The 55,645-nt window shown below is 67.5% G+C and carries 60 protein-coding genes, 1 tRNA gene and 1 pseudogene (1 of these 62 cut by a window edge); 52 read left to right on the top strand and 10 right to left on the bottom strand.

Annotated elements, in window-relative coordinates:
- From ACZ4N5_RS39265 to ACZ4N5_RS39215, 11 genes are all read left to right on the top strand, one after another.
- Positions 1–68, top strand: a tRNA-Trp gene (locus tag ACZ4N5_RS39265) (it extends 5 nt beyond the left edge of the window).
- Between the two features lie 109 nt (positions 69–177).
- Positions 178–459: a preprotein translocase subunit SecE gene (gene secE / locus ACZ4N5_RS39260; RefSeq protein WP_103549158.1), complete on the top strand. Its 282-nt coding sequence runs from the start codon at positions 178–180 to the stop codon at positions 457–459.
- Between the two features lie 77 nt (positions 460–536).
- On the top strand, positions 537–1,403 hold the full coding sequence (nusG, locus tag ACZ4N5_RS39255; protein ID WP_467761769.1) for a transcription termination/antitermination protein NusG: 867 nt from the start codon (positions 537–539) through the stop codon (positions 1,401–1,403).
- Between the two features lie 193 nt (positions 1,404–1,596).
- Positions 1,597–2,031 carry a 50S ribosomal protein L11 gene (gene rplK / locus ACZ4N5_RS39250; protein ID WP_261705301.1) on the top strand — a complete coding sequence of 145 codons (435 nt, stop codon included), beginning with the start codon at positions 1,597–1,599 and terminating at the stop codon, positions 2,029–2,031.
- Between the two features lie 94 nt (positions 2,032–2,125).
- A complete protein-coding gene (gene rplA / locus ACZ4N5_RS39245; RefSeq protein ID WP_467761768.1) occupies positions 2,126–2,851 on the top strand; it encodes a 50S ribosomal protein L1 in 726 nt (241 codons plus the stop codon).
- A 191-nt stretch (positions 2,852–3,042) separates the two neighbouring features.
- Positions 3,043–3,984: an SCO4651 family lipoprotein gene (locus ACZ4N5_RS39240; RefSeq protein WP_467761767.1), complete on the top strand. Its 942-nt coding sequence runs from the start codon at positions 3,043–3,045 to the stop codon at positions 3,982–3,984.
- A gap of 162 nt (positions 3,985–4,146) precedes the next feature.
- A complete protein-coding gene (locus ACZ4N5_RS39235) occupies positions 4,147–4,995 on the top strand; it encodes an SCO4651 family lipoprotein (protein ID WP_467761778.1) in 849 nt (282 codons plus the stop codon).
- Positions 4,996–5,280: 285 nt separating this feature from the next.
- Positions 5,281–5,811, top strand: coding sequence for a 50S ribosomal protein L10 (gene rplJ, locus ACZ4N5_RS39230; protein WP_326786081.1), 531 nt, complete (start codon positions 5,281–5,283; stop codon positions 5,809–5,811).
- A 110-nt stretch (positions 5,812–5,921) separates the two neighbouring features.
- A complete protein-coding gene (gene rplL / locus ACZ4N5_RS39225; RefSeq protein WP_467761766.1) occupies positions 5,922–6,302 on the top strand; it encodes a 50S ribosomal protein L7/L12 in 381 nt (126 codons plus the stop codon).
- 638 nt (positions 6,303–6,940) lie between these two features.
- Positions 6,941–10,426 (top strand): DNA-directed RNA polymerase subunit beta, encoded by a 3,486-nt coding sequence (gene rpoB / locus ACZ4N5_RS39220; protein ID WP_467761765.1) that lies wholly within the window; start codon positions 6,941–6,943, stop codon positions 10,424–10,426.
- Positions 10,427–10,540: 114 nt separating this feature from the next.
- Complete coding sequence (locus ACZ4N5_RS39215; RefSeq protein WP_467761764.1) at positions 10,541–14,440, top strand: DNA-directed RNA polymerase subunit beta'; 3,900 nt, start codon at positions 10,541–10,543, stop codon at positions 14,438–14,440.
- Positions 14,441–14,535: 95 nt separating this feature from the next.
- Here the strand turns inward: ACZ4N5_RS39215 and ACZ4N5_RS39210 are convergent, their stop codons facing one another.
- The 6 genes from ACZ4N5_RS39210 to ACZ4N5_RS39185 form a co-directional block, all read right to left on the bottom strand.
- Positions 14,536–15,687 carry a M48 family metalloprotease gene (locus tag ACZ4N5_RS39210; protein WP_467761763.1) on the bottom strand — a complete coding sequence of 384 codons (1,152 nt, stop codon included), beginning with the start codon at positions 15,685–15,687 and terminating at the stop codon, positions 14,536–14,538.
- Positions 15,688–16,161: 474 nt separating this feature from the next.
- Positions 16,162–16,740: a Pycsar system effector family protein gene (locus ACZ4N5_RS39205; protein WP_467761762.1), complete on the bottom strand. Its 579-nt coding sequence runs from the start codon at positions 16,738–16,740 to the stop codon at positions 16,162–16,164.
- The gene (locus ACZ4N5_RS39200; protein WP_467761761.1) at positions 16,737–18,245 is read right to left on the bottom strand and encodes a PE-PGRS family protein; all 1,509 of its coding nucleotides are present in this window, start codon (positions 18,243–18,245) and stop codon (positions 16,737–16,739) included. The genes ACZ4N5_RS39205 and ACZ4N5_RS39200 overlap by 4 nt, the downstream gene beginning before the upstream one ends.
- Positions 18,246–18,248: 3 nt before the next feature.
- Entirely contained in the window at positions 18,249–20,420 is a 2,172-nt protein-coding gene (locus tag ACZ4N5_RS39195) for a hypothetical protein (protein WP_467761760.1), read from the bottom strand.
- Positions 20,417–21,439, bottom strand: coding sequence for a hypothetical protein (locus tag ACZ4N5_RS39190; protein WP_467761759.1), 1,023 nt, complete (start codon positions 21,437–21,439; stop codon positions 20,417–20,419). The genes ACZ4N5_RS39195 and ACZ4N5_RS39190 overlap by 4 nt, the downstream gene beginning before the upstream one ends.
- A gap of 112 nt (positions 21,440–21,551) precedes the next feature.
- Entirely contained in the window at positions 21,552–22,283 is a 732-nt protein-coding gene (locus ACZ4N5_RS39185; protein WP_467761758.1) for a Crp/Fnr family transcriptional regulator, read from the bottom strand.
- Positions 22,284–22,712: 429 nt separating this feature from the next.
- Here ACZ4N5_RS39185 and rpsL point away from each other — a divergent pair, with 429 nt between their 5' ends.
- The 4 genes from rpsL (at position 22,713) to tuf (ending at position 27,065) form a co-directional block, all read left to right on the top strand.
- The gene (gene rpsL, locus ACZ4N5_RS39180; RefSeq protein WP_003948652.1) at positions 22,713–23,084 is read left to right on the top strand and encodes a 30S ribosomal protein S12; all 372 of its coding nucleotides are present in this window, start codon (positions 22,713–22,715) and stop codon (positions 23,082–23,084) included.
- 3 nt (positions 23,085–23,087) lie between these two features.
- Positions 23,088–23,558, top strand: a complete 471-nt coding sequence (rpsG, locus tag ACZ4N5_RS39175; protein WP_181650348.1) for a 30S ribosomal protein S7 — start codon at positions 23,088–23,090, stop codon at positions 23,556–23,558.
- Between the two features lie 39 nt (positions 23,559–23,597).
- Complete coding sequence (fusA, locus tag ACZ4N5_RS39170) at positions 23,598–25,727, top strand: elongation factor G (protein ID WP_467761757.1); 2,130 nt, start codon at positions 23,598–23,600, stop codon at positions 25,725–25,727.
- Between the two features lie 144 nt (positions 25,728–25,871).
- Positions 25,872–27,065: an elongation factor Tu gene (gene tuf, locus ACZ4N5_RS39165; protein ID WP_389076425.1), complete on the top strand. Its 1,194-nt coding sequence runs from the start codon at positions 25,872–25,874 to the stop codon at positions 27,063–27,065.
- Between the two features lie 161 nt (positions 27,066–27,226).
- Here the strand turns inward: tuf and ACZ4N5_RS39160 are convergent, their stop codons facing one another.
- The 4 genes from ACZ4N5_RS39160 to ACZ4N5_RS39145 all read right to left on the bottom strand — a co-directional run bounded on the left by ACZ4N5_RS39160 (position 27,227) and on the right by ACZ4N5_RS39145 (position 30,765).
- Positions 27,227–28,246 (bottom strand): hypothetical protein, encoded by a 1,020-nt coding sequence (locus ACZ4N5_RS39160; protein ID WP_467761756.1) that lies wholly within the window; start codon positions 28,244–28,246, stop codon positions 27,227–27,229.
- Positions 28,247–28,343: 97 nt separating this feature from the next.
- On the bottom strand, positions 28,344–28,937 hold the full coding sequence (locus ACZ4N5_RS39155; RefSeq protein ID WP_467761755.1) for a Uma2 family endonuclease: 594 nt from the start codon (positions 28,935–28,937) through the stop codon (positions 28,344–28,346).
- Between the two features lie 49 nt (positions 28,938–28,986).
- Positions 28,987–29,991, bottom strand: coding sequence for a helix-turn-helix domain-containing protein (locus ACZ4N5_RS39150; RefSeq protein ID WP_467761777.1), 1,005 nt, complete (start codon positions 29,989–29,991; stop codon positions 28,987–28,989).
- Between the two features lie 318 nt (positions 29,992–30,309).
- Entirely contained in the window at positions 30,310–30,765 is a 456-nt protein-coding gene (locus ACZ4N5_RS39145) for an ATP-binding protein (protein WP_467761754.1), read from the bottom strand.
- Positions 30,766–30,904: 139 nt separating this feature from the next.
- Here ACZ4N5_RS39145 and ACZ4N5_RS39140 point away from each other — a divergent pair, with 139 nt between their 5' ends.
- From ACZ4N5_RS39140 to ACZ4N5_RS38960, 37 genes and pseudogenes are all read left to right on the top strand, one after another.
- Positions 30,905–31,753, top strand: coding sequence for a helix-turn-helix domain-containing protein (locus ACZ4N5_RS39140; protein ID WP_467761753.1), 849 nt, complete (start codon positions 30,905–30,907; stop codon positions 31,751–31,753).
- Positions 31,750–32,022 (top strand): DUF397 domain-containing protein, encoded by a 273-nt coding sequence (locus ACZ4N5_RS39135; protein WP_467761752.1) that lies wholly within the window; start codon positions 31,750–31,752, stop codon positions 32,020–32,022. Before ACZ4N5_RS39140 ends, ACZ4N5_RS39135 begins: the two co-directional genes overlap by 4 nt.
- Positions 32,019–32,696: a hypothetical protein gene (locus ACZ4N5_RS39130; protein ID WP_467761751.1), complete on the top strand. Its 678-nt coding sequence runs from the start codon at positions 32,019–32,021 to the stop codon at positions 32,694–32,696. The genes ACZ4N5_RS39135 and ACZ4N5_RS39130 overlap by 4 nt, the downstream gene beginning before the upstream one ends.
- Positions 32,697–32,842: 146 nt before the next feature.
- Positions 32,843–37,501: a DUF6531 domain-containing protein gene (locus ACZ4N5_RS39125; RefSeq protein WP_467761750.1), complete on the top strand. Its 4,659-nt coding sequence runs from the start codon at positions 32,843–32,845 to the stop codon at positions 37,499–37,501.
- A gap of 23 nt (positions 37,502–37,524) precedes the next feature.
- The gene (locus tag ACZ4N5_RS39120; protein WP_467761749.1) at positions 37,525–37,989 is read left to right on the top strand and encodes a hypothetical protein; all 465 of its coding nucleotides are present in this window, start codon (positions 37,525–37,527) and stop codon (positions 37,987–37,989) included.
- Positions 37,990–38,005: 16 nt separating this feature from the next.
- On the top strand, positions 38,006–38,476 hold the full coding sequence (locus ACZ4N5_RS39115; RefSeq protein ID WP_467761748.1) for a hypothetical protein: 471 nt from the start codon (positions 38,006–38,008) through the stop codon (positions 38,474–38,476).
- Positions 38,476–39,054 carry a HEAT repeat domain-containing protein gene (locus ACZ4N5_RS39110; protein WP_467761747.1) on the top strand — a complete coding sequence of 193 codons (579 nt, stop codon included), beginning with the start codon at positions 38,476–38,478 and terminating at the stop codon, positions 39,052–39,054. The genes ACZ4N5_RS39115 and ACZ4N5_RS39110 overlap by 1 nt, the downstream gene beginning before the upstream one ends.
- A 5-nt stretch (positions 39,055–39,059) precedes the next feature.
- On the top strand, positions 39,060–39,806 hold the full coding sequence (locus ACZ4N5_RS39105) for a hypothetical protein (protein WP_467761746.1): 747 nt from the start codon (positions 39,060–39,062) through the stop codon (positions 39,804–39,806).
- A 720-nt stretch (positions 39,807–40,526) separates the two neighbouring features.
- A complete protein-coding gene (rpsJ, locus tag ACZ4N5_RS39100; protein ID WP_003948644.1) occupies positions 40,527–40,835 on the top strand; it encodes a 30S ribosomal protein S10 in 309 nt (102 codons plus the stop codon).
- Positions 40,836–40,852: 17 nt separating this feature from the next.
- A complete protein-coding gene (gene rplC / locus ACZ4N5_RS39095; protein WP_037627001.1) occupies positions 40,853–41,497 on the top strand; it encodes a 50S ribosomal protein L3 in 645 nt (214 codons plus the stop codon).
- A gap of 4 nt (positions 41,498–41,501) precedes the next feature.
- On the top strand, positions 41,502–42,158 hold the full coding sequence (gene rplD, locus ACZ4N5_RS39090; RefSeq protein ID WP_037627000.1) for a 50S ribosomal protein L4: 657 nt from the start codon (positions 41,502–41,504) through the stop codon (positions 42,156–42,158).
- On the top strand, positions 42,158–42,574 hold the full coding sequence (gene rplW / locus ACZ4N5_RS39085) for a 50S ribosomal protein L23 (protein WP_189190335.1): 417 nt from the start codon (positions 42,158–42,160) through the stop codon (positions 42,572–42,574). The genes rplD and rplW overlap by 1 nt, the downstream gene beginning before the upstream one ends.
- A 39-nt stretch (positions 42,575–42,613) precedes the next feature.
- Entirely contained in the window at positions 42,614–43,450 is an 837-nt protein-coding gene (gene rplB, locus ACZ4N5_RS39080) for a 50S ribosomal protein L2 (protein WP_365870867.1), read from the top strand.
- 12 nt (positions 43,451–43,462) lie between these two features.
- Positions 43,463–43,744 carry a 30S ribosomal protein S19 gene (gene rpsS, locus ACZ4N5_RS39075; RefSeq protein ID WP_024755409.1) on the top strand — a complete coding sequence of 94 codons (282 nt, stop codon included), beginning with the start codon at positions 43,463–43,465 and terminating at the stop codon, positions 43,742–43,744.
- A gap of 42 nt (positions 43,745–43,786) precedes the next feature.
- On the top strand, positions 43,787–44,134 hold the full coding sequence (rplV, locus tag ACZ4N5_RS39070; RefSeq protein ID WP_003974262.1) for a 50S ribosomal protein L22: 348 nt from the start codon (positions 43,787–43,789) through the stop codon (positions 44,132–44,134).
- Complete coding sequence (rpsC, locus tag ACZ4N5_RS39065; protein ID WP_467761745.1) at positions 44,134–44,967, top strand: 30S ribosomal protein S3; 834 nt, start codon at positions 44,134–44,136, stop codon at positions 44,965–44,967. The genes rplV and rpsC overlap by 1 nt, the downstream gene beginning before the upstream one ends.
- Positions 44,968–44,972: 5 nt before the next feature.
- On the top strand, positions 44,973–45,392 hold the full coding sequence (rplP, locus tag ACZ4N5_RS39060) for a 50S ribosomal protein L16 (RefSeq protein WP_099500627.1): 420 nt from the start codon (positions 44,973–44,975) through the stop codon (positions 45,390–45,392).
- The gene (rpmC, locus tag ACZ4N5_RS39055; protein WP_003998824.1) at positions 45,392–45,616 is read left to right on the top strand and encodes a 50S ribosomal protein L29; all 225 of its coding nucleotides are present in this window, start codon (positions 45,392–45,394) and stop codon (positions 45,614–45,616) included. The genes rplP and rpmC overlap by 1 nt, the downstream gene beginning before the upstream one ends.
- Positions 45,616–45,900, top strand: a complete 285-nt coding sequence (gene rpsQ, locus ACZ4N5_RS39050; protein ID WP_037626988.1) for a 30S ribosomal protein S17 — start codon at positions 45,616–45,618, stop codon at positions 45,898–45,900. Before rpmC ends, rpsQ begins: the two co-directional genes overlap by 1 nt.
- Positions 45,901–46,000: 100 nt before the next feature.
- Positions 46,001–46,369 carry a 50S ribosomal protein L14 gene (gene rplN, locus ACZ4N5_RS39045; RefSeq protein ID WP_003998823.1) on the top strand — a complete coding sequence of 123 codons (369 nt, stop codon included), beginning with the start codon at positions 46,001–46,003 and terminating at the stop codon, positions 46,367–46,369.
- Between the two features lie 2 nt (positions 46,370–46,371).
- The gene (rplX, locus tag ACZ4N5_RS39040) at positions 46,372–46,695 is read left to right on the top strand and encodes a 50S ribosomal protein L24 (protein ID WP_007494760.1); all 324 of its coding nucleotides are present in this window, start codon (positions 46,372–46,374) and stop codon (positions 46,693–46,695) included.
- A complete protein-coding gene (gene rplE / locus ACZ4N5_RS39035; RefSeq protein ID WP_037626984.1) occupies positions 46,695–47,252 on the top strand; it encodes a 50S ribosomal protein L5 in 558 nt (185 codons plus the stop codon). The genes rplX and rplE overlap by 1 nt, the downstream gene beginning before the upstream one ends.
- 5 nt (positions 47,253–47,257) lie before the next feature.
- Positions 47,258–47,443, top strand: coding sequence for a type Z 30S ribosomal protein S14 (locus ACZ4N5_RS39030; protein ID WP_003948630.1), 186 nt, complete (start codon positions 47,258–47,260; stop codon positions 47,441–47,443).
- 210 nt (positions 47,444–47,653) lie between these two features.
- The gene (gene rpsH / locus ACZ4N5_RS39025; RefSeq protein WP_190037509.1) at positions 47,654–48,052 is read left to right on the top strand and encodes a 30S ribosomal protein S8; all 399 of its coding nucleotides are present in this window, start codon (positions 47,654–47,656) and stop codon (positions 48,050–48,052) included.
- Positions 48,053–48,076: 24 nt separating this feature from the next.
- A complete protein-coding gene (gene rplF / locus ACZ4N5_RS39020; protein WP_467761744.1) occupies positions 48,077–48,616 on the top strand; it encodes a 50S ribosomal protein L6 in 540 nt (179 codons plus the stop codon).
- 3 nt (positions 48,617–48,619) lie between these two features.
- The gene (rplR, locus tag ACZ4N5_RS39015) at positions 48,620–49,003 is read left to right on the top strand and encodes a 50S ribosomal protein L18 (RefSeq protein ID WP_060901491.1); all 384 of its coding nucleotides are present in this window, start codon (positions 48,620–48,622) and stop codon (positions 49,001–49,003) included.
- Positions 49,004–49,069: 66 nt separating this feature from the next.
- A complete protein-coding gene (gene rpsE, locus ACZ4N5_RS39010; protein WP_006376045.1) occupies positions 49,070–49,675 on the top strand; it encodes a 30S ribosomal protein S5 in 606 nt (201 codons plus the stop codon).
- A complete protein-coding gene (gene rpmD / locus ACZ4N5_RS39005; RefSeq protein ID WP_055553514.1) occupies positions 49,675–49,857 on the top strand; it encodes a 50S ribosomal protein L30 in 183 nt (60 codons plus the stop codon). The genes rpsE and rpmD overlap by 1 nt, the downstream gene beginning before the upstream one ends.
- A 2-nt stretch (positions 49,858–49,859) precedes the next feature.
- A complete protein-coding gene (gene rplO, locus ACZ4N5_RS39000) occupies positions 49,860–50,315 on the top strand; it encodes a 50S ribosomal protein L15 (RefSeq protein ID WP_189190330.1) in 456 nt (151 codons plus the stop codon).
- A gap of 244 nt (positions 50,316–50,559) precedes the next feature.
- The gene (secY, locus tag ACZ4N5_RS38995; RefSeq protein WP_467761743.1) at positions 50,560–51,873 is read left to right on the top strand and encodes a preprotein translocase subunit SecY; all 1,314 of its coding nucleotides are present in this window, start codon (positions 50,560–50,562) and stop codon (positions 51,871–51,873) included.
- Entirely contained in the window at positions 51,873–52,529 is a 657-nt protein-coding gene (locus ACZ4N5_RS38990) for an adenylate kinase (protein ID WP_467761742.1), read from the top strand. The genes secY and ACZ4N5_RS38990 overlap by 1 nt, the downstream gene beginning before the upstream one ends.
- Before the next feature lie 224 nt (positions 52,530–52,753).
- Entirely contained in the window at positions 52,754–53,593 is an 840-nt protein-coding gene (gene map / locus ACZ4N5_RS38985) for a type I methionyl aminopeptidase (protein WP_467761741.1), read from the top strand.
- A 292-nt stretch (positions 53,594–53,885) separates the two neighbouring features.
- Positions 53,886–54,107, top strand: coding sequence for a translation initiation factor IF-1 (infA, locus tag ACZ4N5_RS38980; protein WP_003948620.1), 222 nt, complete (start codon positions 53,886–53,888; stop codon positions 54,105–54,107).
- Between the two features lie 68 nt (positions 54,108–54,175).
- On the top strand, positions 54,176–54,289 hold the full coding sequence (gene rpmJ / locus ACZ4N5_RS38975) for a 50S ribosomal protein L36 (RefSeq protein WP_003998809.1): 114 nt from the start codon (positions 54,176–54,178) through the stop codon (positions 54,287–54,289).
- 218 nt (positions 54,290–54,507) lie between these two features.
- The gene (gene rpsM / locus ACZ4N5_RS38970) at positions 54,508–54,888 is read left to right on the top strand and encodes a 30S ribosomal protein S13 (protein WP_356468887.1); all 381 of its coding nucleotides are present in this window, start codon (positions 54,508–54,510) and stop codon (positions 54,886–54,888) included.
- A gap of 69 nt (positions 54,889–54,957) precedes the next feature.
- Entirely contained in the window at positions 54,958–55,362 is a 405-nt protein-coding gene (gene rpsK, locus ACZ4N5_RS38965) for a 30S ribosomal protein S11 (RefSeq protein ID WP_003956432.1), read from the top strand.
- A gap of 179 nt (positions 55,363–55,541) precedes the next feature.
- Positions 55,542–55,645: pseudogene (locus tag ACZ4N5_RS38960) on the top strand (DNA-directed RNA polymerase subunit alpha); the annotation flags it as partial.

The following is a 55,645-nucleotide window of genomic DNA, read 5'->3' as shown; positions in this document are numbered from 1 at the left end:
CGTAGCTCAATTGGTAGAGCACTGGTCTCCAAAACCAGCGGTTGGGGGTTCAAGTCCCTCCGGCCCTGCTACACACACCTTTCGCCAGGATGTGTGCGCATGTACGTACTGCAATGCACCGCCGTGCGGCTCAACCGGGCGCGGCACGGTCACGACCCGGGAATCAGGTGAGGACGAGTGACGGACGCCGTGGGCTCCATCGACATGCCTGATGCCGAGGCGCCGGAGTCCAAAAAGAAGGCCCGCAAGGGTGGTAAGCGTGCCAAGAAGGGCCCGCTGAAGCGCCTTGCCACTTTCTACCGCCAGATCATCGCGGAACTCCGTAAGGTTGTCTGGCCGACTCGCAATCAGCTGACGACTTACACCACAGTGGTGATTGTGTTCGTCGTCATCATGATCGGCCTGGTGACCGTGATTGACTATGGGCTCAACCACGCCGCCAAGTACGTCTTCGGCTGAGCCGAGAGCGAAGGGCGCCGTCACCGGCGCCCCTTTCGCGTGTTCCACCCCCATGTATCCAGGAAGAAGCAGCCACCGTGTCTGACCCGAACCTGAACGACGCCACCGAGTCGGTCGAGTCCGTTGACGACGAGCTCGAGATCGTCGAGGGAGCGGACGTCGTGGACGAGTTCGAGGCTGCCGATGCCGCCGCCGGCGAGCCCGCCGAGGACGCGGCCATGCACGTCGAGGACGAGTCCGGTGACGACGTCGAGGACGAGGACGTGCCCGCCGAGGCGCTCGCCGACGACGCCGGCGAGGCCGAGGCCGAAGTAGAGGCCGAGCCCGTCGACCCCGTGACCGCCCTGCGCGAGGAACTGCGCATGCTCCCCGGCGAGTGGTACGTCATCCACACGTACGCCGGTTACGAGAACCGCGTGAAGACCAACCTCGAACAGCGTGCCGTTTCGCTGAACGTCGAGGACTTCATCTTCCAGGCCGAGGTGCCGCAGGAAGAAGTCGCGCAGATCAAGAACGGCGAGCGCAAGACGATCAAGCAGAACAAGCTCCCGGGCTACGTCCTGGTCCGCATGGACCTGACGAACGAGTCCTGGGGTGTCGTCCGCAACACGCCCGGCGTCACCGGCTTCGTGGGCAACGCCTACGACCCGTACCCGCTGACCCTGGACGAGATCGTCAAGATGCTCGCCCCGGAGGCCGAGGAGAAGGCCGCCCGCGAGGCCGCCGAGGCCGAGGGCAAGCCCGCTCCGCAGCGCAAGGTCGAGGTCCAGGTGCTGGACTTCGAGGTCGGCGACTCGGTCACCGTCACCGACGGCCCGTTCGCCACGCTGCAGGCGACGATCAACGAGATCAACGCCGACTCGAAGAAGGTCAAGGGCCTCGTCGAGATCTTCGGCCGCGAGACCCCGGTCGAGCTTTCCTTCGACCAGATCCAGAAGAACTAGCACCTTCTGGACGTACGTCTTCCGAACAGGTCAGACGGGCTGTCACAGCCTGTCTGACCTGCTCGGTTTTTAGCCGCGCACAGATACCCGTTATCGTTGTGCGGTATGCCTCCATCCGGATCATCACCTCGGTTGAAGGCAGCCGTCCGGGGCGACTCGGACGTAGGAAGGCGAAAACGAAAGAGGACCCGGAATGCCTCCCAAGAAGAAGAAGGTCACGGGGCTTATCAAGCTCCAGATCAACGCCGGTGCGGCGAACCCGGCCCCGCCGGTCGGCCCCGCGCTCGGTCAGCACGGCGTCAACATCATGGAGTTCTGCAAGGCCTACAACGCCGCGACCGAGTCGCAGCGTGGCTGGGTCATCCCGGTGGAGATCACGGTCTACGAAGACCGCTCCTTCACCTTCGTGACCAAGACTCCGCCGGCCGCGAAGATGATCCTCAAGGCCGCGGGTGTCGAGAAGGGCTCCGGCGAGCCGCACAAGACCAAGGTCGCCAAGATCACCCAGGCGCAGGTCCGCGAGATCGCCACGACCAAGATGCCCGACCTCAACGCCAACGACCTGGACGCCGCCGCGAAGATCATCGCCGGCACCGCCCGTTCCATGGGCATCACGGTCGAGGGCTGACACCCACCTTCGTAGGAACCATGCGGCTCCGGCCGCACGTGGCAGGGCCTGCTCGGCCCGTACCACGACTCCTCAGAACACATCAGGAGCAGTAGTGAGCAAGCGCAGCAAGTCTCTCCGCGCTGCGGACGCCAAGGTCGACCGGGAGAAGCTCTACGCCCCGCTCGAGGCCGTCCGTCTCGCCAAGGAGACCTCCACGAGCAAGTTCGACGGCACCGTCGAGGTCGCCTTCCGCCTGGGTGTCGACCCGCGCAAGGCCGACCAGATGGTCCGTGGCACCGTGAACCTCCCGCACGGCACCGGCAAGACCGCCCGGGTCCTGGTCTTCGCGACCGGTGACCGTGCCGAGGCCGCGACTGCCGCGGGTGCCGACATCGTCGGCTCCGACGAGCTCATCGACGAGGTGGCGAAGGGCCGTCTGGACTTCGACGCCGTCGTCGCCACCCCGGACCTCATGGGCAAGGTCGGCCGCCTCGGCCGCGTGCTCGGTCCCCGTGGTCTCATGCCGAACCCCAAGACCGGCACCGTGACCCCGGACGTCGCCAAGGCTGTCACCGAGATCAAGGGTGGCAAGATCGAGTTCCGCGTCGACAAGCACTCGAACCTTCACTTCATCATCGGCAAGGTGTCCTTCGACGACGCCAAGCTGGTGGAGAACTACGGTGCGGCCCTCGACGAGATCCTTCGTCTGAAGCCGTCGGCCGCCAAGGGTCGCTACATCAAGAAGGCCGCGATCAGCTCCACGATCGGCCCCGGCGTTCCGGTCGACCCCAACCGCACCCGCAACCTCCTCGTCGAGGAGGACCCGGCCGCCGTCTGAGCCTCCCGCTCACCCCGGTGACCGCGTCGCGCACGCGTATCTGAACGGGCCCCGCAACCTTTCGAGGTGCGGGGCCCGTCCTCATCTCCGGAGGCCTTTCCGGGGCGATCGCCCCGGGGCGGAATTCGGATACGTGTGTCAGTGGGCTGCGCTAGCGTGCAGTTCACATAATTCGCATAGGGGTGGGACGAATGAACAGCACCATGGTGCGCCGCGTGACCCTCTCGATCACGCTGACGGCCGCGCTGGCGGGGGTGACGGCCTGCAACTCCTCGGGTTCTTCGGTGAGTTCGGGCAAGGACGACAAGGCCGGCCACAAGAGCACCACGCACGTCAGTCCCATCGCGGCCCTGCGGTCCGCCGAGAAGTCCACCGACGGCGCGAACTCCGCCCGGATCGAGTCCACGACGAGCATGGGCTCGCTGATGTCCATGAAGTCGAGCGGCGTCCTGGGCTGGGGCAACGGCCTCACCGGCGACATGACCATCACGTACACCGGCGGCACGATGGCCGAGACGATGCGCAAGATGGGCAGCGCCTCCATGGAGGCCCGCTATCTGTCCGACGCCTACTACGCGAAGATGGGCGACACGTTCGCCCAGCAGGCGGGCGGCAAGCACTGGATCAGGTACGGGTACGACGACCTGGCGAAGTTCGGGGGCGGCTCCGGCGCGCTCCTGAAGGACCAGGCGCAGAACAACTCGCCGAACCAGTCGGTGAAGCTCCTGCTCGCGTCCGGCGATGTCAAAAAGGTCGGCGACGAGACGGTCCGCGGCGAGAAGACCACGCACTACGCGGGCACGGTGAACGTCGCGGACCTCGCGGCCAAGAGCTCCCACCTCACCGCGAGTCAACTCGCCAGCATGAAGAAGCAGTTCACCCAGGTCGGCATCACGACGGAGGACGTGGACATCTGGGTCGACGGCAAGGACCTGCTCGTCAAGGCGGTATCCAAGGCCGCGATGACGAGCGGCACGATGTCCTCCACGACGTACTACAGCGACTACGGAGTGAAGGTCTCGGCCGCGGCGCCCCCGGCCGGTGACACCGAGGACTTCAAGGACCTCCTGAAGAAGCAGGGCATGACGCCGGGCAGCGGCGACACGTCGACCGGCTCCGGTACGAGCTCCTAGCTTCTGAGCCCCGCCGTCCAGGCCTGGCCCCGTCGCCCCCTCTCCAGGCCGCGGGCTCCAGACCTCGGGAAACTCGGATGATCACGTGAGCCCGCTTGAGTACGCTCGCGTCGAATCTGTGAATCGCTCATCTGTCCCGTGGGGGGAATCATGAGGCTTTCTGTGAACGACTCGGTACGACACCGGGCCGCCGGCGCGGCACTCGCGGCGCTGGTGCTCGGCGGGGGCGCGGTGGGCTGCACGAAGGACGCCGCGGAGGAGTCGCCCGCGCTCACGCCCGCCGCGGCCGTGGCGAAGGCGGCGAAGAGGACCGAGGACATCACCTCCCTGCGCTACCGGATGACCGGCCAGGTCCCTCAGGAGGGCAAGGTCGGCGGTGAGGCGGCCATGAGCATGAAGCCGCTGGCCATGAACATGAAGATGACCGCCGAGGACCAGGCCGCCGACGGCCCGGTCGAGATCCGGCTGGTGGGCAAGGCGATGTACATCGGCGGGGGCGCCAAGGCCGCCAAGGACATGGGCGGCAAGCACTGGATCAAGTTCGACATGTCCGCGCTGGGCGCGGACAAGGAGCTGAACGCGGACCAGCTGGGCGGCGGAGCGGCCGACAGGAACCCGGCCACCGAGTCGACCTTCCTCACCGGTTCGAAGGACGTCAAGAAGGTCGGGACCGAGACCGTCGACGGCGTGCGGACCACGCACTACAAGGGGAAGGTCACCCTCGACGAGTTCCGCAAGTCCCTCAAGAGCCAGGACAAGGCCACCCGTGAGGCGCGGCAGAAGAGCCTCGACCAGTACACGAAGATGGGCATCGACGCTCTCACGATGGACATGTGGGTCGACGGCAACGACCGCACCAAGCAGTTCCGTATGCGGGGGACCGCCGACAAGGGCCCGCTCGACCTGACCATCACCTTCCTCGACTTCAACAAGCCGGTGACGGTGACGGCCCCGCCCGCCAAGGACACCGTCGACCTCGCCGAGATGATGAAGGGCGCCGAGCAGGGCTGACCCCTCCGGGCGGATTTGCTTGGCGACGTCCCCTTCACGTACTCTCCTCGAGAAGCCAAAGACCGCTGGTCGTTGCCTCGTGCTCGCAAGAGGGCGTGGTGACCGAAGGATCCGCTGAAACTGCGGACGACCCGCGTAGGTGATTCGTGGATGTGTTCCCGGAGTTCGCACGCCAGCGTGCGGAGGAATCCGGTTGAGCTACGCCCCGTGCGCCTGCGCCGGGGCGTTTCGTTTTGTCAGTCCCTTCTGAGCGGTCCTCATCACCCGGAAGGAGGCCGACGCTCTATGGCAAGGCCCGACAAGGCTGCCGCGGTAGCCGAGCTCGCGGACCAGTTCCGCAGCTCGAACGCCGCCGTGCTGACCGAGTACCGGGGTCTCACCGTGGCGCAGCTCAAGACGCTGCGTCGTTCGCTCGGTGAAGACGCCCAGTACGCCGTGGTGAAGAACACGCTGACCAAGATTGCGGCCAACGAGGCCGGGATCTCTACGCTCGACGACCTGTTCAACGGTCCGACGGCGGTCGCCTTCATCACCGGTGACCCGGTGACGTCGGCGAAGGGTCTTCGTGACTTCGCCAAGGACAACCCGAACCTCGTCATCAAGGGCGGTGTCCTTGACGGCAAGGCGCTGTCCGCCGACGAGATCAAGAAGCTTGCGGACCTCGAGTCCCGCGAGGTTCTGCTCGCCAAGCTGGCGGGTGCCTTCAAGGGCAAGCAGACGCAGACTGCTCGTCTCTTCCAGGCGCTCCCCTCGAAGTTCGTCCGCACCGCGGAGGCGCTTCGTGTCAAGCAGGCCGAGCAGGGCGGTGCCGAGTAATTCGGCTCGCGCATTGACCGCCGCCTGAGGCGACGGTCGTAGCGGGCCGAACGTACGCCCGCCTCACCAGTACATCCCGGCACCTGCCGAATTAGTGGAAGGACGCCATCATGGCGAAGCTGTCCCAGGAAGAGCTGCTCGCGCAGTTCGAGAACCTCACCCTCATCGAGCTCTCCGAGTTCGTGAAGGCCTTCGAGGAGAAGTTCGACGTCACCGCCGCCGCCGCGGTCGCCGCTGCCCCGGCCGGCCCCGCCGCCGCCGCTGAGGCCGTCGAGGAGCAGGACGAGTTCGACGTCATCCTCACGGGTGCCGGCGAGAAGAAGATCCAGGTCATCAAGGTCGTGCGTGAGCTCACCTCGCTGGGCCTGAAGGAGGCCAAGGACCTCGTCGACGGCGCTCCGAAGCCCGTCCTCGAGAAGGTCGCCAAGGAGGCCGCCGAGAAGGCTGCCGAGTCCCTCAAGGGCGCCGGCGCCTCCGTCGAGGTCAAGTAACTCGACGAGTCCCCCGAGGACTCCTGTGAAGCTGTGACAGCCGCTCAAGAAGCGCTGTAACGCTGACGCACCGAAGAGCGATCACCCAACTGGGTGGTCGCTCTTCGGCGTTCCAGGGGGTCCCTGAAGCGGCAGCCTTGCGCTGCAGGCCGCGACGAGTATGGTGATCTTCGTTGTGCCTCCGGCCGCCCTGTGACAGGCAGAGGGACGGGTTGCAAGAAGGGCCGCACGTGACGATCGCGGCACTTGCTTTGGGCTTGGGGGGCCTTGACGAACCGCACGCAGCGCGCAATTCTCAGGACGCGTCGTCACAACGATCCGTATCCGAGGCATGGATCGCTGACGAAGAGGGCAGTATCGATGTGCATTGAGGGCGTGGCTTGCCGCAGGTGTTGACAACAATGAGGGTCTCCCGAAACCGGGACTGGACATCAGTGGGCCTAGTGGCTACACTGACCCTTTGCGCTGCCTGTTAGCTGCCTCCTGCCCGTCACCAGGGGCATACCCGTGTGTGAGCATCGACGGTTGGATCATCCCTGACCTGGCCTTATCCGGCTGGATCGGGAACGGCCCGACGCTTTGTCCGACATGGGACCGGTACGCGCGTAGTGAGTCCGAGCCCTCGGAAGGACCCCCTCTTGGCCGCCTCGCGCACTGCCTCGACCGCGAATATGAACAACGGCGCCAGCACCGCCCCGCTGCGCATCTCCTTTGCAAAGATCAAGGAGCCCCTCGAGGTTCCGAACCTTCTTGCGCTGCAAACCGAGAGCTTCGACTGGCTGCTCGGCAACGACGCGTGGAAGGCTCGTGTCGAGGCGGCTCTGGACAGCGGACAGGACGTCCCCACCAAGTCCGGTCTGGAGGAGATCTTCGAGGAGATCTCCCCGATCGAGGACTTCAGTGGGTCGATGTCCCTGACGTTCCGCGATCACCGCTTCGAGCCCCCGAAGAACTCCATCGACGAGTGCAAGGACCGCGACTTCACGTACGCGGCCCCGCTCTTCGTCACCGCCGAGTTCACCAACAACGAGACCGGCGAGATCAAGTCCCAGACGGTCTTCATGGGCGACTTCCCGCTCATGACCAACAAGGGCACCTTCGTCATCAACGGCACCGAGCGTGTCGTCGTGTCGCAGCTGGTCCGCTCGCCGGGTGTCTACTTCGACTCCTCCATCGACAAGACGTCCGACAAGGACATCTTCTCGGCCAAGGTCATCCCGTCCCGGGGTGCCTGGCTGGAGATGGAGATCGACAAGCGCGACATGGTCGGTGTCCGCATCGACCGCAAGCGCAAGCAGTCCGTCACCGTTCTCCTGAAGGCTCTCGGCTGGACCACCGAGCAGATCCTCGAGGAGTTCGGCGAGTACGAGTCCATGCGCGCCACCCTGGAGAAGGACCACACCCAGGGCCAGGACGACGCGCTGCTGGACATCTACCGCAAGCTGCGTCCGGGCGAGCCGCCGACCCGTGAGGCCGCGCAGACGCTTCTGGAGAACCTCTACTTCAACCCGAAGCGCTACGACCTCGCCAAGGTCGGCCGGTACAAGGTCAACAAGAAGCTGGGCGGCGAGGCCCCGCTCGACGCCGGGATCCTGACCGTCGAGGACATCATCTCGTCGATCAAGTACCTGGTGAAGCTGCACGCCGGTGAGACCGAGACCGTTGGTGACAACGGCACCTCGATCGTCGTCGAGACCGACGACATCGACCACTTCGGCAACCGTCGTCTGCGCAACGTCGGCGAGCTCATCCAGAACCAGGTCCGCACGGGTCTGGCTCGTATGGAGCGCGTCGTCCGCGAGCGCATGACGACTCAGGACGTCGAGGCGATCACGCCGCAGACCCTGATCAACATCCGGCCGGTCGTCGCCTCCATCAAGGAGTTCTTCGGCACCAGCCAGCTGTCGCAGTTCATGGACCAGAACAACCCGCTGTCGGGTCTCACCCACAAGCGCCGTCTGTCGGCGCTTGGCCCGGGTGGTCTCTCCCGTGAGCGGGCCGGCTTCGAGGTCCGTGACGTGCACCCGTCGCACTACGGCCGCATGTGCCCGATCGAGACCCCCGAAGGCCCGAACATCGGCCTGATCGGCTCGCTCGCCTCCTACGGCCGGGTCAACGCGTTCGGATTCGTCGAGACCCCGTACCGCAGGGTCACGGGCGGCGTCGTCACCGACGAGGTCGACTACCTGACGGCCGACGAAGAGGACCGATTCGTCATCGCGCAGGCCAACGCGCCGCTGACGGAGGAGTTCCGCTTCGAGGAGTCCCGCGTCCTGGTCCGCCGTCGTGGCGGAGAGGTCGACTACGTCCCCGGTGACGACGTCGACTACATGGACGTCTCCCCGCGCCAGATGGTGTCGGTCGCGACCGCGATGATCCCGTTCCTGGAGCACGACGACGCCAACCGTGCCCTCATGGGCGCGAACATGATGCGTCAGGCCGTTCCGCTCATCAAGTCCGAGGCGCCGCTGGTCGGCACCGGCATGGAGTACCGCTGCGCGGTCGACGCCGGTGACGTCCTGAAGTCGGAGAAGGACGGTGTGGTCCAGGAGGTCTCCGCGGACTACATCACCACCGCCAACGACGACGGCACGTACACCACGTACCGCCTGCACAAGTTCTCCCGGTCGAACCAGGGCACCTCCGTCAACCAGAAGGTTGTCGTGGACGAGGGCGCCCGCGTGATCGAAGGCCAGGTCCTGGCCGACGGTCCCGCGACCGAGGACGGCGAGATGGCGCTCGGCAAGAACCTGCTCGTGGCGTTCATGCCGTGGGAGGGTCACAACTACGAGGACGCGATCATCCTGTCGCAGCGCCTCGTGCAGGACGACGTCCTCTCCTCGATCCACATCGAGGAGCACGAGGTCGACGCCCGTGACACCAAGCTCGGCCCGGAGGAGATCACCCGGGACATCCCGAACGTCTCCGAAGAGGTCCTCGCCGACCTCGACGAGCGCGGCATCATCCGTATCGGTGCCGAGGTCGTCGCCGGCGACATCCTCGTCGGCAAGGTCACGCCCAAGGGCGAGACCGAGCTGACGCCGGAGGAGCGCCTGCTGCGCGCGATCTTCGGTGAGAAGGCCCGTGAGGTCCGTGACACCTCGCTGAAGGTCCCGCACGGCGAGATCGGCAAGGTCATCGGCGTCCGCGTCTTCGACCGTGAAGAGGGCGACGAGCTGCCGCCGGGCGTGAACCAGCTGGTTCGTGTCTACGTGGCGCAGAAGCGCAAGATCACGGACGGTGACAAGCTCGCCGGCCGTCACGGCAACAAGGGTGTCATCTCGAAGATCCTGCCGATCGAGGACATGCCGTTCCTGGAGGACGGCACCCCGGTCGACATCATCCTCAACCCGCTGGGTGTGCCGTCCCGAATGAACCCGGGACAGGTCCTGGAGATCCACCTCGGCTGGCTCGCCAGCCGCGGCTGGGACGTCTCCGGTCTCGGGGACGAGTGGGCCCAGCGCCTGCAGTCCATCGGCGCCGACCAGGTCGCCCCGGGCACCAACGTCGCCACCCCCGTCTTCGACGGTGCGCGTGAGGACGAGCTCGCGGGTCTCTTCGAGCACACCCTGCCCAACCGCGACGGTGACCGTCTGGTCCTCCCGTCCGGCAAGGCGAGGCTGTTCGACGGCCGCTCCGGTGAGCCGTTCCCGGACCCGATCTCGATCGGGTACATGTACATCCTCAAGCTCCACCACCTGGTCGACGACAAGCTCCACGCCCGCTCGACCGGTCCGTACTCGATGATCACCCAGCAGCCGCTGGGTGGTAAGGCTCAGTTCGGTGGCCAGCGCTTCGGTGAGATGGAGGTGTGGGCGCTGGAGGCGTACGGCGCCGCTTACGCCCTCCAGGAGCTGCTGACCATCAAGTCCGACGACGTCACCGGCCGCGTGAAGGTCTACGAGGCCATCGTCAAGGGCGAGAACATCCCCGAGCCCGGCATCCCCGAGTCCTTCAAGGTGCTCATCAAGGAGATGCAGTCTCTCTGCCTCAACGTGGAGGTGCTGTCCAGCGACGGTATGTCCATCGAAATGCGTGACACCGACGAGGACGTCTTCCGCGCGGCGGAGGAGCTCGGCATCGACCTGTCCCGGCGCGAGCCGAGCAGCGTCGAAGAGGTCTGACGGGAGTTCGGCGGGCCTTCTGCCACCTGTGGAAAAGGTGAAGAAGGCCCGTCGGCCCCAGGACCCCCGTATCAGACCCCTAAGACTTACAACCCTGAGAGGGATTGACGCATAGTGCTCGACGTCAACTTCTTCGATGAGCTCCGGATCGGTCTGGCCACCGCTGACGACATCCGTCAGTGGAGCCACGGCGAGGTCAAGAAGCCCGAGACCATCAACTACCGCACCCTCAAGCCCGAAAAGGACGGACTCTTCTGCGAGAAGATCTTCGGTCCGACCCGGGACTGGGAGTGCTACTGCGGTAAGTACAAGCGTGTCCGCTTCAAGGGCATCATCTGTGAGCGCTGCGGCGTCGAGGTCACTCGCGCCAAGGTGCGTCGTGAGCGGATGGGTCACATCGAGCTGGCCGCTCCCGTCACCCACATCTGGTACTTCAAGGGCGTTCCGTCGCGGCTGGGCTACCTGCTCGACCTCGCCCCGAAGGACCTCGAGAAGGTCATCTACTTCGCCGCGTACATGATCACGTACGTCGACGAGGAGCGCCGCACCCGCGACCTGCCCTCGCTGGAGGCCCACGTCTCCGTCGAGCGCCAGCAGGTCGAGAACCGTCGCGACGCCGACCTGGAGGCCCGCGCCAAGAAGCTCGAGACCGACCTGGCCGAGCTCGAGGCCGAGGGTGCCAAGGCCGACGTGCGCCGCAAGGTGCGCGAGGGTGCCGAGCGTGAGATGAAGCAGCTGCGCGACCGCGCGCAGCGCGAGATCGACCGTCTCGACGAGGTGTGGACCCGCTTCAAGAACCTCAAGGTCCAGGACCTGGAGGGCGACGAGCTCCTCTACCGCGAGCTGCGTGACCGCTTCGGCACGTACTTCGACGGTTCGATGGGTGCCGCGGCGCTGCAGAAGCGCCTGGAGTCCTTCGACCTGGACGAGGAGGCCGAGCGCCTCCGCGAGATCATCCGCACCGGCAAGGGCCAGAAGAAGACCCGTGCGCTCAAGCGCCTCAAGGTCGTCTCCGCGTTCCTGCAGACCAGCAACAGCCCCAAGGGCATGGTGCTCGACTGCGTGCCGGTCATCCCGCCGGACCTTCGCCCGATGGTGCAGCTGGACGGCGGCCGCTTCGCGACCTCCGACCTGAACGACCTGTACCGCCGTGTGATCAACCGCAACAACCGTCTGAAGCGACTCCTTGACCTCGGCGCCCCCGAGATCATCGTGAACAACGAGAAGCGCATGCTTCAGGAGGCCGTCGACGCGCTCTTCGACAACGGCCGTCGTGGTCGCCCGGTCACGGGCCCCGGCAACCGTCCGCTGAAGTCGCTGTCCGACATGCTCAAGGGCAAGCAGGGTCGATTCCGTCAGAACCTGCTCGGCAAGCGTGTGGACTACTCCGCGCGTTCCGTGATCGTCGTCGGTCCGCAGCTGAAGCTGCACCAGTGTGGTCTGCCGAAGGCCATGGCTCTGGAGCTCTTCAAGCCGTTCGTGATGAAGCGCCTGGTGGACCTGAACCACGCGCAGAACATCAAGAGCGCCAAGCGGATGGTCGAGCGCGGCCGCACGGTCGTGTACGACGTCCTGGAAGAGGTCATCGCCGAGCACCCGGTTCTGCTGAACCGTGCGCCGACGCTGCACCGCCTCGGCATCCAGGCCTTCGAGCCGCAGCTGGTCGAGGGCAAGGCCATCCAGATCCACCCGCTCGTCTGCACCGCGTTCAACGCGGACTTCGACGGTGACCAGATGGCCGTCCACCTGCCGCTCTCCGCGGAGGCGCAGGCCGAGGCCCGCATCCTGATGCTGTCCTCGAACAACATCCTCAAGCCGGCCGACGGCCGCCCGGTCACGATGCCGACCCAGGACATGGTCCTCGGTCTGTTCTTCCTGACCACCGACGGCGACCTGCGGAACGTGAAGGGCGAGGACCGCTCCTTCGCTTCCGTGGCCGAGGCGATCATGGCGTTCGACGCCGGCGAGCTCTCGCTGCAGTCGCGCGTGGACATCCGCTTCCCGGTGGGCACCATCCCGCCGCGCGGCTGGACCCCGCCGGCGCGGGAGGAGGGCGACCCGGAGTGGCAGCAGGGTGACACCTTCCGCCTGCGGACGACCCTGGGCCGCGCGCTCTTCAACGAGCTGCTGCCCGAGGACTACCCGTTCGTCGACTACGAGGTCGGCAAGAAGCAGCTCTCCGAGATCGTCAACGACCTCGCCGAGCGCTACCCCAAGGTCATCGTGGCGGCGACGCTCGACAACCTGAAGGCGGCCGGCTTCTTCTGGGCGACCCGTTCCGGCGTCACCGTGGCCATCTCCGACATCGTCGTTCCGGATGCGAAGCGCGCGATCGTCAAGGGCTACGAGGACCTGGACGAGAAGGTCCAGAAGCAGTACGAGCGCGGTCTGATCACCAAGGAAGAGCGCACGCAGGAGCTCATCGCGATCTGGACCAAGGCGACCAACGAGGTTGCCGAGGCGATGAACGCGAACTTCCCGAAGACCAACCCGGTTTCGATGATGGTGAACTCGGGCGCACGAGGCAACATGATGCAGATGCGTCAGATCGCCGGTATGCGTGGTCTGGTGTCGAACGCCAAGAACGAGACGATCCCGCGCCCCATCAAGGCCTCCTTCCGTGAAGGCCTGTCGGTGCTCGAGTACTTCATCTCGACCCACGGTGCCCGTAAGGGTCTGGCGGACACCGCTCTGCGTACCGCCGACTCGGGTTACCTCACCCGTCGTCTGGTCGACGTCTCCCAGGACGTCATCATCCGCGAGGAGGACTGCGGCACCGACCGTGGCCTCAAGCTGCACATCGCGGAGCGCGACGCGGACGGCGTGCTGCGCAAGGCGGAGAACGTCGAGACCAGCGTGTACGCACGTGCGCTGGCCGAGGACATCACCGTCGACGGCAAGGTGCTGGCCCCGGCCAACACCGACCTCGGCGACGTCCTCATCGACGAGCTCGTCAGGCACGGCATCGAGGAGGTCAAGACCCGTTCGGTCCTGACCTGTGAGTCCGCCGTCGGCACCTGCGCCATGTGCTACGGCCGCTCGCTGGCCACCGGCAAGCTGGTCGACATCGGTGAGGCGGTCGGCATCATCGCCGCCCAGTCCATCGGTGAGCCCGGTACCCAGCTGACGATGCGTACCTTCCACACCGGTGGTGTGGCCGGTGACGACATCACCCAGGGTCTGCCCCGTGTCGTCGAGCTCTTCGAAGCCCGTACGCCGAAGGGTGTCGCCCCGATCTCCGAGGCCTCCGGCCGCGTGCGGATCGAGGAGACCGAGAAGACCAAGAAGCTCGTTGTCACCCCGGACGACGGCAGCGAAGAGACGGCGTTCCCGATCTCGAAGCGCGCCCGTCTCCTGGTGTCCGAGGGCGAGCACGTCGAGGTGGGCCAGAAGCTCACCGTGGGTGCCACCAACCCGCACGACGTGCTGCGCATCCTGGGTCAGCGTGCCGTCCAGGTCCACCTGGTCGGCGAGGTCCAGAAGGTCTACAACTCGCAGGGTGTGTCGATCCACGACAAGCACATCGAGATCATCATCCGGCAGATGCTGCGCCGTGTGACGATCATCGAGTCGGGCGACGCGGAGCTGCTGCCCGGCGAGCTGGTCGAGCGTTCGAAGTTCGAGACCGAGAACCGTCGTGTGGTCCAGGAAGGCGGCCACCCGGCCTCCGGCCGTCCGCAGCTGATGGGTATCACCAAGGCCTCGCTGGCGACCGAGTCGTGGCTGTCGGCGGCGTCCTTCCAGGAGACGACCAGGGTTCTGACGGACGCGGCGATCAACGCCAAGTCCGACTCCCTGATCGGCCTCAAGGAGAACGTCATCATCGGTAAGCTCATCCCGGCCGGTACGGGTCTGTCCCGCTACCGCAACATCCGGGTCGAGCCCACCGAGGAAGCCAAGGCCGCGATGTACTCGGCCGTCGGCTACGACGACATCGACTACTCGCCGTTCGGCACCGGCTCCGGCCAGGCCGTCCCGCTGGAGGACTACGACTACGGTCCGTACAACCAGTAAGCGGTAGGCAGTAGGCAGTAGTACGAAGGGCGGTCATCCCCAGTGGGGGTGACCGCCCTTCGGCGTTCCCGTCCCGGCCCGCTCAGGACCCGCTCCTAGCGCGGGAGCTGGAGATACGGCTCCAGGGCGCGCAGCCGCGTGTAGTTGTCGGGGTGGGTGGAGAGCAGCTTGGCGAGGCCGCCGGGCTCCTGGAGCTTCTTGCCCTGGGTGACGGCAGCCGCCTTCGCGGCGTCTTCCTCGGCCTGGAAGTGGTGCAGGACCTGGGCCATCTCGGGCGCGAAGCCGAGGGCCGCGGCCTGCTGGTCGGCGCGCAGTTCGCTGAGGCGGCCCGCGTAGGCGAGGAGGTAGGGCGCGACGACGAGCGGGACGGTGATGTACCAGGCCACGAGGAACCCGGCGAGCACGAACATCCCCATGAAGAGGATCAGCAGCCCGGTCGCGGCCGCCGAGAAGACCCCGGCGACGGCGAGCGCGATTCTGGCCATCCCGCGGGTGAACGCCCAGGCGAGCCGGCCGGGCAGCGAGTACCAGTAGCCGAGGAGACCGGCCCAGGCGTGGCCGCCGGTGTGGTGGCCGAGCTCATGGGCGAGTACGGCGGCGAGGTTGCTGCTGGGAATCCGGTTGAGGGAGTAGGTGGTGACGCCGACGACATGGCCGGCGACCGCGACCGCGTTCAGGTCCTCGCTGTTCTCCACCATCAGCTCGTAGGTGTTCGCCTCGATACCCGCTCGGGCGGTGACCTCGCGCCAGATCGGCTCCAGCCGGGCCCGCTCCTCGGCCAGCGGCGTCCGCAGTTTGAGCGCGTGCCGGGCGAAGCGCAGCTCGGTGGGCCGGTGGAAGACGAGGGCCCCGGAGGCCAGCCAGGCCACCACGACCAGCCAGCCCACGACCGCGCCGAACAGCCCGAGCGCGAGGGCCGACACCACGGCGAGGCTCACCAGGGCTCCTGGGATCTGCGTCGCCAGCTGCCCGATGGCGGTGGCGTCGGCACCCCGCTGATGGCTCGCCAGATGAACACGTGAGCCCTGGTGGCGGTAGTCGAGATCGTCGGGCGCGGTGGCCGGCCGCGGGACGAAGGGCGCCGGCTGCGGCTGCTGCTGACCCGGGTACCGCGGGTCCGCACCCGGGTACTGCGGCGGAGGGGCCGCCGTCTGCTGGTGGGCCGTCTGCTGATGGGCGGCGGACGGGGCGGCGGATCCCGGGTACTGGGGTACGGGGCCGCCTCCGGCTCCGGGGTAGTGGGGCACGGGTCCTCCGGCGGCCGGGTACTGCGGGGGGTGGCCTCCGGCACCCGGGTACTGGGGTGCGGGGCCTCCGGCACCCGGGTACTGCGGCGGATGGCCTCCGGCGCCCGGGTACTGGGGTGCGGGGCCTCCGGCACCCGGGTACTGGGGCGGATGGCCTCCGGCGCCCGGGTACTGGGGTGCGGGGCCTCCGGCGGCCGGGTACTGCGGGGGGTGGCCTCCGGCTCCGGGGTACTGAGGTCCCGGCCCGCCGGTCCCGGGGGTTCCGGGGTACTGGGGTGGAGGAGCGGAGGCCGCGGGGTACTGGGGTGGCGGGGAGGCGGCTCCCGGGTACGAGGGGTGCGGGTGGGCGGCGTCCGGGTAGGGGGGCGGCGGCGTGGCGGCTCCTGGGTACGGGGGCTCGGGGGACGCGGGGGCCGGGCCTGGGGGCTGGGACATGAGGGCTCCTTCGGAGTGGCTGGTGGCTGTGCGGCGACGTCAGCCGATGAGCAGCGCGGTCGGCAGCAGGGCGGTGCCGGCACAGAACGCGATCAGGCCGGTACGGATCCACTGGTGCTTGCGGGCGGCGATACGGCTGGTCTCGATGAGCGCCGCCGTGAGTCCGGCGGCGGGGTCGCGATCGGTGTCGGCCAGCGCGGCGGCCAGTCGGCCCTCGCGTACGGCCTGCTGGATGTCGCCGAAGTAGCACAGCGGCCGGCCCGGGGCCCAGGTGCCGCTGTAGCGGGGGAGCACGGCGAGCAGCAGCGCGAACAGGGACAGCCCCAGCGCCGCCGCCCCGGTCCACCACAGGCCCGTCCCGGCCCGGGACAGCTCACCCGGCGTCCAGCCGCGTCCCGCCAGCAGCGCGCTGAACAAGCCCGCCGTCATTCCGAGCGCCGCCACCAGCACGGAGGCCTTGCTGTCGGCCCGGGCTATCTCGCCTCGCAGCTCCGTCAGGAGCCGTTCCGCGGTGCGGCCACCGACCCCGGAAGGGGGCGGGGAGGGGTCCGGGAGCGAGGCGTCGGGTGTCGGTGTGGTCGCGGGCGCGGGTGGCGGCGCTGTGTCGGGCGTGGTCACGCGGGCTCGCCCTCCGGAGCGTCCGTCGGCGTCGCGGCGGGTGCCGGGAACGGCGTGGCGGCCGGCACGGCGGCCCGGGCGCTCTCGCGGCTGCCCGGCCACGGAGGCACGGCGGGAGCCGGTCCAGCGGCGGCGTAGGGCGTCGTAGCGGGCTGTCCGTCGGGGGCGGCGCTGTCGGGCTGCCCCGGGGCCGCGGGGGGTACGGCGTCCGGACCACCGGCGTACGGCGGCTGAGCGCCCGCGTAAGGGGACTGTCCGACGTACAGGGTCCGGTCGTCGGCGTACGGCGCCTGCCCGCCCGCGTACGGTGCCTGTCCCGCGTACGGCGGCTGAGCGCTTGCGTACGGGGGTTGCCCGGCGGAGGGCGGCGGCCCACCCGCGTACGGCGGCTCACTCCCTCCGTACGGTGTGTGCCCGGCGTGGTACGGAGGCTGTGGTGCCGGGCCGGGGTGGCCGGGGTGGGGCGACTGGCCCGGGTAAGGCGGCTGGGGCGGCGTCTGCGGCGCTCCGGGCGTCGCCCCGGCGGGCAGTGCCCCCTGCCCGTCCCGCGGCCCCGGAGGCGTCTGCTGCTGGATCAGCTCGTCGACGGCCCGCAGGGTCGAGCGGGCCGACTCCGCCTTCTGGAAATCCTCCAGGGTGTCCCCGGCGATCACCTGCAGCTGGCCCCTGATGAGGGACAGCTGGTCCTTCTGGATGGACCCGATGACCATCTTGGTGTCCTCGGGGTGCTGGGAGAGGTGCAGGGCCCAGGCGGCGACGCCCCCGTGCTGAAGGTGGTACTGGTAGAAGTTGATCTTCTCGGTGATCAGATGGTGGTCCTGCTGCTGGCGCAGGATCTCCAGCTCGTGCTGCTGCCGCGCCAGCCGGAGCCGGAACTCGTGCTCGGGGTCGAGCATGTCCGACTCGTAGCGCAGGCTCCGCTGCCTGCGCCGGTGCGCGATCGCCTCGTCGTCCAGCCGCAGTCGTACGGCGCAGGTCACGTCGAGCCCGATGCCCGCCGCGAAACCGCCGCTCTCCACGGCCCGCTGGACCGCGCGCTCGGCGGCCGGGCTGTCCTCGATGGAGAAGGCGCGGCACACCGGGCGCGCGAGCTGGTGCAGTTCACGGGTGAGCCGCGTCGGCACATCGCGCTCGCCGCTCGCCACGTAGGCGATCGGGTCCGCGACCCGCCAGGTCAGATCGGCCGTGGCGCCGAAGCAGAACGCGTCGTCGTCGCTCGGCACCTCCAGGGCGAGCTGTACGGGGTGGCTGCCCATGTCCACCTCGTAGACGGAGGTGTAGCGGCGGGTGGCCGCCTCCGAGCGGCTCGGCCGGTGCGGCGGCGTGTAGACGTCGTACGAGCCCTTCGCGGTGACGAAGACCAGCGCGTGGTCGATGGCGGTGACCGCGCGGCGGACGGTGTAGTCGAAGCGCGCGATCGGCCGCACGGTGAGCACCGGGTCGATGAGCGCGGTGTGCCGGTTGGCGTCCTGCTGCCACTCCGGCTGACGGCGGAACTCCGCCATGGTTCAACTCCTCGATGGATCTGGGGTGGAGGGGATCAGGAGGCCGAGCAGGCGGTCGGCCACGGGTGGGCGCGCGCCGCCGTCCGGGGCGCGCAGGTTGACCAGTTCATGGCTCAGGCGTTTGCGGTCGTCCGCCGTGACGATCAGCGCGGGCAGCAGCAGCTCCAGGGCCTGTGTGACGTCCGCCCTGCGCTCGGCCAGCCGCACCCAGGTGTGCAGGGCGTCCAGGGCGCCACGGGTGTGCCCGCGGTCGCCGAGCGCGGTCCGCCACAGGGCGGCCAGGTCGCGGGCCGAGTCCACCTCGTACATGCCGGTGTCGGCGTACCACTCGACGAGCGCGCCCTCCTCGGCGTTGTCGCAGGCGCGCACGAACGCGGCCAGCGCGAGCGTGCGGACCGAGGCGGTGTCGTGGTGGAGCAGGCGCACCAGCTCGGAGAGCATCTCGCCGCGCCGGGCGCCGACCGAGAGCAGCAGGGCGGTGGAGTCGATCAGGTTGTTCGACTCGGTCCTGCTGCTGCCCCCGGCGCGGGCGCGGGCGGCGAGCGCGCTCAGCGCCGGGCCCGCGAGGTCCGGGCGCAGCGGGGTGAGCAGCCCGAAGGCGCGGATCGCGGTCCAGCGGCGGGCCCAGTGGGTGTCCGTGCACCACTGGGTGAGCAGGCGCAGTACGACGGGCGCGTCGAGGAGCTGAGCGAGCGTGAGGGTGTTCGCGGCGGTGACACGGGGGCCGAAGGCCTTCGACACCGCCCAGCCGTCGATCAGCAGCGCCACCGCGGAGGGCAGGTCGGCGCGGGCCAGCAGCGCGGCGGCCGCGGCGGCCCGGGTCCGCACGACCGGGCGGCTGTCGCGGGCCAGCTCCTTCAGCCAGGACACCAGCGCGGGCCGCGCCGACGGATGGCCCGTCCACACCTCCCCGAGCAGCAGAGGCGGGGTGTTCTCCTTCTTGAAGTACGCCGTGAACTGCGGCACCGAGCCCCACTCGGTGGCCTCGTCCCGTACCTCGCCCTCGGCCCGCGCCCGCTCCAGCCGGGTTTCGGCGGAGAGGCCGAACAGCGGGATCTCCGGCGGCTGTTCGGGGTGCTGGAGCCGCTGGAAGTGCACGTACAGCTTGTCGGCGAGTTCGGCGGCCAGCACGTACGGCGCCTGGTCGAAGACGGCGAGCGAGATGAGGAACGCCTTGTCGCGCAGGGTGGCCTCGGGGTCGCTGAGCCACTCCCGGCACTGCTGCTCGACCGCCGCGTGCCCGAAGTCGGCGAGGCGGGCCGCCGCCTCGCCGCCGTCGTAACGGGCGACCTCCACGGCGAACCGGGCGACCTCGGCGGGGCGGTGGGCGTCGCGCGAGAGGAAGTCGCGGACGGGGCCGAGGGCGAGCAGACCGGCGCTGTCTCCCGGCTCTCCCCGCAGGTCGGCGAGGTGGGCGCGCAGCACCGCGGCGGCCTCCGGCGGTTCCCAGGCGGCGGGGGCGACGCCCAGCAGGAACGGCGAGTTCTCCAGGGTCACCACCAGATACCCGTCGGTCTTCCGGAGCCGGTCGCGGGCCGCGTACAGATGGGTTTCCCGCAACGGGCGGTTGCGGCTCAGCGGCAGATCGCGCAGGACGTGCCCGCCGGGCGCGGTGAGCTGGGTGCCCAGGTTCGCCGGGCCGCTCTCGGCGGACAGCGCGTGCACGGCGGGCACGCCCAGGCGGTGCAGGAGCATCAGCGCGGCCGCGTAACGGCCGGTGGAGTGGGTGCCGGCGAGGACGAGGACGCGCTCGTCGCGCAGCCGGTCCAGGGCGGCGGCGAAGGAGGGACCCTCGACGAAGACCCTGGAGAGCGCGTCGAGCCGCTGCCGGGGGATCTCCCCGGAGACGTACGCCGCCGAGGCGGATGCCGCCGCGTGGTGGTGGATCTCCGTCTTGCCGCCCATGAACACGTCACGGGCCGAGCCGCCCGCCGACACCCCGTGCTGGGCCCCGCCGACCAGGCTGCCGCCGAAGGACGCGGCCTCGCTGAAGATGAATCCCGGAGTGTGCGCGACGAGTTCGCGCTGTGCGGCCCTGGCCTCCTGGGTCCGCTCCTCCTGCTCGCCCCCGTCGCCGCCCGTCTCGGAGGCCGGGTGCGGCCCTCCCGGCCACTGCTGCTCCGGCGGTGGTACGTCGTCGGAGGCGCCCCGCGTCGTGGGCGGAGGCACCGTCACGCGGGCTCACCCCCGCTCCTGCCCAGGTGGACGTCCCCGGTGACCTGGCCGCCGGACACGCCGTGCTGGTCCCCCGCGACCAGGCTGCCGCCGAAGCTGGGGGAGCCACCGCCGAAGTTGAAGACGACGTTCCCGGGAGCCGCGGCGGGCTGCTGGGGCTGGGACTCGGGTCCGGGCTGGCGTTCGCGCTCGGACTCGGGTTCGGGCTGGGGCCGGCGCTGGGACTCGGGCTGGGGGTCCGGCTGGGCGGGCTGCTCGGGCCGGTCCGGGCCCGGGGTCTCCGCCGCTGAGGCCTCCGTCCCTGGCCGGCCCCCCGTCTCCGTACGCCCGCCCGTCCCGGTGTCCGGCGCCGGCTCCGGGCCGGAGGCCCCGGTCCCCGGCGCCGGGCGCTCCCCCGAGCCGCCCGGCGCCGGGGCTCCCCCTCTTTCACTGTGGTCGTCCGCCCCGTACGGAACCGGGCCGTGCAGCCAGGCCCGCAGGGGTCCGTTCTTGCTGCCCACCGTCACCGGGTGGAAGCCGTCCGCCGGGATGCCCAGGTGGCTGTGCCGCACGATCCCCGCGTGCACGCTCTCCGAGACGCACAGGGCGAAGTCGTCCGGCCGCTCCCGAAGGGCCGCGCGCAGCAGCTGGGCGTCGAGGAGCCGGCAGGCGTGGTTGAGGTCGGAGCCGACCCAGCCGTCGTACGCGTCGACGGCGACGTATCCGGTGGCGACGACACCGCGCAGACGGATCTGGGCGGAGCTGGAGGCCGTCCGGTTGACCCCGCGGAGCAGCGTGGGCACCTCGGTGAGCAGGGCGCGCAGCAGGGCCGTGACCGAGGCGTTGGCGTCGATCAGCTCCATCACCGAGTCGCCGCGGTCCGCCCGCAGGCGCAGCCGCTCGTCGATGCCGGCACTCTCCAGCGCGCGGTCCGTGATGTCGTACAGCATCCGGCGCAGATAGGCCTGCTCGACGTCGTCCCGGTCGCTGTACTTCTCGATGTCCAGCAGGAGGATCGTCCGGCTCACGGGGTCGGTCATGGTCGCCTTTCGGTGGGGGCCTTCGCCTGGCAAGCAGGGTGGCGTCACCGGTGGGCCGGGTGTGAGGGCGGATGTCCCACTCGAAGTGTGACCGTGTGCACAGAAGCGGTCCTCAGTCACGGAGGTCCCAGGTGGCAGGGGGTTCACCCCCGGCGATCCGGCGCAGGACGTCCATCCGCAGGAGCACCATCGTCCGCCGGCCCGTCAGCACCACGTCCCGCTCCCGGAGCTCCTTCAGGAGGCGCTGGACCATCTCCCGGGACGCCCCCACGGAGCCCGCCAGCTCCTGCTTGCTCAGGGGGACCGAGAGTTCGGTGCCCTCCTCGGTGCGGTGGCCGTTCGTGCGGGCCAGGTCGAGGAGGAGCGCCGCGAAGCGCTCGCGGACGCTCATGGAGGCGAATTCCAGGCGGCGGCGGTCGGCGGCGCGGGTGCGGTCGGAGGTGAGGCCGAGGAGGGCGAAGGAGACCGCGGGGGAGCGGGCGAGGAAGTCGTTGAAGTGTTCGCGTACGACCGCGACCGTGCGGACCGGTTCCAGCGCCGTCACCGTCGCGGAGCGCGGCCGGCCGGTGAGCGCGGCGGCCTCGCCGACGATGTCGCCCGGCCCGCGCAGCGCGAGCAGTGCCTCGTAGCCGTTGGCGGCGGACGCGGTCACCTTCGTCCAGCCGTGCGTCACGATCAGCACGTGCGAGGAGGGTTCGCTCTGGCGCAGGAGCACCATCCGGGGCGTGAAGGACAGCTCGCGCCCGAGCGACAGCAGCGCGGAGCGGTCCTCGCTCTCCAGGCGCGCCAGGAACGGCACCCGGTCGTCCAGGCTCTCGTCCCCGGCTAAGGGTGCAGCCGCCATGAGTCCATCCCCCGTCCCCCTATCGGCCCCGCGGCCGACGCACAGTGACCTATGCGCAGCAACCGGTCAACGTACTCACCCAGTGTGTGCGGTGCGCACGGAATCGGGACTTTGACCGCTGAACCGGTGACAAGCTGCGCCAGGCGTGAAGAGCCCCGAGAATGGATCGGGAGAAGTCCGGCGTGTCGGGCACCACGGCATTTGTTTTGACCGAAGTCCGTGAGGTAGGTACGCTCTTACCTTGTGCCTGGGGTGTGCCCTGGCTCTCGTGCGTGCCTTCAGACCGCAAGGAGAGCCGTAAGCGGCCACCGCAATCTGCGCCCTTTTCGCCTTGCGGCGAGAGTCTGCAGTATTCGACACACCCGACCGCGTGGGTCGGTGGCGTTCCAGGTTAGCTTCACCATTCGGCACACAGAAACCGGAGAAGTAGTGCCTACGATCCAGCAGCTGGTCCGGAAGGGCCGGCAGGACAAGGTCGAGAAGAACAAGACGCCCGCACTCGAGGGTTCGCCCCAGCGTCGTGGCGTCTGCACGCGTGTGTTCACGACCACCCCGAAGAAGCCGAACTCGGCCCTGCGTAAGGTCGCGCGTGTGCGTCTGACCAGCGGGATCGAGGTCACGGCTTACATTCCGGGTGAGGGACACAACCTGCAGGAGCACTCCATCGTGCTCGTGCGCGGCGGCCGTGTGAAGGACCTGCCGGGTGTTCGCTACAAGATCATCCGAGGCTCGCTCGACACCCAGGGTGTCAAGAACCGCAAGCAGGCCCGCAGCCGCTACGGCGCCAAGAAGGAGAAGTAGAAAATGCCTCGTAAGGGCCCCGCCCCGAAGCGCCCGGTCATCATCGACCCGGTCTACGGTTCCCCTCTGGTGACCTCCCTCATCAACAAGGTGCTGATGAACGGCAAGCGCTCCACCGCTGAGCGCATCGTTTACGGCGCCATGGAGGGTCTGCGTGAGAAGACGGGCAACGACCCGATCATCACGCTGAAGCGCGCGCTGGAGAACATCAAGCCCACGCTCGAAGTCAAGTCCCGCCGTGTCGGTGGTGCGACGTACCAGGTTCCGATCGAGGTCAAGCCCGGTCGCGCCAACACGCTCGCGCTGCGCTGGCTCGTCGGTTACTCCCGCGCCCGTCGCGAGAAGACCATGACCGAGCGTCTGCTCAACGAGCTTCTCGACGCCTCCAACGGCCTTGGTGCCGCTGTGAAGAAGCGTGAGGACACCCACAAGATGGCCGAGTCCAACAAGGCCTTCGCGCACTACCGCTGGTAGTCGCTACCCACATCGAGACCGAGAGAAGACTGAAGCCTTATGGCTACCACTTCACTTGACCTGGCCAGGGTCCGCAACATTGGGATCATGGCCCACATCGACGCGGGCAAGACGACCACCACCGAGCGGATCCTCTTCTACACCGGCGTCAGCTACAAGATCGGTGAAGTCCACGACGGCGCCGCCACCATGGACTGGATGGAGCAGGAGCAGGAGCGTGGCATCACGATCACCTCTGCTGCCACCACCTGTCACTGGCCGCTTGAGGACAACGACTACACGATCAACATCATCGACACCCCCGGGCACGTCGACTTCACGGTCGAGGTGGAGCGTTCGCTCCGCGTCCTCGACGGTGCCGTCACGGTGTTCGACGGTGTCGCCGGTGTCGAGCCGCAGTCCGAGACGGTGTGGCGTCAGGCCGACCGTTACGGCGTGCCGCGCATCTGCTTCGTGAACAAGCTCGACCGGACCGGCGCGGAGTTCCACCGCTGCGTCGACATGATCAAGGACCGCCTCGGTGCGGTTCCGCTGATCATGCAGCTTCCGATCGGTGCCGAGATGGACTTCAAGGGCGTTGTGGACCTGGTCCGCATGAAGGCGCTCGTGTGGTCCGCCGAGGCGGCGAAGGGCGAGATGTACGACGTCGTCGACATCCCGGCCACGCACGCAGAGGCTGCCGAGGAGTACCGCGGCAAGCTGGTCGAGGGCGTCGCGGAGCACGACGACGAGATCATGGAGCTGTTCCTGGAGGGCCAGGAGCCCACCGAGGAGCAGCTGTACGCCGCGATCCGTCGCATCACCATCGCGTCCGGCAAGTCCAAGGACGTCACGGTCACCCCGGTGTTCTGTGGCACCGCGTTCAAGAACAAGGGCGTCCAGCCCCTGCTCGACGCGGTCGTGCGCTACCTGCCGACCCCGCTCGACGTCGAGGCCATCGAAGGCCACGACGTGAAGGACCCCGAGCTGGTCGTCAAGCGCAAGCCGTCCGTGGACGAGCCGCTGTCCGCGCTCGCGTTCAAGATCATGAGCGACCCGCACCTGGGCAAGCTCACCTTCGTCCGGGTCTACTCGGGCCGCCTGGAGACTGGCACCGCGGTGCTGAACTCCGTCAAGGGCAAGAAGGAGCGCATCGGCAAGATCTACCGTATGCACGCGAACAAGCGTGAGGAGATCGACGCGGTGGGCGCCGGTGACATCGTCGCCGTCATGGGCCTGAAGCAGACCACCACCGGTGAGACGCTGTCCGACGACAAGAACCCGGTCATCCTGGAGTCCATGGACTTCCCGGCGCCGGTCATTCAGGTCGCCATCGAGCCCAAGTCCAAGGGTGACCAGGAGAAGCTGGGTGTCGCCATCCAGCGTCTCGCGGAGGAGGACCCCTCCTTCCACGTCCACTCGGACGAGGAGACGGGCCAGACCATCCTCGGCGGTATGGGCGAGCTGCACCTCGAGGTGCTGGTCGACCGTATGAAGCGCGAGTTCAAGGTCGAGGCCAACGTCGGCAAGCCGCAGGTCGCGTACCGCGAGACGATCCGCAAGGGCGTCGAGCGTCACGACTACACGCACAAGAAGCAGACCGGTGGTACCGGTCAGTTCGCCAAGGTGCAGATCGCGATCGAGCCCATCACCGAGACCGATGGTCCGGCGTACGAGTTCGTGAACAAGGTCACCGGTGGCCGTATCCCGCGGGAGTACATCCCGTCGGTGGACGCGGGTGCGCAGGAGGCCATGCAGTTCGGCATCCTGGCCGGCTACGAGATGACGGGCGTCCGCGTCATTCTTCTCGACGGTGGCTACCACGAGGTCGACTCCTCCGAGCTCGCCTTCAAGATCGCCGGTTCGCAGGCCTTCAAGGAGGCCGCGCGCAAGGCGTCCCCCGTGCTTCTTGAGCCGATGATGGCCGTCGAGGTCACCACGCCCGAGGACTACATGGGTGAGGTCATCGGCGACATCAACTCCCGCCGTGGTCAGATTCAGGCCATGGAGGAGCGGATGGGTGCCCGGATCGTCAAGGGTCTGGTGCCGCTCTCGGAGATGTTCGGCTACGTCGGAGACCTCCGCAGCAAGACCTCGGGTCGCGCAAGCTACTCGATGCAGTTCGACTCCTACGCCGAGGTTCCCAGGAACGTCGCCGAGGAGATCATCGCGAAGGCCAAGGGCGAGTAACACACCCCGTTTGCACGCTTTAGGCTTGACACCGACCGCCGGGGTTCTACCGGTAAGGGAAAATCCCGGCGGGCGGCATCCCAGCAAAGATCACCTGGCGCCGATGAGTAAGGCGTACCAGAACCACTCCGCAGGAGGACCCCAGTGGCGAAGGCAAAGTTCGAGCGGACTAAGCCGCACGTCAACATCGGCACCATCGGTCACATCGACCACGGTAAGACGACCCTCACGGCCGCCATTACCAAGGTGCTGCACGACGCGTACCCGGACCTGAACGAGGCTTCGGCCTTCGACCAGATCGACAAGGCTCCCGAGGAGCGCCAGCGCGGTATCACGATCTCGATCGCGCACGTCGAGTACCAGACGGAGGGCCGTCACTACGCCCACGTCGACTGCCCCGGTCACGCGGACTACATCAAGAACATGATCACGGGTGCGGCGCAGATGGACGGCGCCATCCTCGTCGTCGCCGCGACCGACGGCCCGATGCCGCAGACCAAGGAGCACGTGCTCCTGGCCCGCCAGGTCGGCGTTCCGTACATCGTCGTCGCCCTGAACAAGGCCGACATGGTGGACGACGAGGAGATCCTGGAGCTCGTCGAGCTCGAGGTCCGTGAGCTCCTCTCCGAGTACGAGTTCCCGGGCGACGACCTTCCGGTCGTCAAGGTCTCGGCGCTCAAGGCGCTCGAGGGCGACAAGGAGTGGGGCCAGACCGTTCTGGACCTCATGGCCGCCGTCGACGAGGCGATCCCGACCCCGCCGCGTGACACCGAGAAGCCGTTCCTCATGCCCGTCGAGGACGTCTTCACGATCACCGGTCGCGGTACGGTCGTCACCGGCCGTATCGAGCGTGGTGTCCTGAAGGTCAACGAGACCGTTGACATCATCGGCATCAAGCAGGACAAGACCACCACCACGGTCACCGGCATCGAGATGTTCCGCAAGCTGCTCGACGAGGGCCAGGCCGGTGAGAACGTCGGTCTGCTCCTCCGTGGCATCAAGCGCGAGGACGTCGAGCGCGGCCAGGTCATCATCAAGCCCGGTTCGGTCACGCCGCACACCGAGTTCGAGGCCCAGGCCTACATCCTGTCCAAGGACGAGGGTGGCCGCCACACGCCGTTCTTCAACAACTACCGTCCGCAGTTCTACTTCCGTACGACTGACGTGACCGGTGTTGTGACCCTCCCCGAGGGCACGGAGATGGTCATGCCGGGCGACAACACTGAGATGACCGTTTCGCTCATCCAGCCCGTCGCCATGGAAGAGGGCCTGAAGTTCGCCATCCGTGAGGGTGGCCGGACCGTGGGCGCCGGCCAGGTCACCAAGATCAACAAGTAATTGTTGACCGTATGACCTGGTAGCTCCTTCCAGAGCTCCAGAGAGGGCCCGTACGACTTCGGTCGTACGGGCCCTCTCGCTGTGTCCGTGACCCGTGACCCGTGACCCGTGCCTCGTCATTTGTCAGCCGTCGGCGCCGATGGCTGCGGGACCGGGAACCGTCACTGCATGTTCTGCACATGCGGATGGTCGTACGAGGCCGTGCACACGTAGATCTGCAGGTTGTAGCCGCGTCCGATGTTCAGCCGGGTGGCGCAGGCCGGCCCGAGGAAGTGCAGACCTGCGTAGCCGGCGTCCTCGACAGGGCACCAGCTGCCGTTGCCGCCGTCCCATTCGACGCCGTCGATCGTGAGCAGCGGGCGCACGTCCGCGCCGCACTCGGAGCAGGCCATGGGGAACGGGTCGCTGAAACTCCAGGGCGGGTGGCCTCCGAGTTTGCATCCGGGGGCGACGCTGAGGTCGTACTGGTAGTACACGACGCCGATGTCGTCCAGCTCCTCCGGGTTCTGTTCCACCTCCCACTCCTCGATCCGCTCCGCCAGATCCTCCGGCAGCTCGTGCGGGGCCGGGTACTCGGTGACCGTCTCCGGGTGCAGGACGCAGGGCTCGGGGAGATAGTCGCTGTTGCCGATGACCGACGGCTGAGGGGCGGCCGCGAGGAGTCCGGTGACGTCGCTGGAAGCCCGCCAGTGCAGTCGGACCTTGGGGAGGTAGTCCTCGGCATGGTCGAAAGGGCACCACAACAACTGGAGCAGGTCGGTACCGGCGGGGCGGGGCAGCGCGGGTATGTCACCGGCGTACAGCTGGACCACGGGGATCAGCGGGACCGGCCCGTCCTGGGCGATGCGCGCACGGGCGGAGCCACGGTCGACGATCAGCCGCTCCTCGGGAGTGAGCAGGTCGGCGCCCTCGGCCCGCGGCCGCGCCCAGGCCTCGGCGAGAACGCGCCGCCTCAGCAGTACGTCGTCGGGGACGACACCGCGGTGTGAGGGGCCGGTGTGATCCGGGCAGGTGGGCCAGGGCTCATCGACGGGCCACAGCAGAGGGCCGCCGATCGAACTGTCGGCGGCGGTGGGCGCGCCGGGACGGGGGTGCAGTCGGACCGCGGTACGAGCCAGTGGCGCCAACTCGGGGAAGAGAGCGGTGACTTCGAGGGGTCGGGGTGGAGTGGTGCGGGGCATGGGGTGAGGTTACGGGGGAGAGGTCGCCCGCCTGCCGAAGGGGGCTTCCCGGGGGTGCAGCCGCCAGGCCGGGGGAGCGTGCCGTTCGTCGGCCTGGCTAGCTCCTGTAGCGCGGCAGGTTCCGGGTCGAGATGGTCCACTCGGCGATGGTGACGTCCTCGCCGTAGACGAAGTCCTTGCGGGTCGCGTAACGCGGGCCCTCGGGAGTGGCGTGGATGTCGCCGAGGACGGCGCCCGTGCCGGTGCGGGGGTCGAAGACGGCGTAGACGGGGATGCCGAGCAGCGGGTAGTCGCGCATTTTGCCGATCCAGTCGTTGTCCGGGTTGGAACGGGAGACGACCTCGACGGCGGCGATAACGGCGCGTGGATCGATCGAGGCCTCGGTGTCCAGATCGGTCCAGGCGATCACCATGACGTCGGGGTGGCGCATGATGCCTTCGGGTTCGTTCTCCACGTCCGGGGTGCCGTTGTGGGCCAGTAGCTCGTCCGGCATGACCTTCTCCAGCCGACGGCTGATATGCGCTGCCGTGACCTCGTGCGGCCCTCCCGGCGACATCATGTCGTGGACGATCCCTTCCCTGGTGATCTCGAATTTGCCGGGGAGAGTGTCATCCATGGACTGAACGAAGCCCCTCATGGTCCGGTACAGGTGGGAGGCGCCCTGCTGCGCGTCGTCCGGGGCGATGGTCATGGCGCTCGCTCCTCGTCTGTGCCCGGGGGCAAGGATCGTCACCTTCATGCTAGGCGGCCTCCAGGGGAACGGATCGGCAGTCGCGGCAGCGGCCGGGGTCCGGGGAACGGAAGGCGCGGTCGCAGCCGTCGCAATTCTGGAGAGGGTGCGGTTGCGAGCGCTGTGGGTGTGATCGCGTGATAGGCGGGGAGGAGGCGGGCAGCCGCGGTGGCAGCAGTTCGGTGAGGCGGTGGGCCAGGAGGGACGCCGGGTAGTGCAGACGCTCGCGGGGGAGGCCGCCTGCCAGGGTGAGGCGTACGGCTTCGGAGGCGGCGCCGCGTTCCAGCCAAGCCGCGACGGCCGGGGCGAGACGATGTACGTCGCGCTCCGCGAGCAGCAGGCGCGGGTCCTCGCGGTGCAGGCTCGCGAGGAGTGCGGTGGCTGCGCGGTCCCGGTCCGGGTTGTCGGTGTCGGGGGTGGGGAGAGGACGCTTCGGCGCTGGTGCCGGCCTGAATGCGGGTGTCGGTGTAGGCGTGGCCACGGATGAGGGCGCCTGCGACACGGGGATTACGGGGGCGGAGTTCGGCCCGGGTGCTGGTCCTGGTTCCGGGTCGGGAGAGGGAGCCTGGATGGGGGCCGGCTCATGAACCGGCACGGGTGCGGGCGGGAGTTCGGGCACTTGCACGGGGTCGGGCGCGGGCGGCTGGACTGCCGGCTCGACGAGCCCGTGCGGCTGGTTGTACGACAGCGTGTGCGTGACGATCTGGCCGCTCGGCAGCCGCTCCCGCCTCCGGGACAGATAGCCGTGCGCCTCCAACTCCCGCAGGGCCGCCGCGATCCGCATCTCGCCCTCGGGCAGGCGCGCGGCGAGCGACTTGATGTCCACGCGGGCGCCCTCGGGCAGCGACTGGATGTGCAAGGCGAGCCCTCTCGCGCTGAGGGTCAGCTCGCGGTGCTGAGCGAGGTGGTTGCCGACCACCGTGAAACGGGTGGAGTGGCGGACGTTGATGTGAGTGACACCCCGCGGAATGCGGGGCTGGGCGCACGAGGGCGCGCTAAGGTTCTGGGAACCCATCGGGAAGCTCGTTTCTTCCTCGTTGGTCAGGCCCTCGATCGGGATGCCAGTCCCGGCCGGGGGCCGTCGCATGTCTGCGATTGCTGTGGTGACAGCGCGTTGGAGCGACGCCGTGATGCCCTGATGCCCTGATGTCCTGGGGGCACTCGTACGCTGTCGCGGCGAGCATATGCCTGCCAACGGGCGGAAAATCCAGCTCAGTCAGCAATCATCACCCTTGCGAGTGATGTGCTACCTGTGGGTGGACAGGTGGGGTTGGGAGGTTTTTCTTCCTCCGGCTTTAAAGGCTTTTGATGTCGTGCGGCGCCGAGACGTCGATCACCGGGACGTTGAAAACCGCGATCCGGTGGCGGGGATGGCCAGTTCGGCCCAGACGGTCTTGCGCGGGGCGGGTCCGGGCGTCACGCCCCAGCGGTCGGCGAGGGTCGCCACGAGAAGCAGACCGCGACCGCGCTCGACATCGGAGTCGGCCGCCAGGGCTCGGGGGAGCCGGTCGCCCCGCGTGTCGGTCACCTCGACGCGGAGGGTGTCGCCGACGACGTACAGGGTCAGCCGGAAGTCCCGTCCGGGCACGTGTCCGTGGGTCGCCGCGTTGGCCGCGAGCTCGGCGACGATCTGATCGGCCGGGCTCAACGGGATCTCCCAGGAACGGAGTTGCTCGACGGCCAGCAACCGGGCCAGGCGGGCACCGCGTGGCGTGGGGGACAGCAGCACGCTGAAGTTGCTGACGGGTTCGACGAGTTGGTCGCCGGGGCGGTCGGTTTCGCGGTTCATGTCACTCAGCGTGGCGAACTCTGACTACCGTCAGCTGCGATGGCGCCTGTGCGTACAGGGATTGTCCGGTCGCTGTCCTGATCTGTCCCGGCTGTCCCGAGTGCCGTACGGGAACGGTGGGCGTTGGAGGTGGGTGGGCATGAACAGCGAGAGCGCGGACGAGTCAGGGTGGGACGTCAGCCCCGAGGACGAGATCGCTCCGGTGGTGGAGTCGACCGGCCGCCAGGTCAGGCTCTGGCGCGAGGCCGCAGGGATGCGGGTGGTCGAGTTCGGGCGGGCGATCGGGTACGGGGAGGACCTGGTCCGCAAGGTGGAGCGCGGGGCGCGGATTCCGCGGGCGGACTTCCTGGACCGGGCGGACGAGGTCCTGAACGCCGGCGGCCGTCTCAAGGCGTTCAAGGAGGACATGGAGAAGGCCCGCTACCCGAAGAAGGTGCGCGAGCTGAAGATGCTGGAGGAGCGGGCGGTCGAGCTGCTGCTGTACAGCAACCACAACATCCATGGGTTGTTGCAGACGGCGGAGTACGCACGGGCGTTGTTCGATACGTGGAGGCCCACGCTGTCGCCGGATGAGTTGGAGCGGGCGGTAGCCGCGCGATTGGCCAGGCAGACTATTTTCGACCGGTCGCCGGCAACGGAACTCAGCTTCGTCCAGGAAGAGGTAACGCTGAGGCGTCCGGTCGGAGGCACAATGGTGCTACGCCGCCAACTCGAACACATGCTGGAGATGGCACAGTTGGCACACGTCGAACTCCAGGTGATGCCTACTGCTCGCGCTGACCATCCTGGTGCGGCCGGGCGGATCCAGGTGTTGAAGTTCGGGGACGGCACGGCCGTGGGACGTACCGACGACGAGTTCAGCGGGCGCCCGGTCTCCGACCCGAGGCAGCTCCGGATTCTTGAACTGCGGTACGGCATCATCCGGGCCCAAGCTCTCTCACCGGGGGAGTCGCTGGCCTTCATCGAGCAGGCGCTGGGAGAGACATGATCAGAGAGACCTTCTCCGGGGACGCTTCCGACCTGTACTGGTTCAAGAGCAGCTACAGCGACAGCAGCAATCCCAGTGACTGCGTCGAGGTTGCCCTGGAGTGGTTCAAAAGCAGCCACAGCAGCAGCGCTGAAGCCGGTGACTGCGTCGAGATAGCCCCCACCCCCACCAAGATCCACCTCCGCGACTCCAAGAACCCCCAGGGCCCCCGCCTCACCTTCGCCCCCACCACATGGGCAGCCTTCCTCCCGTACGCCGCTCAGGTATGAGTCAGGAGAACAGCTCGCAGTGGTCTGCGCAGACGGACCACGTCCATGCGCCGATCTCGGAAACGGGACTCGGCTATGACGTGTTCGCCCCGCTGTGGGGGATTCTGGAGCTGGGCGCGGTGAGGGAATCGGGGGCACTGGCTCTGCGGGATGTGTCCCTCGCCGGTTTCGTGGCGGCTCACCGGAATGAGATCGATCGACTCCTCGCACTGATTCGAGACGTCGGCGACTTCTCTCCCGAGACGATGGCCATCTTCGAGGGTCAGGGAGGATGGAACGACGGCCGCGAGGTGACAGTCGAGTACCTGACGATGTACTCGGGATGCATCGAAAGCTACCCTCCCGAGATCGATGCCCCAGCCGTACTACGGCGCATGGTTCGCATGGGCGGGGACCTCCAACTGGTCACCTTCATGGACGCTTTGGTGGGAACTGCCACGGTGAGAGGCCCTGGTCCTGACGCGGCTGTGCCTCTGGTCGTCGATGCCGTGCGGACGGCGGGATCGTTGCTCGGTGTCCAGAGCGACCGGGCCGCGGCGGACGCCTTCCGGATGTGGCGCGTCACGTTCTTGCCGGACATCATGCGCCCCGACTCACCTTCGAGCGCTGAGGACAAGGCCCAGCTGAGGGCGTACGCCCATGGCCTGGAGGACGCGATCGATCCGTATGCGTGAGTCGCGTCCGACGTCGAAGCGGTCCATGGAACAGCCGAGTTGGGCGCCGGGCCCAGCGGCGACCTGATCCCCGCATGTCGTCGCCCTCGGGTAAATTCGCTGATGCGTACGAGAGTTACTGAGGCGAACGTGACGGGGGTTGCGGCGTGGCGGGGAATCGGCCGACGGATTGGCATGTCCTGGATCTGGACAAGGACCCCACGCCGGGGGACCCGGACCGGGTGCGGAGCCTGTCCAAGAATCTGCACGACTTCGCCGACGACGTGTCAGACGCGCTCCGTCTGATCAAGGGGATGGCGGACGAGGACGCGGTTCTGCAGTGGGCTGGGAAGTCGGCGAAGGCGTTCCAGGACGAGTTCTCGAGTGTGCCGAAGCAGCTGAAGAAGCTGAAGAAGTCGTACGAGATGGCGGGGGACGCGCTCGCCGACTACTGGCCGAAGCTGGAGCGCGCGCAGGCCCTGGCGGACAAGGCGCTCGCCAAGGGCCGCGAGGCCCAGTCCGACCTGACCTCCGCCAAGTCCCGTCTGTCGTCGGCTGATTCGTGGGTGACGAAGGCCGGCAAGGAAGCGGACAAGTACAAGGACGATCCGACCGGCAGCAAGGACGCGGAGAAGCCGGACGAGGCGAAGGTGCGGGCCGCGACCCGGGACGCTCAGCACGCGAAGTCGGCGCAGACCTCGGCTCAGTCGGATGTGACGAACGCGAACAGTGCGCTGGACGCGGCGAAGAAGATGGCGGCGGATGCCCGCAAGATGCGGGAGGAGGCCGCGCGGGACGCGAAGTCGAAGATCGACGAGGCGTCGGACGCCGGTATCCACAACCGGAAGTGGTGGGAGGAGGTCGGGGACTGGTTCTCCGACAACTGGGACACCATCGTCGCGGTCTGCAAGGTCGTTGTCGCGGTCGTGGGGATCATCGCGATGATCATCGGGGGGCCGATCCTCGGCGCGATCGTGCTGATCGCCGCGCTGGTCGTCCTCGCCGACACGCTCAATAAATACGCGAAGGGCCAGGCCTCCCTATGGGACGTGGGCTTCGCGGCGCTGGACTGCATACCCATGATGAAGGGGATCACTACCCTCGGCGGGCTGGCCAAGGGCCTCAAGGGCGGCCTGGCGGCGATGAAGGAGCTCAAGTTCGGCCTCAAAGGCATGGGACTTGCAGCGCGTGGCCTGGGCAAGAACGGCGCGCAGCGCATGAAGGACCTCTTCAAGGGGCTGCGTTCGGGGGCTGAGGACGAGGCCAAGGCGGGCAAGGCCATGGAGGGCCGCTGCAAAGGCGGCGACCCCGTCGACATGATTACCGGCGAGATGCTGATGTCCCACACGGACGTCCGTCTGCCGGGCCTGCTCCCCCTGGTGGTCGAGCGCCACCACGTTTCGAGCTTCCGCTCCGGGCACTGGTTCGGTCCCGCGTGGATGTCGACCTTCGACGAGCGCCTCGAACTCGATGGCGAGGGTGCCGTCTGTGCGAGTGCGGACGGCATGCTCCAGGTCTACCCGGTGCCGGAGCCCGGCAGCCCGGTACTGCCGAGCCATGGTCCGAGGCGCCCACTGACCTGGGACGGAACCCCCGGCGGCACGGTTACGATCAGCGACCCCTTCACGGGCCTGACCCGGCACTACGGTCCCGCGCTCGTCACGGATTCCCCCGATGCCAGCAGCGGAGCGGCGGTCGTGCTCCCGCTCAATGCCGTCACCGACCCCAACGGGCAGCGGCTCGACTTCCGACGAACTGTCGAGGGCACGCCCGTCACGATCCGTCATTCCGGCGGTTACGAGCTCGCCGTCGACACCGAAGACGGCCGGATCACGACTCTGCGTCTCCTGGACTCCACCGACAGCGCGACGGGCCCCCGCCCCGGCACGGTCCTGCGTAGGTACCTCTATGAGGATCCCGAGCGTCATCTCACCGCGATCGCCGACTCCGCCGGCCGCCCCTACCGGCTGACGTACGACGAACTCGGCCGCATAACGTCCTGGACCGACCGGAACGACCGCTGGTACCGCTACGCATACGACGGCGCCACCGACCGCGTGGCGCACGGCACCGGGCAGGACGGCGCCATGTCCGCCCAGTTCGCGTATGACGACGTGTGGCGCGTCACCACGATGACCGACAGTCTCAGCCACCGCACCGAGTACCACTACGACGAGCGACTCCACCTCACTCGCGTCGTCGACCCGTTGGGCTTCGTAGTGCAGACCGAGCACGACGACTACGGACGGCTGCTGTCCCGTACCGACGAGCTGGGCAACACGACACGCTTCACGCTGGACGCGCACGGCCAGCCGGTGCGCTTGGACCGGCCGGACGGCACCAGCGTCCACGTGGCGTACGACGACTTCCTGCCGGTCTTCGTCACGGAAGCCGACGGCGCTCGCTGGGAGCGGGCGTACGACGACCGGGGCAACCTGCTCACCCGTACCGACCCGCTGGGCGCGGTGAGTTCGTACACATACGACGAACGCGGGCACAGGATCGCGGAGACCGACGCGCTGGGCAACACGTTCCGGTTCGACACCGATGGGACTGGGCTTCCGGTGCGGGTCGTCGATCCGCGTGGCAGCGTCGTCACCGTACAGAGGGACGCCTGTGGCCGCGTCGTGCGCATAGATGACCCTGTTGGCGGGACCGTCCGCCAGGGCTGGGACTCGGAGGGCCTGCTGCTGTGGCGGGAGCGCTCCGACGGCGGCCGGGACACCTGGTCGTACGACGCGGAGGGCAACCTCACCGAGCACTGTGCCGCAGGCGGATTCTCCACCGCCTTCGAGTACGGGGCGTTCGACCGGCCTACTGCCAGGACCGACCCGGACGGCACCCGCTACCGCTTCACTCACGACACCGAGATGCGGCTCACCACCGTGACCAATCCGCTTGGCGACGAGTGGAGTTACCGCTACGACGCGGCGGGCTGCCTGATCGGTGAGACGGACTTCAACGGCCGCACGCTCACCTATGTCTGCGACCCGACCGGCCGCCAGGTCGAGCGGACGAACGGCAGCGGCCAGACGGTGCGGATGATCCGTAGCGTTGAGGGCCGAGTGGTGACGTCGCGCACCGGCGACGGCGCGGTGACCTCGTTGCGCTACGACGCGGCAGGACGCCTGGTCGAGGCCGCGAGCCCCGGCAGCACGGTCACCTACGGGTACGACGCGGTGGGCCGGATTCTCGCCGAGACCGTCGACGGCCGGACCGTCACGAGCGCATACGACCAGCTGGGCCGACGGCTGCGGCGGACGACGCCGTCCGGCGCGACTTCGCACTGGTCGTACGACTCCGCGGGTCTGCCCACCGGGCTCGTCACCGCGGGAGGCGAGTTGACCTTCACGCACGACGCGGCCGGCCGGGAAACCGCCCGCGGCTTGGGCCGCGGCGCCACACTGACGCAGTCCTGGGACTCCGGCCACCGTCTCGTCGAACAGATCATCCGGTCGGGGACCGCCGGCGACGGCGAATCCGGCGTCGCGACCGTGCGGCAGTCCCGCTCCTACCGCTACCGCGCGGACGGTCACCTGACCGAGATCGCCGACAGGCTCGGCGGCACCCGCAGGTTCGACCTCGATCGCGCGGGCCGCGTCACGCGGGTTTCGGCCGAGACCTGGACCGAGTCCTACGCCTACGACGCCCTGGGCAACCTCACCGCCTCCGGCCACCCGGCCCCTGGCGGAGAGGACGCTCAGGGCCCGGCACGGCACTCCGGGACGATGGTCGATGCGGCGGGCCGCACAGCGTACGAGCACGACGCCCAAGGGCGCGTCGCCCGCGTGATCCGGCGGACGTTGTCCGGGCTGCGCCGGATCTGGACGTTCACCTGGGACGCCGAGGACCGGCTCACCGAGGCGGCGACGCCCAACAGCGGTGTATGGCGGTACCGCTACGACGCGCTCGGCCGGCGCACCGCCAAGGTCCGTGTGGAAGCGGACGGTTCGGTCGCCGACGAGATCCTCTTCACCTGGGACGGCACCAACCTCGCGGAGCAGCAGTCGCTCCGCGCCGACGTGGTGGAGACCGACACCTGGGACTGGGAGCCGGGCACCCACCGCGCGGCCGCCCAGGTCCGCAGCCGGTGGTGCACCGACGACCCGGACGACGTCGACCGGCAGTTCTACGCGATCATCACCGACCTGGTCGGCACGCCCAGCGAGCTAGTCGGCGAGGACGGGACGATCGCCTGGCGGGCCGCCACCAGTCTGTGGGGAAGGCCCCTGGCCGGCGCCGACGACGGCCTGTGCCCTCTGGCCTTCCCGGGCCAGTACCGCGACCCGGAAACCGGGCTGCACTACAACCTGTCCCGCTACTACGACCCGGACACCGCGAGCTACCTCTCACCCGACCCACTCGGCCTGGTCCCCGCCCCGAACCACCACGCCTACGTCGACAATCCCTTGCGCTGGAGCGACCCGCTCGGCCTGGAGGGCGACGAGCCGGTTCGTATCTATGACGACTCTTCATACACCAAGCATGGTTCGGGCAGCAGTTCGTCGGCTAAGGGCGAGATCGGGCGGGCGCCCGCGAACGGTCAGGCTGCGTTGGACCGATCCATACCGTTGGGAGACCCGAACAATCCGGCCAAATTCCGGCGGCTTGGCGTGGATCATGCCAACAACGAGATCGTGGTTCTCGATCGGCACCACTACGAGACCAACAAGGACGGCAACATCGTCAAGGAGATCTACCATGGCCATGTCCAGGGCAAGTACCCATCGGACAGCATCACGGAAGGTGATCTGAACAAGTTGAAAAAGAAGGGAATGATCAACAACACCAAGAAGCAGAAAGTCCTCCCGCCACCGTGCGACTGATTACGGACAGAAGGAAGTCGGACATGGTGTCGAAGTGGGACTGGGAAAGCGGCGAGGGCGTGGCACATATAGACGACCCCGCCGAGGTTGACGCCGCGTTCGAGCGGGGTGAGTGGCCTCTGGGATCAGCGGTGATCGGGTTGGCCTTCAACTGCACTCTGGAGGAGGCGTCGCCGCGGATCGTCAGGGCGATGCAGCTGCCGGATCTCGCTCAACGCGGGTTCGCGTTCACCGCGGCCGCTGTCGCGGCGCGGATCAACGGCCGACTGACCCCCGAGCTGTACGCCGCACTGCGCGCGGAGGGCCCCAGGAGCATCGCCGAGTACGCCATCAAGGACACCTTGACCTTCGTGCCGTTCCGGGAGCTGCCTCCGCGATTCAAATGGTGGAAGGTCCGGTCGCGGGTGCGGAACAAGCTGGAGAGTTGGTGGCTGCGATCGGCGGAGACAGTCGAAGACGCCTGGCGGGCGCTGCGCCGGCGGCGCTGACAGGGGGGAGTCGGACATGGCACCGGAGTGGGACTGGGAAAGCGGCGAAGGCCTGCTGCGGATCGACGACCCCGCCGATTGGGACGCGGCGTACGAGCGCGGCGAAAGCCGTCTTGGTACGGCGGTGATCGGGTTGGCCTTCAATTGCACCCTGGCCGAGGCCTCGCCGCGGATCATCAGGGCGATGCGGTTCCCGGACCGTGCTGAGCAGGGGTTCGCGTTCACCGCGGCCGGTGTTGCTGCCCGACTCAACGGCGCGTTGACACCGGAGCTGTACGCGGCCCTGCGGGCGGAAGGCCCGGGTCGCATGAGCATCGCCGTGAACGCCGTCGACGACACCCTCGACTACGTGCCGTTCCGGGATCTGCCGCTGTGGCTCAAGTGGTGGAAGGTCGTGTCCAAGGTGCTGGACAAGCTGGCGACCTGGCGGCTGGAGTCGTCGTACGCGGTCAGTGACGCCTGGAAGGCCCTGCGTCGACGGCGCTGATGGAAGGGGAGAAGCAGATGGTGGTCATCTGTTCCGGTAGTCAGCGATACATCGACGGACTCCTCTTCGCCAGCCAGGGGTATGTCGGTCGGGAGAGGGCGGAGCAATGGGCGGCAGCGGTCCCCGAGCCACGCACCCGCATCCTCGATCGGCTGCGGTTCGCCTCCGAAAACGGAGACTGGCGGAGGTTCGAGCGGCTCGCAGGTGCGGCTGTTCATCTGCGTCCCGAGGGGCTCGCCCCGATCCTGGTGGCGGTGCTTGCTTCGGGCGTGCAACGGGTGAACGCGGAGGATCTGGTCGACATGCTCGGCGAACTGCGCGCCCCCGAGGCGGTGGACGCGATCAGCGCTCTCCTTCGGGAGCGGAAGGGTTCCGACGGGCCGTTCTTCCCTCTGTGCGTGAAAGGGGTCCAGTCGCTCGGAGAGATCGGCACTCCTGACGCGCTGGCACTCCTCAGAGGCATTGCCACGAGCGCCCCGGAGGAATGGCCCGACCCACTGAGGTGGCACGCCGCGGAGCAACTGGGAATCGAGGACGAACTAGGCTTCGACGAGGACGAGATGCTGGGGGGTGGGTAGCCGTCGTGGGGATGTCAGGTTCCGGCGCTGCCGGGGGGCGGCGCGACGCCGGCCCGGCCGAACACGTCGCCCCGCGCCCCGAGCAGGCGTACGCGCGGGAGGTTTTCGCAGCCCTCGGCGGGATCGTGGAGATCGGCGCTGTGGTCGCCACCGGGACCTGGGCTGTCGCGGACGCCTCGGTTGGGCGTCTGGTGAGCGCGCGACGGGCCGAGGTGGACCGGCTGCTCGCCGTCGTCCGCGCGCTCGGCGGCTTCAGCGATGCGTCCATGGCCATCGTCGACGAACTGGGCTATCTGCGCGAGTACCCGGTGACCGCGCCGTCCCTGCTCCTGTGGTCCGGCTGCATCGAGGAGATCTCGCCCCGCCTCACGGAACTCGAACGTCCGTCGGCCGTGCGTCGGATGTGTCACATGGGGGCGGATCTCCAACTCGCCCGATTCCTACAGGCGTTGGTCACGGCCGCCATCGCCGGGGGGACCGAAGTGGCGCAGGGCGCGGAATGGGTGGCTGAGGCTCTCACCACCGCGGTCGCCCTGGCGGACGATGCGGGACGAGCCAGTACCGCCGCCACGTTCCGGGCCTGGCGGGTCGCCTTCCTTCCGGGCATCCTCCGCCCGGACTCCAGCGCTCCGGAGTACGGCAGGGCAGGCTTCCGCGCCTACGCCCACGCCTTGGAGGAACTGCTGGAGCAGGTCGACGGTGACGGTGGAGGCGCTGGGCGGCGGTGCGGCGACTGGCCGGGGGATGGCTGAGGCGAGCCGTTCGCACAGGGCCGCGAGACCGGCGAGGGGCTGCTGAGCCTCTACGACCCCGGCCCGGAGATTCCGGGAGGGGCAGCGGGCTCGGCTCGGGCAGTGGCTGCAGGCCCTCGGGGAGCGATGTGGCCGACCCTGGGGGAGTCACGCGGCAGGCCAGGGGCGGCGGGCCCGCCCGGTGAAGGGGCTGTGGCTCCCCGGTGGGCCAGTGATGCGGGGGCTCCGGAGCGGATGCGGGGCCTCGGCGGGCCCGGGGGAGAGGGTCGGTGGACCGGTGTCGGGATCCAGGTCGTGCCGGAGTTTGACCTCCGTCACCTTAGGGGTACGATCTCCGGCTCGATTGGCCAGCCCCCCGTCCGGTATGGCAGACTAGCGGGGTTGCTCGGTCGAGTGCCGATGCTGCGCGCCTCCCGTCGGGAGGACTGGAAGCGAGTCCCACAGTACTCGTCGCCCAATCTGTCGTGAGGCAGCGCTGGGGCGGACGTACGGGAATCTTCCGGGAAGTGTCAGCGGGGTGCAGACCAGGCACCCGGTGGGTGTTTTCGCCCCCGGTCCTGCGGTTGCTTTCGGGCGGAGCCGCGTCCCTCGTAGGGAAATCCGTGACGGATATCCCTGTCGGCAGGAGCGCGACACACCCGACCGCGTGGGTCGGAGGTCAGGACGCGAACCCCCGGGTACCAGAGCGTTTTAATCGAGACAAAGGACTACTGAGTAGCCATGGCGGGACAGAAGATCCGCATCCGGCTCAAGGCCTACGACCACGAGGTCATCGATTCGTCGGCGAAGAAGATCGTCGAGACGGTGACGCGCACTGGTGCGTCGGTCGCGGGCCCGGTGCCGCTGCCCACTGAGAAGAACGTGTACTGCGTCATCAAGTCGCCGCACAAGTACAAGGACTCTCGCGAGCACTTCGAGATGCGCACGCACAAGCGCCTCATCGACATCCTCGACCCCACGCCCAAGACCGTTGACTCCCTGATGCGACTCGACCTCCCGGCCGGTGTCGACATCGAGATCAAGCTCTAGGGATCGGTGATCTGAGAATGGCTAAGCAGATCAAGGGCATCCTCGGCGAGAAGCTCGGCATGACGCAGGTGTGGGACGAGAACAACCGTGTTGTTCCCGTCACCGTCGTCAAGGCCGGCCCGAACGTCGTGACCCAGGTCCGTACGAACGACGTCGACGGCTACGAGTCCGTCCAGATCGCGTTCGGCGAGATCGACCCGCGCAAGGTGAACAAGCCCCTCAAGGGCCACTTCGCGAAGGCCGACGTCACTCCCCGCCGCCACCTCGTCGAGATCCGTACCGCTGACGCCAGCGAGTACACCCTCGGCCAGGAGATCACCGCTGAGGTGTTCGAGGCCGGCATCAAGGTGGACGTGACCGGCAAGAGCAAGGGCAAGGGCTTCGCCGGTGTCATGAAGCGTCACAACTTCAAGGGCCTCGGCGCCGGACACGGTGTCCAGCGCAAGCACCGCTCCCCCGGCTCCATCGGTGGCTGTGCCACCCCGGGCCGTGTGTTCAAGGGCGTCCGCATGGCGGGCCGCATGGGCAACGAGCGGGTCACCACCCAGAACCTGACCGTTCACGCCGTTGACGCGGAGAAGGGCCTGCTCCTCATCAAGGGAGCGATCCCTGGTCCGAACGGCGGCCTCGTCCTGGTCCGTACCGCGGCCAAGGGGGCCTGAGGACATGAGCACCATTGACATTCTGTCGCCCTCCGGCGACACCGCCGGGACTGTTGAGCTCCCGGCCGAGATCTTCGACGTCGAGAAGATCAGCATCCCGCTGCTCCACCAGGTTGTCGTCGCGCAGCTGGCCGCGGCCCGTCAGGGCACGCACAAGGTCAAGCGTCGTGGCGAGGTCCGCGGTGGTGGCCGCAAGCCTTACCGCCAGAAGGGCACCGGCCGCGCCCGTCAGGGTTCGACCCGCGCGCCGCAGTTCGCCGGCGGTGGCGTCGTTCACGGCCCCACCCCGCGTGACTACTCGCAGCGGACCCCGAAGAAGATGAAGGCCGCGGCCCTGCGCCACGCCCTCACCGACCGGGCCCGCAACGCTCGCATCCACGTCATCACCGGCGTGATCGAGGGCGAGACCCCCTCCACCAAGGCCGCGAAGAGCTTCCTCGGCAAGGTCAGCGAGCGCAAGAACGTGCTCCTGGTCATCGAGCGCTCCGACGAGGCCGCGCTGCTCTCCGCGCGCAACCTGCCCCAGGTCCACATCCTGGAGCCGGGCCAGCTGAACACGTACGACGTTCTCGTCTCGGACGACGTGGTCTTCACCCAGGCCGCTTTCGAGTCCTTCGTGTCTGGCCCCCAGGCCGCTGACACCGAAGGGAGCGAAGCCTGATGGCTACGCGTCACCCGAGCATTGCCTCGAAGGCCGCCAAGGCCAAGAAGGTCGCGCGCGTCGCCAAGGCGAAGCGCCACGAGGCCGAAGGCAAGAACACCGTCGAGACCCCGCTGAGCAAGAGCTTCACGGATCCCCGTGACGTCCTCCTCAAGCCGGTCGTCTCGGAGAAGAGCTACGCGCTGCTCGACGAGGGCAAGTACACCTTCGTCGTGGACCCGCGGGCCAACAAGACCCAGATCAAGCAGGCCGTCCAGGCGGTCTTCTCGGTCAAGGTCACCGGGGTCAACACGATCAACCGTCAGGGCAAGCGCAAGCGCACCAAGACGGGCTTCGGCAAGCGTGCCGACAGCAAGCGCGCGATCGTGACCCTCGCTGAGGGCGACCGTATCGACATCTTCGGCCAGGCCTCCTAACGGAGTGCCCTGGTCCGAATATCGGACGAGGACTGAGAAATGGGAATCCGCAAGTACAAGCCGACTACGCCGGGCCGTCGTGGCTCCAGCGTCGCCGACTTCGTCGAGGTCACGCGGTCCACGCCGGAGAAGTCGCTGGTTCGCCCCCTGCACAGCAAGGGCGGCCGTAACAATTCCGGTCGTGTGACCGTTCGCCACCAGGGTGGCGGACACAAGCGCGCCTTCCGAGTGATCGACTTCCGTCGTCACGACAAGGACGGCGTGCCGGCGAAGGTCGCGCACATCGAGTACGACCCCAACCGCACCGCGCGCATCGCGCTGCTGCACTACGCGGACGGCGAGAAGCGCTACATCCTCGCCCCGCGCAACCTGTCGCAGGGTGACCGCGTCGAGAACGGTCCTGGGGCCGACATCAAGCCGGGCAACAACCTGGCCATCCGCAACATCCCGGTCGGTACCACGATCCACGCGATCGAGATCCGTCCCGGTGGCGGCGCCAAGTTCGCCCGCTCCGCCGGTGCCTCGGTGCAGCTGCTCGCGAAGGAGGGCACCATGGCCCACCTCCGCATGCCGTCGGGTGAGATCCGCCTGGTCGACCAGCGCTGCCGCGCCACGGTCGGCGAGGTCGGCAACGCCGAGCAGAGCAACATCAACTGGGGTAAGGCCGGCCGTAAGCGCTGGCTGGGCGTTCGCCCGTCCGTCCGCGGTGTGGCGATGAACCCGGTTGACCACCCGCACGGTGGTGGTGAGGGCAAGACCTCCGGTGGTCGCCACCCGGTCTCCCCGTGGGGTCAGAAGGAGGGTCGTACTCGTTCGCCGAAGAAGGCTTCGAACAAGTACATCGTCCGCCGCCGCAAGACGAACAAGAAGCGCTAGGAGCGGGTTTAGATGCCGCGCAGTCTCAAGAAGGGACCCTTCGTCGACGGACACCTTGTAAAGAAGGTGGACGTACAGAACGAAGCCGGTACCAAGAACGTCATCAAGACCTGGTCCCGTCGCTCGATGATCATCCCGGCCATGCTCGGCCACACGATCGCGGTGCACAACGGCAAGACCCACATCCCGGTGTTTGTCACCGAGTCGATGGTCGGCCACAAGCTCGGCGAGTTCTCGCCGACGCGCACCTTCCGGGGTCACGTCAAGGACGACCGGAAGTCGAAGCGCCGCTAACGCGGGGTGGAATCGACCATGACAGACACTGGAAGGACAACCATGGAAGCCAGGGCCCAGGCGCGGTACATCCGCGTTACGCCCATGAAGGCCCGCCGAGTGGTGGACCTTATCCGTGGCATGGATGCCACGGAGGCTCAGGCGGTCCTGCGTTTCGCCCCGCAGGCCGCGAGCGTGCCGGTCGGCAAGGTGCTTGACAGCGCCATTGCCAACGCCGCGCACAACTACGACCACACCGACGCCGACAGCCTCTTCATCTCCGAGGCGTACGTCGACGAGGGTCCGACCCTGAAGCGGTTCAGGCCGCGCGCCCAGGGCCGTGCCTACCGGATCCGCAAGCGGACCAGCCACATCACCGTGGTCGTCAGCAGCAAGGAAGGAACCCGGTAATGGGCCAGAAGGTTAACCCGCATGGGTTCCGGCTCGGCATCACCACGGACTTCAAGTCCCGCTGGTACGCCGACAAGCTGTACAAGGACTACGTCAAGGAAGACGTCGCCATCCGTCGGATGATGACGTCCGGCATGGAGCGCGCCGGCATCTCGAAGGTTGAGATCGAGCGCACCCGTGACCGCGTGCGGGTGGACATCCACACCGCGCGTCCGGGCATCGTCATCGGCCGCCGTGGCGCCGAGGCCGACCGCATCCGCGGTGACCTCGAGAAGCTCACGGGCAAGCAGGTCCAGCTGAACATCCTCGAGGTCAAGAGCCCCGAGACCGACGCTCAGCTGGTTGCCCAGGCCGTTGCCGAGCAGCTGTCCTCCCGCGTCTCCTTCCGTCGCGCCATGCGTAAGAGCATGCAGGGCACGATGAAGGCCGGCGCCAAGGGCATCAAGATCCAGTGTGGTGGCCGTCTCGGCGGCGCCGAGATGTCCCGCTCGGAGTTCTACCGCGAGGGCCGTGTGCCCCTGCACACGCTCCGCGCGAACGTCGACTACGGCTTCTTCGAGGCCAAGACGACCTTCGGCCGTATCGGTGTGAAGGTCTGGATCTACAAGGGCGACGTCAAGAACATCGCCGAGGTCCGCGCCGAGAACGCCGCTGCCCGTGCCGGCAACCGCCCGGCCCGTGGCGGCGGCAACGACCGCCCGGCCGGCCGTGGTGGTCGTGGTGGCGAGCGTGGCGGCCGCGGCCGCAAGCCGCAGCAGGCTCCCGCTGCCGAGGCCCCCAAGGCCGAGGCTCCGGCTGCCGCTCCGGCTGAGAGCACCGGAACGGAGGCCTGACCGACATGCTGATCCCCCGTAGGGTCAAGCACCGCAAGCAGCACCACCCGAAGCGCCGTGGTCAGGCCAAGGGCGGTACGCAGGTTTCGTTCGGCGAGTACGGCATTCAGGCCCTCACGCCGGCGTACGTGACGAACCGTCAGATCGAGGCCGCACGTATCGCGATGACCCGCCACATCAAGCGTGGCGGCAAGGTCTGGATCAACATCTACCCGGACCGCCCGCTCACGAAGAAGCCCGCCGAGACCCGCATGGGTTCCGGTAAGGGTTCCCCCGAGTGGTGGGTCGCGAACGTGCACCCGGGCCGGGTCATGTTCGAACTGTCCTACCCCAACGAGAAGATCGCCCGTGAGGCCCTCACTCGCGCAGCCCACAAGCTGCCGATGAAGTGCCGGATCGTCAAGCGCGAGGCAGGTGAAGCGTGATGTCGGCCGGTACCAAGGCGTCCGAGCTGCGCGAACTGGGTGACGAGGAGCTTCTCGCGAAGCTCCGCGAAGCCAAGGAAGAGCTGTTCAACCTCCGCTTCCAGGCGGCGACCGGTCAGCTCGAGAACCACGGGCGGCTCAAGGCCGTCCGCAAGGACATCGCGCGGATCTACACCCTGATGCGTGAGCGCGAGCTGGGCATCGAGACGGTGGAGAGCGCCTGATGAGCGAGAGCAACGTGACTGAGCAGAAGACCGACCGCGGATTCCGCAAGACCCGTGAGGGTCTGGTCGTCAGCGACAAGATGGACAAGACCGTCGTCGTCGCTGTCGAGGACCGCGTGAAGCACGCGCTGTACGGCAAGGTCATCCGCCGTACGAGCAAGCTCAAGGCCCACGACGAGCAGAACGCCGCCGGCGTCGGCGACCGCGTCCTCCTGATGGAGACCCGGCCGCTGTCCTCGACGAAGCGCTGGCGCATCGTCGAGATCCTCGAGAAGGCCAAGTAATTACCTGAGGGGTATCCCTCAGGTTCGTTCCGCCAGGCTCGGGGCGGGACCGTCCTAGACGGTCCCGCCCCGGGAACCGGCAGACAATCAGGAGATAGACGTGATCCAGCAGGAGTCGCGACTGCGTGTCGCCGACAACACTGGTGCGAAGGAAATCCTTTGCATCCGTGTGCTCGGTGGCTCCGGTCGCCGCTACGCGGGCATCGGTGACGTGATCGTCGCCACCGTCAAGGACGCGATCCCCGGCGGCAACGTGAAGAAGGGTGACGTCGTCAAGGCTGTCATCGTTCGCACCGTCAAGGAGCGCCGCCGTCCGGACGGCTCGTACATCCGCTTCGACGAGAACGCCGCCGTCATTCTGAAGAACGACGGCGACCCTCGTGGCACCCGTATCTTCGGCCCTGTCGGCCGTGAGCTGCGCGAGAAGAAGTTCATGAAGATCATCTCGCTCGCGCCGGAGGTGCTGTAAGCATGAAGATCAAGAAGGGCGACCTGGTTCAGGTCATCACCGGTAAGGACAAGGGCAAGCAGGGCAAGGTCATTGCCGCTTACCCGCGCGACGAGCGCGTCCTGGTCGAGGGTGTCAACCGGGTCAAGAAGCACACGAAGGCCGGCCCGACCGCCAAGGGTTCGCAGGCCGGTGGCATCGTCACGACCGAGGCGCCCGTCCACGTCTCCAACGTCCAGCTGGTCGTTGAGAAGGACGGCAACAAGGTTGTCACGCGCGTCGGTTACCGCTTCGACGACGAGGGCAACAAGATCCGCGTTGCCAAGCGGACGGGTGAGGACATCTGATGGCTACCACCACCACTCCGCGTCTCAAGACGAAGTACCGCGAGGAGATCGCGGCGAAGCTGCAGGAAGAGTTCTCCTACGAGAACGTCATGCAGACGCCGGGCCTCGTCAAGATCGTGGTCAACATGGGTGTCGGCGACGCCGCCCGTGACTCGAAGCTCATGGACGGTGCCGTCCGTGACCTGACCACGATCACCGGTCAGAAGCCGGCCATCACCAAGGCCCGCAAGTCCATCGCGCAGTTCAAGCTGCGTGAAGGTCAGCCGATCGGTGCCCACGTCACGCTCCGTGGCGACCGCATGTGGGAGTTCCTGGACCGCACCCTGTCGCTCGCGCTTCCGCGCATCCGCGACTTCCGTGGTCTGTCCCCCAAGCAGTTCGACGGCCGTGGCAACTACACCTTCGGTCTCACGGAGCAGGTCATGTTCCACGAGATCGACCAGGACAAGATCGACCGCACCCGGGGTATGGACATCACCGTGGTGACCACGGCGACCAACGACGCTGAGGGCCGCGCCCTTCTTCGTCACCTCGGCTTCCCCTTCAAGGAGGCGTAAGCGAGATGGCGAAGAAGGCTCTGATTGCCAAGGCTGCTCGTAAGCCCAAGTTCGGTGTGCGTGGCTACACGCGCTGCCAGCGCTGCGGTCGTCCGCACTCCGTGTACCGCAAGTTCGGCCTGTGCCGCGTCTGCCTTCGTGAGATGGCTCACCGTGGCGAGCTGCCGGGCGTGACCAAGAGCTCCTGGTAGTCCCTGTAATTCAGGGATCCAGGACTCTCGGTAAGTAAAGGGCTCTGTCAGGCGCCCGTCTCTCCATGGCTTAGGCTAGGAGGGTTGGGCGCCTGACGCCCAAACGACTTACTACGCCGTAGGTCCCCGCACCGCACCCGTCCCGCCCATGAGTGGGGAGAGGGATGGCGCATACAGGAAACCCCGGCGAGAGAGGCCGAAGGCCAATTCATGACCATGACTGATCCGATCGCAGACATGCTTACGCGTCTGCGTAACGCGAACTCGGCGTACCACGACACCGTGGGTATGCCGCACAGCAAGATCAAGTCGCACATCGCGGAGATCCTCCAGCAGGAGGGCTTCATCACGGGCTGGAAGGTCGAGGACGCCGAGGTCGGCAAGAACCTCGTTCTCGAGCTGAAGTTCGGCCCGAACCGTGAGCGCTCCATCGCGGGCATCAAGCGGATCTCCAAGCCCGGTCTCCGGGTTTACGCGAAGTCCACCTCCCTGCCCAAGGTGCTTGGCGGCCTCGGCGTGGCGATCATCTCCACGTCGCACGGTCTCCTCACCGACAAGCAGGCCGGCAAGAAGGGCGTAGGCGGAGAAGTTCTCGCCTACGTCTGGTAGCGGAAGGGAACGGAGGAAACAGCTATGTCGCGTATTGGCAAGCTCCCCATCACGGTTCCCGCCGGCGTGGACGTCACCATCGACGGCCGTACGGTTGCGGTGAAGGGGCCCAAGGGCACCCTCTCTCACACCGTTGCGGCGCCGATCGAGATCGCTAAGGGTGAGGACGGCGTTCTGAACGTCACCCGCCCGAACGACGAGCGTCAGAACAAGGCCCTCCACGGCCTGTCCCGCACGCTGGTGGCGAACATGATCACCGGCGTGACCACGGGTTACGTGAAGAAGCTCGAGATCAGCGGTGTCGGTTACCGCGTCCTGGCGAAGGGCTCCAACCTGGAGTTCTCGCTCGGCTACAGCCACTCGATCACTGTCGAGGCCCCCGAAGGCATCACCTTCAAGGTCGAGAACCCGACGCGGTTCTCGGTCGAGGGCATCGACAAGCAGAAGGTCGGCGAGGTTGCGGCCAACATCCGCAAGCTGCGCAAGCCCGACCCGTACAAGGCCAAGGGCGTCAAGTACGAGGGCGAAGTCATTCGTCGCAAGGTCGGAAAGGCGGGTAAGTAAGCCATGGCATACGGTGTCAAGATTGCTAAGGGCGACGCTTACAAGCGTGCTGCCATCAAGCGTCGTCACATCCGGATCCGTAAGCACATCTCGGGTACGGCTGAGCGTCCGCGCCTGGTCGTGACGCGCTCCAACCGTCACATCGTGGCCCAGGTCATCGACGACGTTAAGGGTCACACCCTCGCGTCGGCGTCGACCCTGGACACCACGATCCGCGGTGGCGAGGCCGACAAGTCGGCTCAGGCGAAGTCGGTCGGCGCCCTGGTCGCCGAGCGCGCCAAGGCCGCCGGTGTCGAGGCTGTCGTATTCGACCGTGGTGGCAACCAGTACGCCGGGCGCATCGCCGCCCTGGCGGACGCCGCCCGCGAAGCCGGACTCAAGTTCTGAGTCGCCCGTCGCGCTAGCGACTTGATTGTCGCTGCGTAGCTAGCGGAAAAAGAGAGAGGTAATCCAATGGCTGGACCCCAGCGCCGTGGAAGCGGTGCCGGTGGCGGCGAGCGGCGGGACCGGAAGGGCCGTGACGGCGGCGCTGCTGCCGCCGAGAAGACCGCGTACGTTGAGCGCGTTGTCGCGATCAACCGCGTCGCCAAGGTTGTGAAGGGTGGTCGTCGCTTCAGCTTCACCGCGCTGGTCGTGGTGGGCGATGGTGACGGCACCGTCGGTGTCGGTTACGGCAAGGCCAAGGAGGTGCCGGCCGCGATCGCCAAGGGTGTTGAAGAGGCCAAGAAGCACTTCTTCAAGGTCCCCCGTATCCAGGGCACCATCCCGCACCCGATCACGGGCGAGAAGGCCGCGGGCGTCGTCCTGCTCAAGCCTGCTTCCCCCGGTACCGGCGTTATCGCCGGTGGCCCGGTGCGAGCTGTCCTGGAGTGCGCCGGCGTTCACGACATCCTGTCGAAGTCGCTCGGTTCTTCCAACGCGATCAACATCGTGCACGCGACCGTGGCGGCCCTCAAGGGCCTGCAGCGTCCCGAGGAGATCGCGGCTCGCCGTGGTCTGCCCCTCGAGGACGTCGCCCCCGCAGCTCTCCTTCGTGCACGTGCCGGGGCGGGTGCGTAATGGCTCGCCTCAAGGTCACGCAGACGAAGTCGTACATCGGCAGCAAGCAGAACCACCGTGACACCCTGCGTTCCCTTGGTCTCAAGGGCATCAACACGCAGGTCGTCAAGGAGGACCGCCCCGAGTTCCGCGGAATGGTTCACACCGTCCGCCACCTCGTGACGGTCGAGGAGGTCGACTGATCATGGCGGAAAACAACCCGCTCAAGATCCACAACCTCCGTCCCGCCCCGGGCGCCAAGACCGCCAAGACCCGTGTTGGTCGTGGTGAGGCGTCGAAGGGTAAGACGGCTGGTCGTGGTACCAAGGGCACGAAGGCCCGCTACCAGGTTCCGGAGCGCTTCGAGGGTGGCCAGATGCCCCTCCACATGCGTCTTCCGAAGCTGAAGGGCTTCCGTAACCCGTTCAAGACCGAGTTCCAGGTCGTGAACCTCGACAAGCTGGGCGCGCTGTACCCGGAGGGTGGCGAGGTCACCGTCGAGGGTCTCGTCGCCAAGGGTGCCGTTCGCAAGAACAGCCTCGTCAAGGTCCTCGGCCAGGGCGAGATCTCCGTGGCGCTGCAGGTGACGGTCGACGCCGTCTCCGGCTCCGCCAAGGAGAAGATCACCGCCGCCGGCGGTACTGTCACCGAGCTCGTCTGATTTCAGCAGGCGTCTCGATGACCTGAACGATCCCGACCGGGGATGCCCCACAAAAGGGGCATCCCCGGTTGGTCGTTCCTAGGGGGGCAGTGTCGCCGGTAAGGTGGCCTGCACTGTTAATTTTCGTCCGGCGTGCCTCAAGGGAACTCCGGACGGGCTTTGACTGTTGGTTAGCTGTCAGTCATCCGTCGAACCTCAAGACCGTCACCTCTGACGCAGTAGCGCGGGGGTCGCAGGAGGCACCGTGCTCACCGCGTTCGCCCGGGCGTTCAGGACGCCCGACCTGCGCAAGAAGCTGCTCTTCACGCTCGGCATCATCGTGGTCTACCGGGTCGGTACCCACGTCCCGATCCCCGGCGTGGACTACAAGAATGTCCAGTCGTGCATTGACACGGCCGACACGAACCGCGGGCTGTTCAGCCTGATTAACATGTTCAGTGGCGGCGCGCTGCTGCAGATCACGATCTTCGCGCTCGGCATCATGCCGTACATCACAGCGAGCATCATTCTTCAGCTGCTCACCGTGGTGATCCCGCGGCTGGAAGCCCTCAAGAAGGAGGGCTCGGCCGGTACGGCGAAGATCACGCAGTACACCCGTTATCTGACGGTCGCACTCGCCATCCTGCAGGGCACGGGCCTGGTGGCCACCGCTCGCAGTGGCGCACTGTTCTCGGGCTGCCCCGTGGCCAACCAGATCGTGCCGGACCAGTCGATCTTCACCACCATCACGATGGTCGTCACGATGACCGCCGGTACCTGTGTCGTCATGTGGCTCGGTGAGCTCATCACCGACCGCGGCATCGGCAACGGCATGTCGATCCTCATGTTCATCTCGATCGCCGCGACCTTCCCGAGCGCGCTGTGGACCGTCAAGGTCCAGGGCAAGCTGGCCGGTGGCTGGATCGAGTTCGGCACGGTCATCGCGGTGGGGCTGTGCATGGTCGGCCTGGTGGTCTTCGTCGAGCAGGCGCAGCGCCGGATTCCGGTCCAGTACGCGAAGCGCATGATCGGCCGCCGTTCCTACGGTGGCACCTCGACCTACATTCCGCTGAAGGTCAACCAGGCAGGTGTGATCCCTGTCATCTTCGCCTCGTCGCTGCTCTACATTCCGAGCCTGGTCGCCCAGTTCTCGAAGAGCAACTCCGGGTGGAAAACGTGGGTCACACAGAACCTGACCAAGGGTGACCACCCGATTTACATCGCGCTGTACTTCCTTCTGATCGTTTTCTTCGCGTTCTTCTACGTGGCGATCTCGTTCAACCCCGAGGAAGTAGCCGACAACATGAAGAAGTATGGTGGCTTCATCCCGGGCATCCGGGCTGGCCGGCCGACCGCTGAGTACCTGAGTTACGTACTCAACCGGATCACCTGGCCGGGTTCGCTGTATCTGGGGCTGATCGCTCTCGTGCCGACGGTAGCGTTGGTTGGTTTCGGGGCAAACCAGAACTTCCCGTTCGGTGGTACCAGCATCCTGATCATCGTGGGTGTCGGTCTCGAGACGGTGAAGCAGATCGAGAGTCAGCTTCAGCAGCGCAATTACGAAGGGTTCCTCCGCTGATGCGAATCGTCCTCGTCGGGCCGCCCGGTGCCGGGAAGGGAACGCAGGCTGCGTTCCTCGCCAAGAATCTGGGGATCCCGCACATCTCAACGGGCGACCTGTTCCGCGCCAACATCTCCCGGCAGACGGAACTCGGCAAGCTGGCGAAGTCCTACATGGACAAGGGTGAACTGGTACCGGACGAGGTCACCATCGCCATGGCCAAGGACCGCATGGAGCAGCCCGACGCGGAGCACGGCTTCCTGCTCGACGGCTTCCCGCGCAACGTCTCGCAGGCCGAGGCGCTGGACGAGATGCTGAGCAGCGAGGGCATGAAGCTGGACGCGGTGCTGGACCTGGAGGTCCCCGAGGACGAGGTGGTCCGCCGTATCGCGGGCCGTCGCATCTGCCGGAACGACTCGTCGCACGTCTTCCACGTCTCGTACAAGATGCCGAAGCAGGAAGGCGTCTGTGACGTCTGCGGCGGCGAGCTGTACCAGCGCGACGACGACTCCGAGGACACCGTCCGTACGCGGCTGGAGGTCTACCACACGCAGACCGAGCCGATCATCGACTACTACAAGGCCCAGGGCCTGGTCGTCACGATCCTGGCGCTCGGCAAGGTGGAAGAGGTCACGGCGCGCGCGATGGAGGCGCTGTCCCGCGAGGACGCCTAGTCCGTGCGGGGCCCGCTCCGCGGTACGCGGGTATCGCGGGGTGCGTGAAGCAGTACGTCGCGTCGGCCGCGGCACCCTCACCGGGTGTCGCGGCCGACGCGCGAGGCGGGCGGGGCGAAGGCCCTGTGCGCGTGCCTGGGGTCCCGGACCCCGGGCGGGGTGGGTCGAGTCCCCCGTATCGTTGGAGTAGTCCGTAGTTCCGGTCCAGAAAGGCCGCAGCCACCATGGTGCAGATCAAGACCCCCGAGCAGATCGCCAAGATGCGTGAGGCGGGGCTGGTCGTCGCGGCGATCCATGCGGCCACGCGGGAAGCGGCGGTGCCCGGTGCGACGACCCGGGACCTGGACGAGGTCGCGCGCAAGGTGCTCGAGGAGCACGGCGCCAAGTCGAACTTCCTCGGGTACGGCGGTTTCCCCGCGACGATCTGCACCTCGGCCAACGAGGTCGTCGTCCACGGCATCCCGGACGAGAAGACCGTCCTGAAGGACGGCGACATCATCTCCATCGACGCCGGCGCGATCGTGGACGGCTGGCACGGCGACGCCGCGTACACCGCGTTCGTGGGTTCCGGCCACGCCCCGGAACTGATCGAGCTCTCCCGGGTGACCGAGGAGTCGATGTGGGCGGGCATCGCGGCCATGAAGGCGGGCAACCGCCTGGTGGATGTCTCGCGGGCCATCGAGACCTACATCCGCCGGCAGCCGAAGCCGGGCGGCGGCAAGTACGGGATCATCGAGGACTACGGCGGCCACGGCATCGGCACCGAGATGCACATGGACCCGCACCTGCTGAACTACGTCGAGCGGAAGCGGGGGAAGGGGCCGAAGCTGGTCCCCGGGTTCTGCCTCGCGATCGAGCCGATGGTGTCGCTCGGCACACCGCGGACCGACGTGCTCGATGACGACTGGACCGTGATCACCACGGACGGGACCTGGTCCTCGCACTGGGAGCACTCCGTGGCGCTGACGGAGGAAGGGCCGCTGGTCCTCACGGCACCCGACTGCGGCAGGGCGAAGCTCGCCGAGTACGGGGTCACGGCGGCGCCCGATCCCCTCGCGGGCTGAAGCACCGCCCGCAAGGACGTTCGCAGATTCCCTTGATATCGATCTTGCGTTCGATATCTTCCGCGCCTTTCCCGTCACTCCCTTTCTCCGTCGACCGTGCTATCGGTCAGCCCCGCCCCTCGCGCATACGGCGTCGATGGGCGGGGCATCGTCATGAGTGGCGGAGGAGGGCGGAGCTGAATTCGTCTTTCCGGGGGCCCTGACGTAGACTGACTCGTCGGCTCTCGTGCACCCGCATGTCTGCATGCGCTCGCACGAAGTCGATCAAGGTAGTCGATTCGAAGGGCAAAGCGTGGCCAAGAAGCAAGGTGCCATCGAGATCGAGGGCACTGTCGTTGAGTCTCTTCCGAACGCGATGTTCAAGGTGGAGCTCCAGAACGGCCACCAGGTCCTGGCGCACATCAGCGGCAAGATGCGCATGCACTACATCCGCATCCTCCCTGACGACCGGGTCGTGGTGGAGTTGTCTCCGTACGACCTGACGCGCGGCCGGATCGTCTACCGCTACAAGTAGATCTTGCCTTGCTCCGTGTCCCGGTCCCGGGACACGGGGGGTGGCACTGACCCGGAGAACCTCACCTAATGAAGGTCAAGCCGAGCGTCAAGAAGATCTGCGACAAGTGCAGGGTGATCCGCCGTCACGGTCGGGTCATGGTCATCTGCGAAAACCCGCGCCACAAGCAGCGCCAGGGCTGACGCACGACCGCACCTTCTGCACCCGCAGATACTTCGCGCGACGCAAGCAGTACATGTTCATACGCAGGATCCAGGGCTGAGTCTCATCAGGCCTGACACCCCCGGTCGGAGGCCGGGGACCCGGTTCGTACCGAATGCTCGATCCATTGGATCAGAGGACGACGGCGGGCGGGATCCGGTTCTGCGGAAGACCTCCGAACGACAACTGGAGCCATTGAATGGCACGCGTTTCCGGTGTTGACATCCCGCGCGAAAAGCGTGTGGAGGTCGCCCTCACCTACGTGTTCGGCATCGGCCGGACGCTTTCCCAGCTGACGCTGGCCGAGACCGGCGTGAACCCCAACACGCGCGTTCGTGACCTCTCCGAGGAGGAGCTGGTCAAGATCCGCGAGTACGTGGACGCCAACATCAAGACCGAGGGTGACCTCCGTCGCGAGATTCAGGCCGACATCCGCCGCAAGGTCGAGATCGGTTGCTACCAGGGTCTGCGCCACCGTCGTGGCCTGCCCGTCCACGGTCAGCGCACCAGCACGAACGCTCGTACCCGCAAGGGCCCGCGTCGCGCCATCGCCGGTAAGAAGAAGCCGGGCAAGAAGTAGTCCTCAGCGGACAACGCTTCATCAGCGGTCTTCGCTGTAGGACCGACCACCTCCCCGTAGGAGAAATAGATGCCCCCCAAGGGTCGTCAGGGCGCTGCCAAGAAGGTGCGCCGCAAGGAAAAGAAGAACGTTGCTCACGGGCACGCTCACATCAAGAGCACGTTCAACAACACCATCGTCTCGATCACGGACCCCTCGGGCAACGTGATCTCCTGGGCCTCCGCCGGCCACGTCGGCTTCAAGGGCTCGCGCAAGTCCACCCCCTTCGCCGCGCAGATGGCCGCCGAGTCGGCCGCCCGTCGCGCGCAGGAGCACGGCATGCGCAAGGTTGACGTCTTCGTGAAGGGCCCGGGCTCCGGTCGCGAGACCGCGATCCGCTCCCTCCAGGCCACTGGCCTCGAGGTCGGCTCCATCCAGGACGTCACCCCCACCCCGCACAACGGCTGCCGTCCGCCGAAGCGCCGCCGCGTCTGACGCACGGCCGCTCGGTCGTCGTTCCTGACGGCCCTGTGCTGGTTTCGAGGTTTCCGGGCGGTACGGCTCCGTAAAAGGGCCGTATCGCCCGTACCCTTGCTGTACCCGGCCTCTTGTGAGGCGCGGTTCCGTCGGGCGTCAAATAGCGGGCGTCCACGAAAGAAGGATCTGATCACCACATGCTGATCGCTCAGCGTCCCTCGTTGACCGAAGAGGTCGTCGACGAATTCCGCTCCCGGTTCGTGATCGAGCCGCTGGAGCCGGGCTTCGGCTACACCCTCGG

It is taken from the genome of Streptomyces sp. NPDC026500 (genome assembly GCF_055567635.1).
Note: the sequence above shows the minus strand (reverse complement) of the source record. Positions and strands in the feature narration are given on the sequence as shown.

Excerpts from the sequence above, each read along its gene's own strand:
- ACZ4N5_RS39200 (WP_467761761.1), bottom strand. The coding sequence starts at position 18,245 with ATGGCGGAGTTCCGCCGTCAGCCGGAGTGGCAGCAGGACGCCAACCGG.
- ACZ4N5_RS38990 (WP_467761742.1), top strand. The coding sequence starts at position 51,873 with ATGCGAATCGTCCTCGTCGGGCCGCCCGGTGCCGGGAAGGGAACGCAG.
- ACZ4N5_RS39130 (WP_467761751.1), top strand. The coding sequence starts at position 32,019 with ATGAGTCAGGAGAACAGCTCGCAGTGGTCTGCGCAGACGGACCACGTC.
- rplF (WP_467761744.1), top strand. The coding sequence starts at position 48,077 with ATGTCGCGTATTGGCAAGCTCCCCATCACGGTTCCCGCCGGCGTGGAC.
- ACZ4N5_RS39150 (WP_467761777.1), bottom strand. The coding sequence starts at position 29,991 with ATGGGTTCCCAGAACCTTAGCGCGCCCTCGTGCGCCCAGCCCCGCATT.
- rplC (WP_037627001.1), top strand. The coding sequence starts at position 40,853 with ATGGCTAAGCAGATCAAGGGCATCCTCGGCGAGAAGCTCGGCATGACG.
- ACZ4N5_RS39110 (WP_467761747.1), top strand. The coding sequence starts at position 38,476 with ATGGAAGGGGAGAAGCAGATGGTGGTCATCTGTTCCGGTAGTCAGCGA.
- ACZ4N5_RS39120 (WP_467761749.1), top strand. The coding sequence starts at position 37,525 with ATGGTGTCGAAGTGGGACTGGGAAAGCGGCGAGGGCGTGGCACATATA.
- fusA (WP_467761757.1), top strand. The coding sequence starts at position 23,598 with ATGGCTACCACTTCACTTGACCTGGCCAGGGTCCGCAACATTGGGATC.
- ACZ4N5_RS39145 (WP_467761754.1), bottom strand. The coding sequence starts at position 30,765 with ATGAACCGCGAAACCGACCGCCCCGGCGACCAACTCGTCGAACCCGTC.
- rpsE (WP_006376045.1), top strand. The coding sequence starts at position 49,070 with ATGGCTGGACCCCAGCGCCGTGGAAGCGGTGCCGGTGGCGGCGAGCGG.
- rpsM (WP_356468887.1), top strand. The coding sequence starts at position 54,508 with ATGGCACGCGTTTCCGGTGTTGACATCCCGCGCGAAAAGCGTGTGGAG.
- rplX (WP_007494760.1), top strand. The coding sequence starts at position 46,372 with ATGAAGATCAAGAAGGGCGACCTGGTTCAGGTCATCACCGGTAAGGAC.
- rplB (WP_365870867.1), top strand. The coding sequence starts at position 42,614 with ATGGGAATCCGCAAGTACAAGCCGACTACGCCGGGCCGTCGTGGCTCC.
- rpsC (WP_467761745.1), top strand. The coding sequence starts at position 44,134 with ATGGGCCAGAAGGTTAACCCGCATGGGTTCCGGCTCGGCATCACCACG.
- map (WP_467761741.1), top strand. The coding sequence starts at position 52,754 with ATGGTGCAGATCAAGACCCCCGAGCAGATCGCCAAGATGCGTGAGGCG.
- rplO (WP_189190330.1), top strand. The coding sequence starts at position 49,860 with ATGGCGGAAAACAACCCGCTCAAGATCCACAACCTCCGTCCCGCCCCG.
- rpmJ (WP_003998809.1), top strand. The coding sequence starts at position 54,176 with ATGAAGGTCAAGCCGAGCGTCAAGAAGATCTGCGACAAGTGCAGGGTG.
- rplW (WP_189190335.1), top strand. The coding sequence starts at position 42,158 with ATGGCTACGCGTCACCCGAGCATTGCCTCGAAGGCCGCCAAGGCCAAG.
- ACZ4N5_RS39190 (WP_467761759.1), bottom strand. The coding sequence starts at position 21,439 with ATGACCGACCCCGTGAGCCGGACGATCCTCCTGCTGGACATCGAGAAG.
- ACZ4N5_RS39155 (WP_467761755.1), bottom strand. The coding sequence starts at position 28,937 with ATGACCATCGCCCCGGACGACGCGCAGCAGGGCGCCTCCCACCTGTAC.
- rplK (WP_261705301.1), top strand. The coding sequence starts at position 1,597 with ATGCCTCCCAAGAAGAAGAAGGTCACGGGGCTTATCAAGCTCCAGATC.
- rplV (WP_003974262.1), top strand. The coding sequence starts at position 43,787 with ATGGAAGCCAGGGCCCAGGCGCGGTACATCCGCGTTACGCCCATGAAG.
- rpmD (WP_055553514.1), top strand. The coding sequence starts at position 49,675 with ATGGCTCGCCTCAAGGTCACGCAGACGAAGTCGTACATCGGCAGCAAG.
- rpsJ (WP_003948644.1), top strand. The coding sequence starts at position 40,527 with ATGGCGGGACAGAAGATCCGCATCCGGCTCAAGGCCTACGACCACGAG.
- ACZ4N5_RS39240 (WP_467761767.1), top strand. The coding sequence starts at position 3,043 with ATGAACAGCACCATGGTGCGCCGCGTGACCCTCTCGATCACGCTGACG.
- rplD (WP_037627000.1), top strand. The coding sequence starts at position 41,502 with ATGAGCACCATTGACATTCTGTCGCCCTCCGGCGACACCGCCGGGACT.
- ACZ4N5_RS39140 (WP_467761753.1), top strand. The coding sequence starts at position 30,905 with ATGAACAGCGAGAGCGCGGACGAGTCAGGGTGGGACGTCAGCCCCGAG.
- rpsG (WP_181650348.1), top strand. The coding sequence starts at position 23,088 with ATGCCTCGTAAGGGCCCCGCCCCGAAGCGCCCGGTCATCATCGACCCG.
- rplE (WP_037626984.1), top strand. The coding sequence starts at position 46,695 with ATGGCTACCACCACCACTCCGCGTCTCAAGACGAAGTACCGCGAGGAG.
- rpmC (WP_003998824.1), top strand. The coding sequence starts at position 45,392 with ATGTCGGCCGGTACCAAGGCGTCCGAGCTGCGCGAACTGGGTGACGAG.
- rplP (WP_099500627.1), top strand. The coding sequence starts at position 44,973 with ATGCTGATCCCCCGTAGGGTCAAGCACCGCAAGCAGCACCACCCGAAG.
- rpsS (WP_024755409.1), top strand. The coding sequence starts at position 43,463 with ATGCCGCGCAGTCTCAAGAAGGGACCCTTCGTCGACGGACACCTTGTA.
- ACZ4N5_RS39115 (WP_467761748.1), top strand. The coding sequence starts at position 38,006 with ATGGCACCGGAGTGGGACTGGGAAAGCGGCGAAGGCCTGCTGCGGATC.
- rplJ (WP_326786081.1), top strand. The coding sequence starts at position 5,281 with ATGGCAAGGCCCGACAAGGCTGCCGCGGTAGCCGAGCTCGCGGACCAG.
- rpsH (WP_190037509.1), top strand. The coding sequence starts at position 47,654 with ATGACCATGACTGATCCGATCGCAGACATGCTTACGCGTCTGCGTAAC.
- rpsK (WP_003956432.1), top strand. The coding sequence starts at position 54,958 with ATGCCCCCCAAGGGTCGTCAGGGCGCTGCCAAGAAGGTGCGCCGCAAG.
- ACZ4N5_RS39135 (WP_467761752.1), top strand. The coding sequence starts at position 31,750 with ATGATCAGAGAGACCTTCTCCGGGGACGCTTCCGACCTGTACTGGTTC.
- rplR (WP_060901491.1), top strand. The coding sequence starts at position 48,620 with ATGGCATACGGTGTCAAGATTGCTAAGGGCGACGCTTACAAGCGTGCT.
- rpsQ (WP_037626988.1), top strand. The coding sequence starts at position 45,616 with ATGAGCGAGAGCAACGTGACTGAGCAGAAGACCGACCGCGGATTCCGC.
- ACZ4N5_RS39030 (WP_003948630.1), top strand. The coding sequence starts at position 47,258 with ATGGCGAAGAAGGCTCTGATTGCCAAGGCTGCTCGTAAGCCCAAGTTC.
- ACZ4N5_RS39160 (WP_467761756.1), bottom strand. The coding sequence starts at position 28,246 with ATGCCCCGCACCACTCCACCCCGACCCCTCGAAGTCACCGCTCTCTTC.
- ACZ4N5_RS39185 (WP_467761758.1), bottom strand. The coding sequence starts at position 22,283 with ATGGCGGCTGCACCCTTAGCCGGGGACGAGAGCCTGGACGACCGGGTG.
- rplL (WP_467761766.1), top strand. The coding sequence starts at position 5,922 with ATGGCGAAGCTGTCCCAGGAAGAGCTGCTCGCGCAGTTCGAGAACCTC.